Source organism: Pseudonocardia zijingensis (genome assembly GCF_042657305.1).
Classification (GTDB): Bacteria; Actinomycetota; Actinomycetes; order Mycobacteriales; family Pseudonocardiaceae; genus Pseudonocardia; species Pseudonocardia zijingensis.
This window is the reverse complement of the sequence record NZ_JBHSKO010000016.1, coordinates 111,327-168,997: the sequence shown is the minus strand read 5'-3', so window position 1 is coordinate 168,997 and position 57,671 is coordinate 111,327. Positions and strand designations below refer to the sequence as shown.

Annotated in this window: 46 protein-coding genes (2 of these 46 cut by a window edge); 26 read left to right on the top strand and 20 right to left on the bottom strand. The window is 73.7% G+C overall.

The genetic code is table 11. From position 1 onward, the window contains the following. A protein-coding gene (locus ACFPL3_RS27305) for a heme o synthase (RefSeq protein ID WP_379589715.1) crosses the window boundary here: on the top strand, nt 1-886 show its 3' portion. The gene continues 74 nt to the left of window position 1, outside the view; 886 of the gene's 960 nt are visible here — the last part of the coding sequence; its start codon lies beyond the left edge, outside the window; its stop codon occupies nt 884-886. A gap of 102 nt (nt 887-988) precedes the next feature. Here the strand turns inward: ACFPL3_RS27305 and fdhA are convergent, their stop codons facing one another. The 3 genes from fdhA to ACFPL3_RS27290 form a co-directional block, all read right to left on the bottom strand. Next, nucleotides 989-2,206 carry a formaldehyde dehydrogenase, glutathione-independent gene (gene fdhA, locus ACFPL3_RS27300; RefSeq protein ID WP_343946169.1) on the bottom strand — a complete coding sequence of 406 codons (1,218 nt, stop codon included), beginning with the start codon at nt 2,204-2,206 and terminating at the stop codon, nt 989-991. Nucleotides 2,207-2,465: 259 nt separating this feature from the next. Then, nucleotides 2,466-3,437, bottom strand: a complete 972-nt coding sequence (locus ACFPL3_RS27295; RefSeq protein WP_343946168.1) for a quinone oxidoreductase family protein — start codon at nt 3,435-3,437, stop codon at nt 2,466-2,468. A 7-nt stretch (nt 3,438-3,444) separates the two neighbouring features. After that, nucleotides 3,445-4,410: a COX15/CtaA family protein gene (locus tag ACFPL3_RS27290; RefSeq protein WP_343946167.1), complete on the bottom strand. Its 966-nt coding sequence runs from the start codon at nt 4,408-4,410 to the stop codon at nt 3,445-3,447. Nucleotides 4,411-4,529: 119 nt separating this feature from the next. On the opposite strand from ACFPL3_RS27290, the gene ctaD reads away from it, so the two are divergent. After that, entirely contained in the window at nt 4,530-6,281 is a 1,752-nt protein-coding gene (ctaD, locus tag ACFPL3_RS27285; RefSeq protein ID WP_343946166.1) for an aa3-type cytochrome oxidase subunit I, read from the top strand. Between the two features lie 21 nt (nt 6,282-6,302). On the opposite strand, the gene ACFPL3_RS27280 is transcribed toward ctaD, so the two are convergent. Together ACFPL3_RS27280 and ACFPL3_RS27275 are read right to left on the bottom strand one after the other, a co-directional pair. After that, the gene (locus ACFPL3_RS27280; protein ID WP_343946165.1) at nt 6,303-7,562 is read right to left on the bottom strand and encodes an NAD(P)/FAD-dependent oxidoreductase; all 1,260 of its coding nucleotides are present in this window, start codon (nt 7,560-7,562) and stop codon (nt 6,303-6,305) included. Between the two features lies 1 nt (nt 7,563). Then, entirely contained in the window at nt 7,564-9,186 is a 1,623-nt protein-coding gene (locus ACFPL3_RS27275) for a PucR family transcriptional regulator (protein WP_379589714.1), read from the bottom strand. Between the two features lie 170 nt (nt 9,187-9,356). Here ACFPL3_RS27275 and ACFPL3_RS27270 point away from each other — a divergent pair, with 170 nt between their 5' ends. Together ACFPL3_RS27270 and ACFPL3_RS27265 are read left to right on the top strand one after the other, a co-directional pair. Continuing rightward, a complete protein-coding gene (locus ACFPL3_RS27270) occupies nt 9,357-10,640 on the top strand; it encodes an MFS transporter (protein WP_343944560.1) in 1,284 nt (427 codons plus the stop codon). Then, nucleotides 10,637-12,106: an amidohydrolase family protein gene (locus ACFPL3_RS27265; protein WP_343944561.1), complete on the top strand. Its 1,470-nt coding sequence runs from the start codon at nt 10,637-10,639 to the stop codon at nt 12,104-12,106. The genes ACFPL3_RS27270 and ACFPL3_RS27265 overlap by 4 nt, the downstream gene beginning before the upstream one ends. A gap of 779 nt (nt 12,107-12,885) precedes the next feature. On the opposite strand, the gene ACFPL3_RS27260 is transcribed toward ACFPL3_RS27265, so the two are convergent. From ACFPL3_RS27260 to mptB, 3 genes are read right to left on the bottom strand one after another with little or no spacing between them, the layout of a single operon-like run. After that, a complete protein-coding gene (locus ACFPL3_RS27260; RefSeq protein ID WP_343944562.1) occupies nt 12,886-13,668 on the bottom strand; it encodes an ABC transporter permease in 783 nt (260 codons plus the stop codon). Next, nucleotides 13,665-14,606, bottom strand: coding sequence for an ABC transporter ATP-binding protein (locus tag ACFPL3_RS27255; protein ID WP_343944563.1), 942 nt, complete (start codon nt 14,604-14,606; stop codon nt 13,665-13,667). The genes ACFPL3_RS27260 and ACFPL3_RS27255 overlap by 4 nt, the downstream gene beginning before the upstream one ends. Nucleotides 14,607-14,631: 25 nt before the next feature. Then, nucleotides 14,632-16,245: a polyprenol phosphomannose-dependent alpha 1,6 mannosyltransferase MptB gene (gene mptB, locus ACFPL3_RS27250; protein WP_343944564.1), complete on the bottom strand. Its 1,614-nt coding sequence runs from the start codon at nt 16,243-16,245 to the stop codon at nt 14,632-14,634. Nucleotides 16,246-16,372: 127 nt separating this feature from the next. Here mptB and ACFPL3_RS27245 point away from each other — a divergent pair, with 127 nt between their 5' ends. Genes ACFPL3_RS27245 through ACFPL3_RS27215 form a run of 7 tightly spaced genes read left to right on the top strand, consistent with a single transcriptional unit; the run spans nt 16,373 to nt 22,703 of the window. Continuing rightward, on the top strand, nt 16,373-17,122 hold the full coding sequence (locus tag ACFPL3_RS27245; protein ID WP_379589713.1) for a helix-turn-helix transcriptional regulator: 750 nt from the start codon (nt 16,373-16,375) through the stop codon (nt 17,120-17,122). Continuing rightward, nucleotides 17,119-18,546 (top strand): Fe-S cluster assembly protein SufB, encoded by a 1,428-nt coding sequence (gene sufB, locus ACFPL3_RS27240; protein ID WP_343944566.1) that lies wholly within the window; start codon nt 17,119-17,121, stop codon nt 18,544-18,546. Before ACFPL3_RS27245 ends, sufB begins: the two co-directional genes overlap by 4 nt. Then, a complete protein-coding gene (gene sufD, locus ACFPL3_RS27235; RefSeq protein WP_343944567.1) occupies nt 18,543-19,721 on the top strand; it encodes a Fe-S cluster assembly protein SufD in 1,179 nt (392 codons plus the stop codon). The genes sufB and sufD overlap by 4 nt, the downstream gene beginning before the upstream one ends. Before the next feature lie 30 nt (nt 19,722-19,751). Next, nucleotides 19,752-20,519, top strand: coding sequence for a Fe-S cluster assembly ATPase SufC (sufC, locus tag ACFPL3_RS27230; protein WP_343944568.1), 768 nt, complete (start codon nt 19,752-19,754; stop codon nt 20,517-20,519). After that, nucleotides 20,519-21,811, top strand: coding sequence for a cysteine desulfurase (locus ACFPL3_RS27225; protein ID WP_343944569.1), 1,293 nt, complete (start codon nt 20,519-20,521; stop codon nt 21,809-21,811). The genes sufC and ACFPL3_RS27225 overlap by 1 nt, the downstream gene beginning before the upstream one ends. 5 nt (nt 21,812-21,816) lie before the next feature. Continuing rightward, a complete protein-coding gene (gene sufU / locus ACFPL3_RS27220; RefSeq protein WP_343944570.1) occupies nt 21,817-22,317 on the top strand; it encodes a Fe-S cluster assembly sulfur transfer protein SufU in 501 nt (166 codons plus the stop codon). Beyond that, entirely contained in the window at nt 22,314-22,703 is a 390-nt protein-coding gene (locus ACFPL3_RS27215; RefSeq protein WP_343944571.1) for a metal-sulfur cluster assembly factor, read from the top strand. The genes sufU and ACFPL3_RS27215 overlap by 4 nt, the downstream gene beginning before the upstream one ends. 63 nt (nt 22,704-22,766) lie before the next feature. Here ACFPL3_RS27215 and ACFPL3_RS27210 read toward each other — a convergent pair whose 3' ends face one another. The 4 genes from ACFPL3_RS27210 to ACFPL3_RS27195 are packed head-to-tail and all read right to left on the bottom strand — an operon-like array spanning nt 22,767 to nt 29,062. After that, nucleotides 22,767-23,675: a carbohydrate ABC transporter permease gene (locus tag ACFPL3_RS27210; protein ID WP_343944572.1), complete on the bottom strand. Its 909-nt coding sequence runs from the start codon at nt 23,673-23,675 to the stop codon at nt 22,767-22,769. Beyond that, nucleotides 23,672-24,589, bottom strand: coding sequence for a carbohydrate ABC transporter permease (locus tag ACFPL3_RS27205; protein WP_343944573.1), 918 nt, complete (start codon nt 24,587-24,589; stop codon nt 23,672-23,674). The genes ACFPL3_RS27210 and ACFPL3_RS27205 overlap by 4 nt, the downstream gene beginning before the upstream one ends. Beyond that, the gene (locus ACFPL3_RS27200; protein WP_343944574.1) at nt 24,586-25,995 is read right to left on the bottom strand and encodes an extracellular solute-binding protein; all 1,410 of its coding nucleotides are present in this window, start codon (nt 25,993-25,995) and stop codon (nt 24,586-24,588) included. Before ACFPL3_RS27200 ends, ACFPL3_RS27205 begins: the two co-directional genes overlap by 4 nt. Nucleotides 25,996-26,032: 37 nt before the next feature. Beyond that, nucleotides 26,033-29,062, bottom strand: coding sequence for an alpha-mannosidase (locus ACFPL3_RS27195; protein ID WP_343944575.1), 3,030 nt, complete (start codon nt 29,060-29,062; stop codon nt 26,033-26,035). 134 nt (nt 29,063-29,196) lie between these two features. Between ACFPL3_RS27195 and ACFPL3_RS27190 the strand changes: the two genes are divergently transcribed. Next, nucleotides 29,197-30,357, top strand: coding sequence for a substrate-binding domain-containing protein (locus ACFPL3_RS27190; protein WP_343944576.1), 1,161 nt, complete (start codon nt 29,197-29,199; stop codon nt 30,355-30,357). A 47-nt stretch (nt 30,358-30,404) separates the two neighbouring features. Here ACFPL3_RS27190 and ACFPL3_RS27185 read toward each other — a convergent pair whose 3' ends face one another. The 3 genes from ACFPL3_RS27185 to ACFPL3_RS27175 all read right to left on the bottom strand — a co-directional run bounded on the left by ACFPL3_RS27185 (nt 30,405) and on the right by ACFPL3_RS27175 (nt 33,083). After that, complete coding sequence (locus tag ACFPL3_RS27185; protein WP_343944577.1) at nt 30,405-31,373, bottom strand: adenylate/guanylate cyclase domain-containing protein; 969 nt, start codon at nt 31,371-31,373, stop codon at nt 30,405-30,407. 1 nt (nt 31,374) lies between these two features. Beyond that, on the bottom strand, nt 31,375-31,824 hold the full coding sequence (locus ACFPL3_RS27180) for a universal stress protein (protein ID WP_343944578.1): 450 nt from the start codon (nt 31,822-31,824) through the stop codon (nt 31,375-31,377). A gap of 77 nt (nt 31,825-31,901) precedes the next feature. Next, nucleotides 31,902-33,083, bottom strand: coding sequence for a lycopene cyclase family protein (locus ACFPL3_RS27175; protein WP_379589712.1), 1,182 nt, complete (start codon nt 33,081-33,083; stop codon nt 31,902-31,904). A gap of 143 nt (nt 33,084-33,226) precedes the next feature. Here ACFPL3_RS27175 and ACFPL3_RS27170 point away from each other — a divergent pair, with 143 nt between their 5' ends. After that, nucleotides 33,227-34,744, top strand: a complete 1,518-nt coding sequence (locus ACFPL3_RS27170) for a deoxyguanosinetriphosphate triphosphohydrolase family protein (protein ID WP_343943319.1) — start codon at nt 33,227-33,229, stop codon at nt 34,742-34,744. A gap of 56 nt (nt 34,745-34,800) precedes the next feature. Here the strand turns inward: ACFPL3_RS27170 and ACFPL3_RS27165 are convergent, their stop codons facing one another. Then, a complete protein-coding gene (locus tag ACFPL3_RS27165; protein WP_343943320.1) occupies nt 34,801-35,619 on the bottom strand; it encodes an SDR family oxidoreductase in 819 nt (272 codons plus the stop codon). Between the two features lie 131 nt (nt 35,620-35,750). Here ACFPL3_RS27165 and ACFPL3_RS27160 point away from each other — a divergent pair, with 131 nt between their 5' ends. The 3 genes from ACFPL3_RS27160 to ACFPL3_RS27150 all read left to right on the top strand — a co-directional run bounded on the left by ACFPL3_RS27160 (nt 35,751) and on the right by ACFPL3_RS27150 (nt 38,752). Beyond that, complete coding sequence (locus ACFPL3_RS27160; protein WP_343943321.1) at nt 35,751-37,373, top strand: ABC-F family ATP-binding cassette domain-containing protein; 1,623 nt, start codon at nt 35,751-35,753, stop codon at nt 37,371-37,373. 326 nt (nt 37,374-37,699) lie between these two features. Then, the gene (locus ACFPL3_RS27155) at nt 37,700-37,909 is read left to right on the top strand and encodes a helix-turn-helix domain-containing protein (protein ID WP_028932228.1); all 210 of its coding nucleotides are present in this window, start codon (nt 37,700-37,702) and stop codon (nt 37,907-37,909) included. Nucleotides 37,910-37,948: 39 nt separating this feature from the next. Then, entirely contained in the window at nt 37,949-38,752 is an 804-nt protein-coding gene (locus ACFPL3_RS27150) for an enoyl-CoA hydratase/isomerase family protein (protein ID WP_343943322.1), read from the top strand. 369 nt (nt 38,753-39,121) lie between these two features. Here the strand turns inward: ACFPL3_RS27150 and ACFPL3_RS27145 are convergent, their stop codons facing one another. Further along, the gene (locus ACFPL3_RS27145) at nt 39,122-40,669 is read right to left on the bottom strand and encodes an amidase (RefSeq protein WP_343943323.1); all 1,548 of its coding nucleotides are present in this window, start codon (nt 40,667-40,669) and stop codon (nt 39,122-39,124) included. Nucleotides 40,670-40,780: 111 nt separating this feature from the next. On the opposite strand from ACFPL3_RS27145, the gene ACFPL3_RS27140 reads away from it, so the two are divergent. After that, on the top strand, nt 40,781-42,667 hold the full coding sequence (locus tag ACFPL3_RS27140; protein ID WP_379589711.1) for an ABC transporter ATP-binding protein: 1,887 nt from the start codon (nt 40,781-40,783) through the stop codon (nt 42,665-42,667). 67 nt (nt 42,668-42,734) lie between these two features. On the opposite strand, the gene ACFPL3_RS27135 is transcribed toward ACFPL3_RS27140, so the two are convergent. Continuing rightward, entirely contained in the window at nt 42,735-43,304 is a 570-nt protein-coding gene (locus ACFPL3_RS27135) for a TetR/AcrR family transcriptional regulator (RefSeq protein ID WP_343943324.1), read from the bottom strand. Between the two features lie 101 nt (nt 43,305-43,405). Between ACFPL3_RS27135 and egtA the strand changes: the two genes are divergently transcribed. The 6 genes from egtA (at nt 43,406) to ACFPL3_RS27105 (ending at nt 49,245) form a co-directional block, all read left to right on the top strand. Continuing rightward, nucleotides 43,406-44,716: an ergothioneine biosynthesis glutamate--cysteine ligase EgtA gene (egtA, locus tag ACFPL3_RS27130; protein ID WP_343943325.1), complete on the top strand. Its 1,311-nt coding sequence runs from the start codon at nt 43,406-43,408 to the stop codon at nt 44,714-44,716. Further along, nucleotides 44,713-46,065, top strand: coding sequence for an ergothioneine biosynthesis protein EgtB (gene egtB, locus ACFPL3_RS27125; RefSeq protein WP_343943326.1), 1,353 nt, complete (start codon nt 44,713-44,715; stop codon nt 46,063-46,065). The genes egtA and egtB overlap by 4 nt, the downstream gene beginning before the upstream one ends. Next, nucleotides 46,065-46,886, top strand: coding sequence for an ergothioneine biosynthesis protein EgtC (egtC, locus tag ACFPL3_RS27120; protein WP_343943327.1), 822 nt, complete (start codon nt 46,065-46,067; stop codon nt 46,884-46,886). The genes egtB and egtC overlap by 1 nt, the downstream gene beginning before the upstream one ends. Further along, nucleotides 46,883-47,851, top strand: coding sequence for an L-histidine N(alpha)-methyltransferase (gene egtD / locus ACFPL3_RS27115; protein WP_343943328.1), 969 nt, complete (start codon nt 46,883-46,885; stop codon nt 47,849-47,851). Before egtC ends, egtD begins: the two co-directional genes overlap by 4 nt. A gap of 28 nt (nt 47,852-47,879) precedes the next feature. Continuing rightward, on the top strand, nt 47,880-48,338 hold the full coding sequence (locus ACFPL3_RS27110; protein WP_343943329.1) for a cupin domain-containing protein: 459 nt from the start codon (nt 47,880-47,882) through the stop codon (nt 48,336-48,338). 157 nt (nt 48,339-48,495) lie between these two features. Further along, nucleotides 48,496-49,245, top strand: coding sequence for a ribonuclease activity regulator RraA (locus tag ACFPL3_RS27105; RefSeq protein WP_343943330.1), 750 nt, complete (start codon nt 48,496-48,498; stop codon nt 49,243-49,245). 10 nt (nt 49,246-49,255) lie between these two features. On the opposite strand, the gene ACFPL3_RS27100 is transcribed toward ACFPL3_RS27105, so the two are convergent. Beyond that, nucleotides 49,256-51,121 (bottom strand): glycoside hydrolase family 2 TIM barrel-domain containing protein, encoded by a 1,866-nt coding sequence (locus tag ACFPL3_RS27100; protein ID WP_343943331.1) that lies wholly within the window; start codon nt 51,119-51,121, stop codon nt 49,256-49,258. Nucleotides 51,122-51,174: 53 nt separating this feature from the next. Here ACFPL3_RS27100 and ACFPL3_RS27095 point away from each other — a divergent pair, with 53 nt between their 5' ends. Further along, nucleotides 51,175-52,257 (top strand): LacI family DNA-binding transcriptional regulator, encoded by a 1,083-nt coding sequence (locus ACFPL3_RS27095; RefSeq protein WP_343943332.1) that lies wholly within the window; start codon nt 51,175-51,177, stop codon nt 52,255-52,257. 303 nt (nt 52,258-52,560) lie between these two features. On the opposite strand, the gene ACFPL3_RS27090 is transcribed toward ACFPL3_RS27095, so the two are convergent. Continuing rightward, the gene (locus tag ACFPL3_RS27090) at nt 52,561-55,389 is read right to left on the bottom strand and encodes an aconitate hydratase (protein WP_343943333.1); all 2,829 of its coding nucleotides are present in this window, start codon (nt 55,387-55,389) and stop codon (nt 52,561-52,563) included. Nucleotides 55,390-55,650: 261 nt separating this feature from the next. Here ACFPL3_RS27090 and ACFPL3_RS27085 point away from each other — a divergent pair, with 261 nt between their 5' ends. Then, complete coding sequence (locus tag ACFPL3_RS27085; RefSeq protein WP_379589710.1) at nt 55,651-56,955, top strand: C40 family peptidase; 1,305 nt, start codon at nt 55,651-55,653, stop codon at nt 56,953-56,955. Between the two features lie 263 nt (nt 56,956-57,218). Beyond that, nucleotides 57,219-57,671, top strand: partial view of an AAA family ATPase gene (locus tag ACFPL3_RS27080; protein WP_343938105.1) — the start only. The gene runs 585 nt beyond the window's last position; only the first 453 of its 1,038 coding nucleotides appear in the window; its start codon is at nt 57,219-57,221; the stop codon falls past the right edge of the window.

Below are 57,671 nucleotides of genomic sequence, written 5' to 3'. Positions count from 1 at the left end.
GCTGGGGGACACCGTCCGCGCCTACCTCGGCCTCACCAAGACCCGGATCATCGAGCAGCTGCTCGTCGTCACGGTGCCGGCCATGTTCCTCGCCGAGCGCGGCGTGCCGTCCGTGTGGCTGATCGTCGCCACGCTGCTCGGCGGCGCCATGGCCGCCGCGAGCGCGCACGCCCTCAACTGCGTGGTCGACGCCGACATCGACGCCGTCATGAAGCGCACCAGCCGCAGGCCGCTCGCCAAGGGCAAGGTGCCCACCCGGCACGCCCTGGTGTTCGGCCTGGTGCTGGGCGCGCTGTCCGCCGTGTGGCTGGGGCTCACCACCAACTGGCTCGCCGCGAGCCTCTCGGTGGCCGCCATCGCGTTCTACGTGCTCGTCTACACGCTCCTGCTCAAGCGGCGCACCTCGCAGAACATCGTGTGGGGCGGCGCGGCCGGGTGCATGCCGGTGGTGATCGGCTGGGCCGCGGTCACGGGGTCGGTCGAGTGGCCCGCGCTGGTCATGTTCGGCGTCATCTTCTTCTGGACGCCGCCGCACTTCTGGGCTCTCGCCATGCGCTACCGCGACGACTACGCCGCGGCGAAGGTGCCGATGCTGCCGGTCGTCGCCCCGCCGGAGCAGGTGTCGCGGCGCATCGTCCTCTACTCGTGGGTGATGGCGGCCTGGTCGCTGCTGCTGCTCCCGGCCACGTCCTGGATCTACGCCGCCGTGGCCGCGCTGGGCGGCACCTGGTTCGTGCTGCAGGCCCACCGCCTGCACCGGGGCGTGCTGGCCGGGGTGGAGACGCGCCCCATGCGCCTGTTCCACCTCTCCAACGCCTACCTCTGCGTCCTGTTCGTCGCGATCGCGGTGGACGCGGCGATCGGCCTGCCGGTCCTGTCCTTCTGACCTGCCCCGCCCGGCTCCGACGAGCTCGGCGCGCAGGTTCAGGAACGCCACGTTCCTGAACCTGGGGTACAGCAACGTGGCGTTCCTGAACTCAGCACACGGCTACGCCGCCGGGATCATCCCGTGCGGGTCGAGCACGTACTTGCGTGCGGCGCCCTGATCGAACTCCTGGTAGCCGCGCGGTGCCTCGTCGAGCGGGATGACGGTGGCGTTGACCGCCTTCGCGATCTGCGCCTTGCCGTGCAGGATGCTCATCATCAGCCCGCGGTTGTACTTCAGCACCGGGCACTGGCCGGTGGTGAACGAATGGCTCTTCGCCCAGCCCAGCCCGAGCCGCACCTTGAGCGTGCCCTCCTTGGCATCGGGGTCGGGGGCGCCCGGGTCGCCGGTCACGTAGAGGCCCGGGATGCCGAGCCGTCCGCCCGCGCGGGTGACCGACATGATCGAGTTGAGCACCGCGGCCGGCTGCTCACCGGCGTCCGCCCCGTGCCCGGACGCCTCGAACCCCACGGCGTCGACCGCGCAGTCGACCTCGTTGACGCCGAGGATCTCCGCGACCTGGTCCTCAAGGCTGGCGTCCAGGCTGATGTCCACGGTCTCGCAGCCGAACGAGCGGGCCTGTTCGAGGCGTTGCTTGTTGCGGTCGCCGACGATCACGACGGCGGCGCCGAGCAGCTGCGCCGAGTGGGCCGCGGCGAGCCCGACCGGCCCTGCGCCCGCGATGTAGACCGTGGAGCCGGTGGTCACACCCGCCGTGTAGGCGCCGTGGTAGCCCGTGGGGAAGATGTCCGACAGCATCGCGAGGTCGCGGATCTTCTCCAGGGCCTGGGCTCGGTCCGGGAACTTCAGGCAGTTGAAGTCGGCGAACGGCACCATGACGTACTCGGCCTGCCCGCCTTCCCAGCCGCCCATGTCGACGTAGCCGTACGCCGAACCGGCCCGCGCCGGGTTGACGTTGAGGCAGACACCCGTCTGGCCCTCCCGGCAGTTGCGGCACCGCCCGCAGGCGATGTTGAACGGCACCGAGACGATGTCGCCGACGTCGAGGAACTGGACGTCCTCGCCCTTCTCGACGATCTCGCCCGTGATCTCGTGGCCGAGCGTCTGCCCCGGCGGTGCGGTGGTGCGCCCGCGCACCATGTGCTGGTCCGAGCCGCAGATGTTCGTGGCGACGTTGCGCAGGATCACGCCGTGCACGGCCTTCTGGGTGAGCCCCTTGCTCTTCGAGACGTCGGCCGGTACCTCGAGCTTCGGCGGGTCGTGGTCCTCGATCTCGACCCGGCCGGGCTCCTTGTAGACGACGATCTTGTTGCCACCCATGCGTACCTCCTCATACGCGACGGATGCACCGGCGTACTCCCCATCGGAGCAAGGCGCAATGGGTGCATCGCCAGCCGGTCGGCCCCCACCCGATCTCCGCAGGCCAGGTCATCGCCGGGGGCTCGATCCATGGGGCTTGATCAGTGGATTGGCGCGTTTCCCCGACGCCAGGTGTCGGGTTTCGCTCCCGAATGGTGATCATGCCCCTCCCGAGCGGGGGTTGATCACCCAACGAGCTCCGCGGGCTTCCGGCCGCGTGTCAGGGGAGCAGCAGGAGCTTCCCCGTGGTGCGCCGGGCTTGCAGGTCCTCGTGGGATGCACGGGCGTCGGCGAGCGGGTAGCGGCCGCCGATCCGTACGTCGAGGGTGCCGTCGGCCACGGCCGCGTAGACGGCGGCCGCGCGGTCGACGAGTTCCTCGCGCGTGGCAACGTAGTCGAACAGCTTCGGGCGGGTGAGGTACACCGAGCCCGCGGCGTTGAGCCGTTGCGGGTCGACCGGCGGGACGGGCCCGCTGCTGGCCCCGCAGAGCACGAGGAGCCCGCGCCGGCGCAGGGCGGCGAGGCTCGCGTCGAACGTGGTGGCGCCGACGCTGTCGTAGGCCACGTGGACGCCCGCGCCGCCGGTGAGGTCCCGGACCGCGCCCGCGAGGTCGTCGACCTCGGTGTAGCGGATCACGTCGGCCGCGCCTGCCGCGCGGGCCAGCTGCTCCTTCGCCGCGGTGGACACGGTGCCGATCACGCGGCCGCCGCGGGCGGCGGCGAGCTGGGTGAGCATGAGCCCGAGCCCGCCCGCCGCGGCGTGCACGAGGACGTCCTCGCCGGCCTGCACGGGGTGGCAGTCGACGGCCAGGCAGTGGGCGGTCATGCCCTGCAGCAGCGCGGCGGCCGCCTGCTCGTCGGTGACGCCGTCGGGCACGGGCACGGCCTTGTCGGCGGGCACGGCCACCAGTTCGGCGTAGCTGCCCAGGGCTTCCGCCCACGCCACGCGGTCGCCCACCGCGAACCCGGTGACGCCCTCGCCGACCTCGCGCACCCGGCCGGCGCCCTCGAGGCCGGGCACGTAGGGCAGGGGCATCGGGTAGATGCCCTCGCGCTGGTAGGTGTCGATGTAGTTGACGCCGGCCGCCGCGACCTCCACGAGGAGCGTGCCGGGCGCTGCCTGCGGGTCGGGCAGCTCCACCGGCGTCAGGACGTCGGGACCGCCTGCCGAGCTGATCTGGATCGCGCGCACGGCCCGATCATGCCCCGTGGTCGGCGAGCGCGGGAGCCCGGGCCGGGGTGGGCTCCGCCGCGGCGGGCCGCTCGGTGAGCGAGGCCCACAGCGCGGCCGCGGCCACCGTGACGAGCGCGGCGCCCAGCACGTGCAGCGACACGAGCACCTCCGGCACGCCGAGGGCGTACTGGACCCCGCCGAGCACTCCCTGGGCGAGGACGACCGTCACGAGGGCGGTGTAGCGGCGCAGCACCCGGGCCGGCGCGGCGACGGCGCGCAGCGCAAACCCGAGCCCGACGAGCAGGCCCAGGTAGCCGAACAGCAGCTCGGCGTGCAGGTGGGCCACGGTCTCGACGTCCACCTGCAGGCGCGGGGTCTGGGCGTCGCCCGCGTGCGGCCCGGCCGCGGTGACGAACGATCCGGCCACCAGTACGGCGGCGAGCACGGCCGTGCTCGTGGCCACCAGCGCGCGGACCGGGCCGGGCACGAGCCGCCGCGGCGGGCCCGCGCCGTCGCCTGCGGCGGCCACGAGCTGCACGGCGAGCCAGGTGAGCACCATCGACACGAGCAGGTGCACGCTGACGCTCCACCACACCAGCCCCAGCAGCACCACCCCACCGCCGATGACGGCCTGCGCGACCACCCCGATCGGCTGCACGAGGGCCAGGCGCGTGAGGCGGGCCCGCCGCGGCCGGGTGGCGAGCGCGGCCAGCAGGCACGCACCCGCGACGAGCACGACGACGCCGGTGAGCAGCCGGTTCCCGAACTCGATCCACTGGGTGAGCGGCTCCACCTCGGGGTGCGGGGTGGGCACGAGGCTGCCGGGTACGCACTCGGGCCAGGTGGGGCAGCCGAGCCCGGATCCGGTGACGCGGACGACCGAGCCGGTGACCGCGATACCGGCCTGCGCGACGACCGCGGCGATCGCGAGCGCCCGCAGCAGCCCGGGCGGGGCGGCCGGGAGGCGGTCGAGCAGCGCGGTGCGGGCCATCGACACATCGTAGAAGTACGCATGAACCGTGCGTGGCGGGGCACCCGTCGAACGGGGGGCTGACAGGCCGCTCCGAGGGTCCTACCGTCGATGTACGAGCCCGCGCCAAGGGAGGCGCCATGACCGCGGTCGAACCGAAACCGATCACGCCGCCGTATCCGGTGCGGAAGGCGGCGAAGGGCTCCGCGTTCACGAAGATGCTGCGGACGACCGACCCGAAGGACATCGGGATCCTCTACCTGGTCACGTCGTTCGGCTTCTTCATGATCGGTGGCGCGATGGCGCTGCTGATCCGCGGTGAGCTGGCCGTTCCCGGACTGCAGTTCCTGTCGCCCGAGCAGTACAACCAGCTGTTCACGATGCACGGCACGATCATGCTGCTGCTGTACGCGACGCCGATCCTGTTCGGCTTCGCGAACTACATCGTGCCGTTGCAGATCGGGGCCCCGGACGTCGCGTTCCCGCGGCTGAACGCGTTCTCGTACTGGCTGTTCCTGTTCGGCGGCCTCACCGTGATGGGCGGCTTCCTGACGCCGGGCGGCGCGGCCGAGTTCGGCTGGTTCGCCTACGCCCCGCTGCACAACGCGACGTACTCACCCGGCGCGGGTGGTGACCTGTGGATCACCGGGCTGATCGTCGCGGGCCTCGGCACGATCCTCGGTGGCGTCAACTTCACCACCACGATCGTCTGCCTGCGCGCGCCCGGGATGACGATGTTCCGGATGCCGATCTTCACCTGGAACATCTTCATCACGGTGCTGCTGGTGCTGATCGTCTTCCCGGTGCTCACGGCGGGGCTGTTCGGGATGCTGGCCGACCGCCACCTGGGCACCCACGTCTTCGACCCCGCCAACGGCGGCGCGATCCTCTGGCAGCACCTGTTCTGGTACTTCGGCCACCCCGAGGTCTACATCGTGGCGCTGCCGTTCTTCGGGATCATCACCGAGGTCATCCCCGTCTTCTCCCGCAAGCCGGTCTTCGGCTACAAGACCCTGGTGTTCGCCACGATCTCGATCGGCCTGCTCTCGGGTGCGGTGTGGGCGCACCACATGTACGCCACGGGCGCGGTGCTGCTGGCGTTCTTCTCGCTGACCACGTTCCTGATCGCGGTGCCGACCGGGATCAAGTTCGTGAACTGGATCGGCACGATGTGGAAGGGCCGCCTGACGTTCGAGACGCCGATGCTGTTCAGCGTCGGCTTCCTGATCACGTTCCTGTTCGGCGGCCTCACCGGGGTGCTGCTGGCCTCGCCGCCGCTGGACTTCCACGTCTCGGACACGTACTTCGTGGTGGCGCACTTCCACTACGTGCTGTTCGGCACGATCGTGTTCGCCACCTACGCCGGGATCTACTTCTGGTTCCCGAAGATGACCGGCCGGTTCCTCGACGAGACGTGGGGGAAGGTCCACTTCTGGCTCACGTTCGTCGGGTTCCACACGACGTTCCTGGTGCAGCACTGGCTGGGCAACGAGGGCTTCCCGCGCCGCTACGCCGACTACCTGCCGATCGACGGGTTCACCACGCTGAACGCGATCTCGTCGATCGGCGCGTTCGTGCTGGGTGGCTCGGTGCTGCCGTTCGTCTGGAACGTGTTCCGCAGCTACCGCTTCGGGCGCGTGGCCACCGTCGACGACCCGTGGGGGTTCGGCAACTCCCTGGAGTGGGCCACGTCCTGCCCGCCGCCGCGGCACAACTTCACCGACCTGCCCCGGATCCGCTCCGAGCGCCCGGCGTTCGAGCTGCACTACCCGCACCTCGTGGAACGCTTCCGCGAGGAGGCGCACTACGGGCGCGCGCCCGCCCCGTCGGAGGTGCTGGCCCAGCAGGTCGGCCGCGAGACGCAGCCCTCGGACGAACCCGAGTCCCGCTGAGCCGGTCTCGCCCGGGTCCGGTCAGGCGGCTCGTCCCGACCGGCCGCGCAGCGGGTGGAACGGCGCCAGCTCCGGCACCGGCCGGCCCGTCATGACCTGCCGGGCGAGGAGCTTGCCCGTCACGGGTCCCAGCGTCACGCCCCACATGCCGTGCCCGCCCGCCACGTGCACGCCCGGCATCCGGGTGGGTCCCACCAGCGGCAGGCCGTCCGGTGTGAGCGGGCGCGGGCCCACCCACGGGTCCCGCACGTCGGCGAGGTCGACGCCGCGCAGGTAGGGGGCCACCGAGCGGACGATCGCGTCGAGGCGGCGACCGTCGAAGGGAGCGTCGCGGTCGGCGATCTCCATGGTCCCGGCCACGCGGACGCGGTCGCCGAGCGGGGTGAGCGCCACCCGGGCGGCGGGCAGGTAGACCGGTTGGGTCCACGGTTCGCGCACGCCGGCGCTGAACGAGTAGCCGCGGCCCGCCTGCACCGGCACCCGCACACCCAGCGGGCGGGCGAGTTCCGGCAGCCACGCCCCGGTGGCGACGACCACCGCGTCGGCCTGCTCCGGCGGGTGCGCCCACGTCTCCACCTGCAGGCCGCCGGGGCCGAACCGGATCGCCCGCACCCGGGTGCCGCCAGCCACCCGCCCGCCGCGCGCCCGCACCGACTCGGCGAGGCAGGCCAGGTAGCCGCCCGGGTCGATGTGGCGCTGGCCGTCGAGGCGCAGCACGGTGGTGATCCGGTCGGAGAAGGGCGGGCCGACGTCGGGCACCACCGACAGCCGGACCTCCTGGCCCGCCGCGCGGACCCCGTCGAGTTCGTGACGCAGGGCGGCGTCCGCGGTGTCCGGCGGGAACCCGATCAGGACGGGTGCTTCGTGGGTCGGCGCCGTCACACCGCCCGCGGCCAGCTCGTCGAAGGCGGCCAGCGCCGCGCGGTCGAGCGGGGTGAGCGCGCGCATCCCCTCCCGCCACGCGGCCGAGGTGGAGCGGGCCGCGAAGCGGAGCAGGAACTCGAGCGTGGCGGGGCGCAGGCGCGGGGACAGGTGCAGCGGCGCCGTCGGGTCGGGCAGGCCGCGCAGGCCCTCGCGCAGCAGGCCCGGTTCGGGCAGGGGCACCGCCATCACCGGCGCGAGGTATCCGGCATTGCCCCAGGAGGCGCCCGCCCCGACGCCCGAGCGGTCGAGCACCGCCACCTCGGCTCCGTGCTCCTGCAGGAACCACGCGGTCGCGAGGCCCACCATGCCCGCGCCGACGACGACGACGCGTCGTGGCGGGCGATCCGGGACGTCCATCTCACTCCTCTTCCTGGTCGGGGTTCGCGCCGGTGGCGCCGAGGCGCAGCTGCAGGCTCACCGCGAGGCGGACGTCGGCGTCGTCGAGGTCGAGACCGGTGAGCTCGGCGATCCGGCGCAGCCGGTAGCGCAGGGTGTTCGGGTGGACGTGCAGCTGCCGGGCGGCGCCCACCATGTCGCCGAACGAGTCGAGGTAGGTGCGCAGCGAGGTGAGCAGCGGGCTGCCGTGCGCGGCGTCGTAGCGGGTGACGTCGGCCAGCGGGCCCGTGCGGAAGTAGCGCTGCAGGGCGGGGGTGACCGGGAGCTGCGCGAGGACGACCCGGGCCCACACGTCGGTGAGGTCGGCGACGCGCCGGCCCGCGTGCGGCAGCACGGTGAGCACGGCGTCGGCGTCGTCGCGGGCGCGATCGAGCCGGGCGGGCCGCTCGGCGGGCCTGCCCACCCCGACCGTGATCGGCGGTTCGCGGCGTTCGGCGAGCCGCTCCAGGGTGTGGCGCACCGGGTCGGGCGGCCGGTTCGTGCGCGGCGCGAGCGGCAGCACGGCGTAGGCGACGTCGTCGAGGACCGTGGTCACGACCGCGGGGCTCACGGCCGCCAGGTGCATGCCCAGCGCGTCCGCGGTGCGCTGCAGCAGCGCCTGCCGGTCGGCGGCGTGGGCGGGCGCGCCGTCCGGCCGGGCGGCCACCACGGCGAGCGGCCCGGCAGGCAGCCCGAGGCGCCGGGCGGCGTCGGTGGCGGCCGGACCACCCCCGAGCACGGTGGCCGTGAGCTCGGCGCGGCGGCGCCGCCCCGCCGACTCGACGGCACGTTCCTGCAGGATGTGCAGCGCCGCGGTGCGCGCCGCCGACACGAGGGTGTGACGCCGGTCGGCGTCGAGCGGGCGGTCGGTGGTGACCCAGATCGACCCGAGGATCTCCTCACCGGCCCGCACGGCCACCGCCACCCGCGGGTGCACCCCCGGCTCGGGCAGCACCACGTCGATCGGCTCGTCCGACGAGTACAGCCGGTCGAACACGCCCGCCTCGGTGAGCCGGTCGAGCCACTCGGCGGGCACCTGCCTGCCCAGCACCGTCGCCACCCGGGGCGCGTCGGCCACGGCCTGGTTGCCGGAGAACGCGAGCACGCGCGAGGCCCGGTCCTCGATCGTGACGGCGCCGCCGAGCGCCGCGGCGACCGTGTTGGACAGCGCCACGAGGTCGCCGAGCGGGTGGCCGAACGGCGCCTCGCCCGGGATGTCGACGATCGTGCGCAGCAGCACGAGCAGCTGCGACCACGGCACGGCGGCCGCGACGAGCACCGGCACGCCCGCGGCGTCGGCGGCGGCCCGCAGCTGTGGCGTGGGCGGCTGGACCCCCGGCAGGTGCGCGCGCAGCACGAGCGCGGCGGCCCGCGCGGGACCCAGCGCGGCGAGGAGGGCGCAGGCCTGGTCGGCGCCCGCGACACCGACCCCGAGCACCACGGTGCCGCGCGGGTCCCCGTGGCCCGCCGCCGGGTCGTCGGCCGGGTCGTGCACCGTCACCCCCGTGACGAGCGGGTCGTGCGCGGGCCCGGCGGCGGGCGCGAGCAGCGTGCTGCCGACCTCGTCGAGCACGCGGGAGAGCGGTACGCCGGGAAGCGGTGTCATCCCTTCCCCCTCCTCGCTCGTGCCCGCACCGATCGTGGCGTGCGCGGCAGAGCATCGTGATTGCAGGATCGGCCAGATCCGGGTGCGCTGATTCTCACGGATGGACAAAGCGCGCGGAGGTGCTCCGGCCGACACAATCGCCCATCACCAGATCGACGGAGGGCATGCCGGTGAAGCGAGAAGCCGACGCCGACTTCGACGCCGACCTCGACGCGGCGACCGTCCGACGGACGTCCGTGCTGACGATCGCCCTGCTCATGGGCGTGTACGTCATCGACTACATCGACCGGGTCATGATCGCCGTGGCGTTGCCGTTCCTCGGCGCGGACCTGGACCTCGACAAGACGCAGCAGGGGCTCGTCGTCTCGGCGTTCGCGATCGCCTACATGGTGTTCCAGGTGCCCGGCGGGCTGCTGGCCGACCGCTTCGGGGCCCGCCCGCTGCTCGTCGTCTCGCTCGTGGCCTGGTCGGTGTTCACCGCCGCCACCGGCCTGGTGGGTGGCCTGGTCGCGCTGCTGGCCGTGCGCTGCCTGTTCGGGGTGGCCCAGGCGCTGTTCCCCGGGGCCTCGTTCAAGGCGCTCGCCGAGCGCACCACCCCGCGCACCCGTAACCGCAGCGCCGGGCTGATGCTCGCCTCCAACTTCCTCGGCGCCGGGCTCGCGCCGCTGATCGTCGCGCCGATCATCGTCGCCATCGGGTGGCGCCACTCGTTCTGGGTGGTGGCGCTCGGCGGGGTGGTGCTCGGGCTGCTGATGTGGCGGCTCCTGCCGCGGCCGCTGCCGCGGGAGGCCACCGAGCTGGACGCCGCGGCGGACCCGGCGCCCGCCGCCCAGGCCGGGGCGGCCAGGGTGCTGCGCAGCCCCCTGGTGTGGCGCTACGCCCTGCTCTTCGCCTGCTTCAACATGCTGAACTACGGGATGATCACCTGGGTGCCCAGCTACCTGCTGGAGACGCGCGGGCTCTCGCTCGTGGCGGCCGGGCTGTCCTCCGCCGTGCCCATGCTGATCACCGCAGCGAGCGCCGTGGTCGGCGGATGGCTGATGAGCCGGTGGTTCGACGACCGGGCCCGCCTGCTCGTCGTGCCGGTGCTCGCGGTCTCGGCCGTGCTGCTCGTGCTCATGCTGCAGGCGGAGACCACCCTCGGGTTCACCGTCTACCAGTCGCTCGCGATGGCGTTCAGCGGTCTCGCGTCGATGGGCATCCTCGGCATGCCGATCCGCGCCCTGCCGAGGGAGCTGATCGGGTCCGGCATGGGGCTGGTGAACACCGGCGGGCAGATGGCAGGCGTGCTCGCCCCGCTCGTGATGGGGTGGCTGGCCGACCGGTTCGACTTCGCCGCGGCGTTCGGGTTCCTCGTGGCCACCACGGTGGCCGCCGCCCTGATCGCCCTCGTGACCTCGTCGCGCCCCGCTGACCTGCAGCTGGGCGCCCCTACCGCGGAGGTGTCCCGATGACCGTCCACGACCTGGTGCTGCGCGGCGGGCGGGTGATCGACCCGGAGTCGGGCACCGACGCCGTCCGCGACGTCGCGATCGACGGCGACACCGTCACCGCGGTGAGCGCCGACGAGCTCGAGGGGCGGGAGGTCCTCGACGTGCGCGGCCACGTCGTCGCGCCCGGGTTCATCGACCTCCACAGCCACTGCGACGACATCCCCGGGCAGCGGCTGCAGGTGTTCGACGGCGTCACCACGGCGTTGGAGCTGGAGGCCGGCGTGCACCCCGTCGACGCCGCTTACCGGCGCGCGGCCGCCGAGGGACGCCCCGTGAACTACGGGTTCGCGACCTCGTGGGCCGCCACCCGCCTGCACGTCCTGGCGGGAGTGGCGACCACCGGTTCGGCGCACGACGTGATCGGCAACATGGGCGTGGCGGAGTGGCAGCGGGAGGCGAGCCGCGAGCAGGTCGAGCGGATGCTGGCGCTGCTGGAGGCCGACCTGGGCGCCGGCGCGCTCGGCATCGGCATCCTCGTCGGCTACGCCCCGCGCGTGGGCCCGGACGAGTACGTCGCGGTCGCCGGTCTCGCCGCCCGCCACGCGGTGCCGACCTACACCCACGCCCGCGAGCTCGTGGAACAGGACCCGGACACCCCGATCGACGGCGCCGAGGAGATCGTGCGTGCCGCGGGGGAGACCGGCGCCCACATGCACTACTGCCACGTCAACAGCACGTCGCTGCGGCACGTCGACCGGGTGCACGCCCTCGTGGAGCGGGCCCGGGCGAACGGGGCCACGATCTCCACCGAGGCTTATCCCTACGGCACCGGCATGACCGGCATCGGCGCCGCGTTCCTCGCGCCGGAGCTGCTGCACCGCCGCCACATCGGGCCCTCGGCCATCCAGCACGTCGCCACCGGGCGGCGCATGGCCGACGAGGCCGAACTGCGGCGCATGCGCAGCACCAACGAGGGCGACTGGGTGCTGGTGCACCTGCTCGACGAGTCCGACCCGTCCGCCCGCGCCGTGCTGCAGCGCGCCCTGGTCTTCCCGGACACCGCCGTGGCCAGCGACGCCGCCTCACCGATCTGGCGCACCACCGCGTACGACCCGATGCGCTGGCCGCTGCCCCCGGACGCGGTGACCCACCCGCGCACGGCCGGCACGTTCGCCCGCACCCTGCGGGTGCACGTGCGGGAGACCGGTGCGCTCACCCTCGCCGAGGCCGTGCGCCGCGCGAGCCTCGTGCCGGCCCAGGTCGTGGCCGCGGCCGCGCCCGCCATGGCGCGCAAGGGCCGCCTGCGCCCCGGTGCCGACGCCGACGTCGTCGTGTTCGACCCGGACACGGTCGCCGACCAGGCCACGTACACCGACACCGCCCGCCCGAGCACCGGCTTCCGCCACGTGTTCGTCAACGGGCGGGCGGTGGTGTGCGACGGCGAGCTGGACACCCAGGTCCTCCCCGGCCGCCCGGTGCGCGCCTGACCCCCCTCGCGGGGGTGATCACGGGTTCGGCGCCTTCCCGGGCTGATTTCGCCCGATCTCGCGCCGACTTCTCGATCACGGTGATCACCAGCACCTCACGGTGGTGGTGGGCGCAGTGGTGTGCGGCTCGCGGAGGGTGGCCACCGGAGGGCCGGCGTCGAAGAGGTGCGGCGGTGATCAGCCGTACGTCACGGCTGGGTCGGCCGCGGTGGTGTGCTGTTCGCGCCGCCCGGGCCGGTCGAGTCGTACCTCAGGGCGGTGGCGTCAGCAGTGGTGTGCGGCTCGCGCGATGAGGCAGGCCAGGGGCTTCTGGGTGTCGGTGCGGGTGGTGATCAGCCGTACCTCACGGTGGGCTCGCCGCGGGGTGGCGGCGCCGCTCGCCAAGGCCGTGGCGGTTGATCCGCACCTCTTGGCGTCAGCAGTGGTGGTGTGCTGCTCGAGGAAGAGGCCGCCTGGGCCGGACCGGACCCGTGGTGGTCAGCCGTACGTCACGGTGATGCTGGCTGCGGTGGTGTGCTGGTCGCGCGACGCAGGCCGAGCGAGTCGCACCTCGCGGCGGTGGAGACCGCAGGGGTGTGCTGCTCGAGGAGCAGCCACCGGCGGCCCGGCGTCGAAGAGCTCTATGGTGGTCAGCCGTACGTCACGGTCGTGGTGGCCGCGGTGGTGTGCTGCTCGCGGAGGAGGCCCGCCACCGGCGGTCGCCCGGCCCACCGGGAAGTTCAGGAAAGCCACATTCAAGGCCGGAGCGGCCCTGAATGTGGCTTTCCTGAACTCCGGGGCTACCGCAGCCGAACGAACCGCACCGCGAGGCCCCCGGCCACCGCCGTCCACGCGAGGAGCACGAGCACGGCGCCCGCCGCGGGGGGTGCGCCGGTGGCGAGGGTGTGGCGCAGGCCCTCGGCGAGCGCGCCGGAGGGGAGGGCTGCGGCGAGGGTGGCCAGGGGGCCGGGCAGCTGGCCGACCGGCACCACGATGCCGCCGGCGAACAGCAGCACGAACCACACGAGGTTGGCGACGGCGAGGGTGATCTCGGCGCGCAGGGATCCGCCGAGGAGCATGCCGAGGGCGGCGAACGCGGCGCAGCCGAGCAGCACGAGCAGCAGTGCCCACCCGACGCCGGCGGGGGACGGCCGCCAGCCGAGGGCGGCGGCGATGGCGCCGAGCACCACGACCTGCACGGCGACGACGCCGAGCACGGCGGCGAGCCGGCCGGCGACGAGCAGCCAGCGGGGGAGTGCGGTGGCGGCGAGGCGGCGGACGACGCCGTAGCGGCGGTCGAAGCCGAGCGCGATGGCCTGCCCGGTGAACGCGGTGGACATCACGGCGAGCGCGAGCACGCTGGGTGCGACGGTGGCGATCCGCGGCTCGGGCAGCGGCACCACGGACAGCAGGGTGAGGCCCACGAGCAGCACGATCGGCACGAGCATCGTGAGGAGCACCTGCTCGCCGTGGCGCAGGGCGAGGCGCAGCTCGGTGGCGGACTGGGTGGCGAGCATCCGCAGCGGGGCGCCGGGGCCGGGCCGGGGGGTGAAGGTGCCCGCCGGGAACACGGGTGGGGTCATGAGCGCAGCTCCCGACCGGTGAGCTCGAGGAACACGTCCTCCAGGCTGCGCCGGGCGACCTGGACGTCGTCGGCGAGCGCGCCGTGGGCGGCGCACCAGGACGTGATGGTGGACAGCACGGCGGGGTCGATCCGGCCCTGGACGACGTAGCGGCCCGCCGCCGGTTCGTCGGCGCCGTACCCGGGTGGCAGGGCCGCGGCGAGTTCGGCGACGTCCATCCCGGGCCGGGCGCGGAAGCGCAGCTCCTGCTGCCCGCCGGTGGAGGTGAGCGCGGCGGGCGAGCCCTGGGCGACGACCCGCCCGCCGTCGACGATGACGACGTGGTCGGCCAGCGCCTCCGCTTCCTCCATCAGGTGCGTGGTGAGCAGCACCGAGACGCCGTCGCGGCGCAGCGCGCGGATGAGGTCCCACACCAGCCGGCGGCCCTGCGGGTCCATGCCGGCGGTGGGTTCGTCGAGGAACACCAGCTCGGGGCGGCCGACGATGGCGCAGGCGAGGGCGAGACGCTGCTGCTGGCCGCCGGAGAGCCGCTTGTACGGGGTGCGCGCGCAGCCGTCGAGGCCGAGGACGCCCGAGAGCCAGTCGACGTCCAGCGGGTGTGCGGAGCAGGAGGCGACGAGGCGCAGCATCTCGTCGGCGCGCACGCCCGGGTAGGCGCCGCCGCCCTGGGGCATCACGCCGATGCGGGCGCGCAGGGCGTCGGGGGCGCCCGCGGGGTCGGCGCCGAGAACCCGCACCTCGCCCGCGTCGGCGCGCAGGAAGCCCTCGCAGATCTCGACCGTGGTGGTCTTGCCCGCGCCGTTGGGCCCCAGCAGCGCGAGGACGGAGCCGGTGGGCAGCTCGAGGTCGAGCCCGTCGACGGCGGTGGTGCGGCCGTAGCGTTTCACCAGTCCCCGGACCGTGACGGCGGGCGCCCGGTCGGGCGGCGGGGTACTCACGAGCGTCGAGCTTAAGGTGGGCCGCTCAGGTGGCGGTCTCCGGCGCCGGGACCGGGCCGCGACCGGGCAGGACGTCGATGTCCGGGCCGCTCTGGCCGGCCAGGTGGCGGCGCAGCACGAGCAGGAAGACCAGGAGGATCCCGAGCCCGGCGACGATCGAGAGCGGCAGCTGGAACGCGCGGAACTGGAAGTCGGCGCCCGTGGGTGGCACGAGCAGCGCGAGCACGGCCGACGCGGCCAGGGCGGCGCGGCGGTAGCGGGGCAGCCCGCGGGTGGCGGCGAGCGGGATGGCGGCCCACAGCAGGTACCAGGGGTGCACGACCGGGCCGAGCAGCACCACCGCGCCGAGCCCGGTGCCCATGCCGGTGATGGCGTCGACGCGGCCCCGCAGCACGGAGAAGAGCAGCACGAGGACGAGCACGGCCGACGCGGCGAGGCCGATGTTGCGGGCGACGGCGAGGATCGAGTCGGTGTGGTCGCCCAGGCGGGCGAGGATGCCGAGCTGGCCACCGATCATGCCGAGATCGGTGGTGATGGACATCCAGCTGAGGATGAGCTGCGGGATGTCGAGGGTCTTCAGGAAGCCGAGCCCCACCCCGGTGCCCAGCGACAGCGGCAGGTAGCACAGCAGGGTGAGCAGCCCGAACAGCCCGGCGACGGGGAAGACGTGCTTGATGCGGCCGCCCCGGGCGTCGGCGCGCCTGCGCGCCCACTCCATGCCGAGGAAGCCGAGCGCGAGGATGGCGGGCAGTTTGATGGCCGAGGCGGCGATGATGAGCAGCGCGCCGATCAGCAGGTCGCGGTCGAGCAGCCGGTCGCCCGCGCGCAGCCCGATCTCGAAGCCGGCGAGCATGAGGCCGACCATCAGGGCCTCGTTGTGGATGCCGCTGACGAGGTGGAACAGCACGAGCGGGTTGGCCGCACCGAGCCACATCGCGAGGCCGACGTCGAGGCCGCAGCGGCGGGCCAGCTTGGGCAGGGCCCAGAGGATGAGGCCGAGGCCCGCGAGCGCGAGGATGCGGTACTCGAAGATGCCGAGCACCACGTCGTTGCCGGACAGGGCCGTGATGCCGCGGCCCAGGATGAGGAACAGCGGCCCGTAGGGCGCGGGGGTGTCGCGCCAGATGTTGGGGATGCTGCGGGTGAGCGGGTCGTCGACGCCGAGGGCCTCGGCGGGCCCGAGCACGTAGGGGTCGAGCCCGCGGGCGAGGGTGGCGCTCTGCGCGAGGTAGCTGTAGACGTCGCGGGAGAACAGCGGGGGCGCCAGCGCGAGCGGGACGGCCCACATGACGGCCGTGCGGGCGAGCTGCGCGCGGTCGGGGGCCGGCGGCACGGCGCCGTGCCAGCGCAGCATCTTGCCGATCCACAACCAGGCGAGCACGAGCAGGCAGATGCCGGTGTAGGTGACCGCGATGGCGATGGTGGTGTTGCGGCTGGGCAGGCCGAGCAGGCGCAGTCCGAACAGCGGATTGGGCACCGGCAGCGCACCCGCGCCGAGGCCGCCCACCGCCATGAGGAGGGTGCCGGTGAGCCCGACGAGGCGGGCGATGCGGCTGGGATCCCGTGCGGGGGGCGGTGAGCCCTCTCCGGCCGCCTCCGCCGCGCCGTCCTTGCTGGCGTCGAGCTCGCGGGCGACCATGGGGGCAGCGTATCCAGTGCCCCTGACGGGGAGGTCGGCACGTCCGACCGGCTCCCGCGACGTGAGCGTCCTCACCTCGGTGGGGGGCGCCTTTGCCCTCGCCGGGCATATACGCAAGACTGGTGTTGTGAAAAGCGCCCGGCCTGCCGTACCGGTCGACGTCCGCCCCCACGAGGGCACGTCGACCGGTGAGGGCCGCACGCGCGAGGCCGTGGCCCGGCTGCTGATGGAGCAGGGTCCCATCACCGCGGCGGCGGTGGCGGCGGAGCTGGAGCTGTCGGCCGCGGCCGTGCGGCGCCACCTCGACGCGCTGCTCGCCGACGGGGAGGCCGAGGCCCGCGAGGCGCCCCGGCGGGGCCCGCGCGGGCGGGGCCGTCCGGCGCGGGAGTACCTGCTCACCGACGCGGGGCGCGCCCGGTTCGGCCACGGTTACGACGAGCTGGCGGTGGCCGCGCTGCAGTACCTGGCCGAGCACGGCGGCGAGTCCGCGGTGCGGGGGTTCGCCCGCAGCCGGGTCGAGGCGCTGCTGGGCTCCGGGGCGCAGCAGATCGCGGCGGCGCGCCGGCCGGACGAGCGGGCCGAGGCGCTCGCCGCGCTGCTCACGGCGCGCGGCTACGCTGCGCAGGCCCGCGAGGCGCGCACTGGCGTGCAGCTGTGCCAGCACCACTGCCCGGTGGCCCACGTCGCCGCGGCGTTCCCGGAGCTGTGCGAGGCCGAGACCCAGGCGTTCGCGGCCCTGCTCGGCACGCACGTGCAGCGGCTCGCCACCATCGCGCGCGGCGACTCCGCGTGCACCACCCACGTTCCGCTCGAGGCTCCCGACACCGGGCGGAAGCACGAATCCACCACGACCCGTCCCCGCAGGGAGGATGCATGACCACCACTCCTGAGGCACTCACCCAGGAGGAGACGCTCGCGACGCTCGGCCGCTACGACTTCGGCTGGGCCGATCCCGACGTCGCGGGCGCCTCCGCCCGGCGGGGCCTGTCGGCCGACGTCGTGGCCGACATCTCCCGGATGAAGAACGAGCCGAAGTGGATGCTCGACTTCCGGCTCAAGGCGCTCGACCTGTTCGAGCGCAAGCCGATGCCGCGCTGGGGCGCCGACCTGTCGGACATCGACTTCGACAACATCAAGTACTTCGTGCGGTCCACGGAGAAGCAGGCCTCCTCGTGGGAGGACCTGCCCGAGGACATCAAGAACACCTACGACAAGCTGGGCATCCCGGAGGCGGAGAAGGCCCGGCTGGTCGCGGGCGTCGCGGCGCAGTACGAGTCGGAGGTCGTGTACCACCAGATCCGCGAGGACCTGGAGGCCCAGGGCGTCATCTTCCTGGACACCGACACCGGCCTGCGCGAGCACCCGGAGCTGTTCAAGGAGTACTTCGGCTCGGTCATCCCGGCGGGCGACAACAAGTTCTCGGCGCTCAACTCGGCCGTGTGGTCGGGCGGGTCGTTCATCTACGTGCCGCCGGGCGTGCACGTCGACATCCCGCTGCAGGCCTACTTCCGGATCAACACCGAGAACATGGGCCAGTTCGAGCGCACGCTGATCATCGTCGACGAGGGTGCGTACGTGCACTACGTCGAGGGCTGCACCGCGCCGATCTACAAGACCGACTCGCTGCACTCGGCCGTGGTCGAGATCATCGTGAAGAAGGGCGGCCGCTGCCGCTACACGACGATCCAGAACTGGTCGAACAACGTCTACAACCTGGTGACGAAGCGGGCCAAGGCCGAAGAGGGCGCCACCATGGAGTGGGTCGACGGCAACCTCGGCTCCAAGGTCACCATGAAGTACCCGGCCGTGTGGCTGATGGGCGAGCACGCCAAGGGCGAGGTGCTCTCGATCGCGTTCGCCGGTGAGGGCCAGCACCAGGACGCGGGCGCGAAGATGGTGCACCTGGCGCCGCACACGTCCTCGACGATCATCTCGAAGTCGGTGGCGCGCGGCGGTGGCCGCACCTCCTACCGCGGGCTGGTGCAGGTCAACCCGCGGGCGCACCACAGCCGGTCCACCGTGAAGTGCGACGCGCTGCTGGTCGACACCATCAGCCGTTCCGACACGTACCCGTACGTCGACATCCGCAACGACGACGTCACGATGGGCCACGAGGCCACGGTGTCGAAGGTGAGCGAGGACCAGCTCTTCTACCTCATGAGCCGGGGTCTCACCGAGGACGAGGCCATGGCGATGGTCGTGCGCGGGTTCGTCGAGCCCATCGCGCGCGAGCTGCCCATGGAGTACGCGCTGGAACTGAACCGGCTGATCGAGCTGCAGATGGAGGGCGCTGTCGGATGACCGCTCCGGAAGTCGCCGGCCTCGCCCCCGAGCTGGAGGGCGCGAAGAAGGGCCAGGGAGAGTCACCGATCGCGTCGGCGATCGACCGTTTCACCGCCTACGACGTCGAGGCCTTCGAGGTGCCCGGCGGTCGCGAGGAGAACTGGCGGTTCACGCCGCTGCGGCGCCTGCGCGGGCTGCACGACGGCACCGCGGCGCTGGACGGCGCCACGAAGGTCGAGGTCAGCGGCGGCGACGGCGTCACCGTCGAGACCGTGGGCCGTGACGACCCTCGCCTCGGCGAGGGCGGCGTCCCGGCCGACCGGGTGGCCGCCGCGGCGTGGTCGGCTTTCCGCGAGGCCACCGTCGTCACGCTCGACGGCACGCCCGGGCCCGTCACGATCACGGTCACCGGGCCGGGCGAGGGCCGCAGCGCGGTGGGGCACCTGCAGGTGCGCACCACGCGCCACGCCGAGGCCACCGTGGTGATCGAGAACCGCGGGTCGGGCGCGGTCGCCGACAACGTCGAGGTCGTGTTGGCCGACGGCTCGCGCCTGGAGCTCGTGGTCACCGAGGAGTGGGCCGACGACGCCGTGCACGTGGGCGCGCGCCACCTGTCGGTGGGCCGCGACGCCACGCTGCGCTCCACGTCGGTGTCGCTCGGCGGCGACCTGGTGCGGGTCAGCGAGACCGTCACCTACCGCGAGCCCGGCGGCGACGTCGAGCTGCGCGGGCTGGGCTACGCCGACGCGGGCCAGCACCTGGAGCAGCGGCTGCTCGTCGACCACTCGGTGCCGCACTGCCGCTCCGACGTGCTCTACAAGAACGCGCTGCAGGGCGACGGTGCGCACACCGTCTGGATCGGGGACGTGGTGATCCGGGCGGCCGCGGAGGCCACCGAGACGTTCGAGTTCAACCGCAACCTCGTCCTCACCGAGCGCGCCCGGGCCGACTCCGTGCCGAACCTGGAGATCGAGACCGGCGAGATCGCCGGCGCCGGGCACGCCAGCGCCACCGGCCGGTTCGACGACGAGCAGCTGTTCTACCTGCAGAGCCGGGGCATCCCGGAGGACGTCGCGCGCCGGCTGGTCGTCCGCGGCTTCTTCGGCGAGATCCTGTCCAAGATCACCCTGCCCGAGCTGCGCGAGCGCCTCGAAGCGGCCGTCGAGGCCGAGCTCGCGGTCACCGGCGTCTGAACCCACCACGACACGGAGCACCCACAGAACATGTCCACCCTGGAGATCAAGGACCTGCGCGTCTCGGTCGCGACCGACGACGGCGCCAAGGAGATCCTGAAGGGCGTCGACCTCACGGTCCGCACCGGCGAGACGCACGCGATCATGGGCCCCAACGGGTCCGGCAAGTCCACGCTCGCCTACGCCGTCGCGGGCCACCCGAAGTACCAGATCACCGGCGGCAGCGTCACGCTCGACGGCCAGGACCTCCTGGAGCTCACGGTCGACGAGCGCGCCCGCGCGGGCCTCTTCCTCGCCATGCAGTACCCGGTCGAGGTGCCCGGTGTGTCGATGGCCAACTTCCTGCGGTCGGCGGCCACCGCGGTCCGCGGCGAGGCCCCGAAGCTGCGCACGTGGGTCAAGGAGGTCAAGGGCGCGATGAGCGACCTCGACATCGACCCCGACTTCGCGGAGCGCTCGGTCAACGAGGGCTTCTCCGGCGGCGAGAAGAAGCGCCACGAGGTGCTGCAGCTCGCGCTGCTCAAGCCGAAGTTCGCCATCCTCGACGAGACCGACTCCGGCCTCGACGTCGACGCGCTGCGCGTGGTCTCCGAGGGTGTCAACCGCTACCGCGAGGGTGACGACACCGGCGTTCTGCTGATCACCCACTACACCCGGATCCTGCAGCACATCCGCCCCGACGTCGTGCACGTGTTCGCGGGCGGCCGGGTGGTCGAGTCCGGCGGTCCCGAGCTGGCCGACGAGCTGGAGCGCAACGGCTACGTGCGGTTCACCGGGAAGGCCGAGGCGGCGGTCTGATGACCGCGCTCGACGCTCCGGAGGTCGCGGGGCCGGAGATCGGGAAGATCCGGGAGGACTTCCCGATCCTCTCCCGCACCGTCCGCGGCGGGCGGCCCCTGGTCTACCTCGACTCGGGGGCCACCTCGCAGCGCCCGCGACAGGTGCTCGACGCCGAGCGCGCCTTCCTCGAGCAGCACAACGCGGCCGTGCACCGCGGGGCCCACCAGCTCGCCGAGGAGGCCACCGACGCCTACGAGTCGGCCCGGGCGCGGATCGCCGCGTTCGTCGGCGCCGACGCGGGCGAGGTGGTGTTCACCAAGAACGCCACCGAGGCCATCAACCTCGTCGCCTACGCGATGGGCAACTCCTCGGTGCGCACGGGTCTCGGGCCCGAGTCCGAGCGGTTCGCCCTCGGCCCCGGTGACGAGATCGTGATCACCGAGCTGGAGCACCACGCCAACCTGGTGCCCTGGCAGGAGCTGTGCCGGCGCACCGGCGCCACGCTGCGCTGGTACTCCGTCGACGACGAGGGCAGGCTCGACCTCGACTCGATCGAGCTGTCCGAGCGCACCAAACTGGTGGCGTTCGCCCACCAGTCCAACGTGCTCGGCACGATCCTGCCGGTGGCCGAGCTGGTGCGCCGCGCACGGGCCGTCGGGGCGCTCACGCTGCTCGACGCGTGCCAGTCGGTGCCGCACATGCCGGTGCACCTCACGAACCTCGGCGTCGACTTCGCCGCGTTCTCCGGGCACAAGATGCTCGGCCCGTCCGGCATCGGTGTGCTGTACGGCCGCGCGGAGCTCCTGGCCGCGATGCCGCCGTTCCTCACCGGCGGATCGATGATCGAGCTCGTGCGCATGGAGGGTTCCACCTACGCGCCGCCGCCGCAGCGGTTCGAGGCGGGCGTGCCGATGACGTCGCAGGCCGTGGGCCTGGGCGCCGCGGTCGACTACCTCTCCGGCATCGGCATGGACCGCGTGCACGCCCACGAGCTGGCGCTCGCCCGCGCCGCACTCGACGGGCTCGCGCAGGTGCCCGGCGTCCGGATCATCGGTCCGCGCTCGCTGGAACAGCGCGGCGGCACCGTGGCGTTCGTCGTGGAAGGGGTGCACGCCCACGACGTCGGCCAGGTGCTCGACGACCGCGGGGTCGCCGTCCGGGTGGGTCACCACTGCGCATGGCCGTTGCACCGGCGGTTCGGCGTGGCGGCCACCGTCCGGGCGTCCTTCGCGGTGTACAACACCCCTGAGGAGGTCGACGCGCTCATCGAGGGCGTGCGCGCGGCCCGCGAGTTCTTCGGGGTGAGCTAGCCGAAATGCAGCTGGAACAGATGTACCAGGAGATCATCCTGGACCACTACCGGTCGCCGCACGGCGCCGGTCTGCGCGAACCGTTCGACGCCGAGTCGTTCCAGATCAACCCCACCTGCGGCGACGAGATCACGCTGCGGGTCAAGCTGGACGGCGACAAGATCACCGACGTGTCGTACGAGACGCTCGGCTGCTCGATCAGCCAGGCCTCGGCGTCGGTGCTCACCGACCTGGTGGTGGGGCGGTCGGTCCAGGAGTCCCGCGAGGTCCTGGCCGCGTTCCAGGAGATGGCGCAGGGCCGCGGCCAGGTCGAGCCGGACGAGGACGTCCTCGGCGACGGCGTCGCCTTCGCCGGGGTGGCCCGCTACCCGGCACGCGTCAAGTGCGCCCTGCTGGGGTGGATGGCGTTCAAGGACGCCGTGGGCCGTGCCGAGGGCGGCAGCGTCGGGAACGGGGCGGCGAACGGTGCGGCGGGTAGCGTCGAGCCGGAGGAGGCAACCACATGACCGAGCACGTGACCGACACCGAAGAGGTCGTGCGCGGCGCGGCCGGGATGCCCGAGCCGCCCGCGCCCGCGGACGGGCCCTCGATCGACGACCTCGAGGAGGCCATGCGCGACGTGGTCGACCCCGAGCTCGGCATCAACGTGGTCGACCTCGGCCTGGTGTACGGCATCCAGGCGGAGAACGGCGTCGCCACGATCGACATGACGCTCACGTCGGCGGCCTGCCCGCTCACCGACGTCATCGAGGAGCAGGCGCGGGGTGCCCTCGTCGGTCCCGGCCTCGTGGACGACCTGAAGATCAACTGGGTCTGGATGCCTCCGTGGGGGCCGGACAAGATCACGGACGAGGGGCGCGAGCAGCTCCGCGCCCTGGGCTTCCGCGTCTGACCCAGCGCTGACCCGTACGAACGGCACCCTCGTCCGAACCTATCGGACGAGGGTGCCGTTCGTTCAGCCCTTGACCGCGCCCCCGAATGCGAAGGCCCCACCCAGCCGCCGGGACAGCACGAGGTAGAGCAGCAGCGCCGGCAGCGAGTAGATCAGCGAGTACGCGGCGAGCTGCCCGTACATCACCGAGCCGTACTGGCTGAAGAACGTGAAGATGCTGACCGACGCGGGCAGGTTCTCGTTCGAGAGCAGCAGCACGAAGGGCACGAAGAAGTTGCCCCACAGGTGGATGAACGTGTAGATCGCCACCACCGACAGCCCCGGCCACATCAGCGGCAGCACGATCGTGCGCAGCGCCTGCATGGGGGAGGCGCCGTCGGTCCAGGCCGCCTCCTCCAGCTCGATGGGCACGGCGTCCATGAAGTTCTTCGTGAGCCAGATGGCGATCGGCAGGGCGGTGGTCGCCATGAACAGGATCGTGCCGGTATAGGTGTCGATGAGGTTGAGCTGCACGAACAGGCCGTAGACCGGCACCATGATCGCGGTGATCGGCAGCCCGGTGGTGAAGAGCACGGTGAGCAGGAACGGCCGTTTGAACCGCGACTGGTAGCGCGAGAGCGGGTAGGCGGCCAGCACCGACGCCGTCAGCGTCACGAGCGTGGCACCGCCGCAGAGGATGAACCCGTTGAGCATCGGCCGGTAGGTGGTGTCCTCGTTGAGCACCGCCCGGAAGTTGCCCAGCGACCACTCCCCGGGCCAGGACACCGACAGCCCCGCCGACTCGTCGAACGCGCCGAGCAGCAACCACAGCATCGGCACCACGAAGCAGGCCCCGATCAACGCCATCACGACGTTGACCGCGGCCCTGCCCGCGAGCTGCTGCGGGCGCGGCCGGGCGTGGCGACGCACCCCGGCCGCCCGCCCGGCAGGGGACGGGGCGGGCTGCGTGGGAACCGGTGTCTCGGTGGTCATGACATGCTCTCCCCGAGTCGGAGCGCGCGCAGGTAGACGAGCGAGAAGATCGCGCCGATCAGCAGCAGCACCAGCGCCAGCGCGGTGCCGTAGCCGAGCTGCGAGAACTGGAACGCCTGCTGGTAGGCGAAGATCGGCAGCGTGGTGCTCTGGTTGTTCGGCCCACCGCGGGTCATGGTCCAGATCAGGCCGAAGACCGACAGCGTCTGCAGCGTGATGAGCATGAGGTTGGTGGCGATGGAACGGCGCACCATCGGCAGCGTCACCGAGAACAGCCGCCGCCAGGCGCCCGCGCCGTCCACCCGGGCGGCCTCCTCGATCTCCCGCGGCACCTCCGAGAGCGCCGCGGAGTAGACGAGCATCGAAAACGCCGTGCCGCGCCAGATGTTGGCGATCGAGACGGCCAGGATCGGCGCGGTGAACAGCCAGTTCTGCCCGGGCAGGCCCGCCAGGCCGAGCAGGGAGTTGAACGAGCCCTCCTGGCCGAGGAACGCGTACCAGACGTAGCCGGCCACCACCTCCGGCACCACCCAGGCGCCGATGACGATCGCGCTGACCACCGTGCGCACCACGCGGTGCCCGGCGCGCATCAGCAGGGCGAGGGTCATCCCGAGCACGTTCTGGCCGATGATCGCCGACACGAGCGTGAAGACCACCGTGAGGAACACCGACAGGTGGAAATCAGCGCTCCCGAAGGCCCGGCGGAAGTTCCCCAGCCCGACGAAGTCGGCCCCGGACGCCCCGGTGAGCGCCATGTCGGTGAACGCCGACCAGATGCAGTACGCCACCGGCCCGGCGAGGAACACGACGAGCAGGACCACCGCGGGCGCGAGCGGCATGCCCCGCAGGAGGACCACCGGCGCCGGGGCGCGGCGGCTCGCGCCGCGCCCCGGGGAGACCGTGGCCGTGCTCATGACCCGGACGCGACGACCACGGCGTCACCGGCGAGCGACCGCACCTGATCGTCGTAGTTCCGGGCCGCGGACGCGACGTCGGTGCCGGTGATCACCGCTTCGGTGGCCACCTGGATCTCGTTGGAGACCCGCGGGTAGAGCGAGTACGCCGGCCGGTAGCTCGTGATCGGCACGAGCGAGGAGAAGAAGTCGTTGGACGGGTTGGCCCCGGTGTAGGACGGGTCGTCCGCCACGTCCTTGCGCACCGGGATCTGCACGTTGTCGATCGCCCACTTCAGCTGGTTCTCGCGGTTCGACACCAGCTTGATGAACTCCCACGCCATGTCCGGGTTGTCGGAGTTCTGCGGGATCGCCCAGGTCCAGCCGCCGGACATGCTCACCTGGCCGGGTGCCTGGCCGTTCTGCGTCGGCATGGCGGTCCAGCCCAGGACGCTGCTCCACTCGGGCCACGGCTCGGCGCCGCTGGTCTCCAGCCAGTCCTGCGAGATCCAGGAGCCCTCCATGCTGATCGCGATCTGCCCCTGCGGGATCAGCTCCTCGGTGGTGGTGTTGGTCCAGTTCGGGTCCAGCGCCTGCTGCGGGTTCGGCCCGAGGCCCTCGGAGTAGACGGTCTGCAGGAACTGCAGCGCGTCGCTGAAGCCCTTGCTGCCGACCACCCACTTCTGCTGGGCCTGGTCGTAGAGGGTGTCGCCGGTGCCGTACAGCAGCATCTCGAAGCCCTGCATCGACGCCGCCTCGCCCACGCCCTTGCCCGCGTAGACGTTGAACGGGATCACGCCGGGCACGGCCGCCTTGATCGTCCGGGCGGCGCTCAGCAGGTCGTCCCACGTCTTCGGCTGCCAGTCGGCGGGCAGCCCGGCCCGGGCGAAGATCTCCTTGTTGAACCAGACGCCGCGGGTGTCGGTGCCGTCCGGCACGCCGTAGGTCTTCCCGTCGAGCGCGCGGCCCGCGCCCTTGGCCGTGTCCTCGAACTGGTCCCACTCCGCCCACTGCGCCAGCCGGTCGTCGAGCGGGAGCAGGTAGCCGGCGTCGATGTCGGAGTTGATCAGGAACGTGTCCTCGTAGACCGCGTCCGGCGAGGTGCGCGGCGTGCGCATCTGCAGCTGCAGCTTGGTGAAGTACTCGTTCTCCGACGCCTGGATGGGCTGCAGGTCGAGCGTGACGCCCGGGTGGGCCTGCTCGAACTGGGCCTTGATGTCGGTGAGGTAGTTCTCCTGCACCCGGGTGCCGCCGAACTGCCGGTAGGTGACGGTCACGGTGTTCTCCCCACCGCCGTCACCGCCCCCGCAGGCCGCGAGGACCAGTGCCATCGTGCCCGCGGCCACCAGCGCCCCGGCCTTGCGCCCCCGTCTCCTGGTGCGGCTCCCCACCCCTGACGGCTCGTCCATGTGCACTGCGGTGTGCATCGGCCCTCCTCCGCCTTCCACCGTTGTTGACGTCGTGCTACTCGAGGGGTCCCTGCGGCCGGGTGCACCGCAGCGTCACGACCTGGAACGGGCCCAGCGCCAGCTCCACGCCGGTGCCGTCGAACGGCGGCGCCTCGCCGCCGGGGCGTTCCAGCAGGTCGGTCGCGGTGACGGCGGCCGCGGCGAACCCGAGGTCCAGGCGGGCGGCCGCCCGCGCGCCGAGTGCCTCGTAGAGGCGCACCACCACGTCGCCGGAGCCGTCGTCGGCGAGCTTCACCGCCGAGACGACCACACCGTCGTGGTCGACGCGCACGAGCGGCGCCACCTCGGTGTCGCCGGGCACCCGCCGCTCGGGCAGGTTGAGCCGGTGGCCCTCGCGCGTGGCGTCGGCGAGGTCGGCGCCGGGCACGAGCGCGTAGCGCATCCGGTGCACGCCCTGGTCGGTGTCCGGGTCGGGGAAGCGGGGCGCGCGCAGCAGGGACAGCCGCACGGTGGTGGTCGTGCCGCCGGCCGTGCCGTTCGCGGCGGGGCGCACGGTGCGGGTGACGTCGTGGCCGTAGGTCGAGTCGTTCACCAGCGCGACGCCGAAGCCCGGTTCGGTGACGTGCAGGTAGCGGTGCGCGCAGATCTCGTACTTCGCGGCTTCCCAGGTGGTGTTGGTGTCGGTGGCGCGGTACACGTAGCCGAACTGCGTCTCGGCCGCGGAGCGCTCCGCCCGGACGTCGAGCGGGAACGCGACCTTGAGGAAGGTCTCGCTCTCGTGCCAGTCGACCTCGGTGTCGACGTCGACGCGGCCCGCCCCCGGCGGCAGTGAGATCACCTGGGTCACCCGGGAGCGGCCGAACCGGCGGACCACGCGCACGGCGGCGTCGGCCACCGGCTCCAGGACCTCGACGTCGGTCAGGTCGATGACGGTGTTGCGGTAGGCGTGGTCGACGTCCCACGCGTCGTACTCGGCAGGCAGGTCGGGGTGCAGCTGGAGCAGGTTGGCCGGGCTGCCGGGCGCGATCGCGTCGCGCCCGGACGCGGCGTCGACCACCGACACCAGCAGGCCGCGCGCGTCGATGGTGGCCCGGACGAGGCCGTTGTCCAGCACGTACCCGCCCTCGTGCGCGGTGCGGGTGACGGGCGGCTGCGGCTCGCCCACCCGCGAGGCGCCGCGGGCCGGCACGCCGTCGCGGTCGTGCGGGGCGGCGTTGAACACCACCTCGCCACCGGCGCCGGGATCGCCGGCCAGGGCCCGCTGCGCCGCCGCGATGATCGCCTCGAGCTCCCCGGCCAGGCGTGCGTAGGTCTCGCGGCTCTCGCGGTGCACCCAGGCGATGGACGAGCCGGGCAGGATGTCGTGGAACTGGTGCAGCAGCACCGACTTCCAGATCCGGTCCAGGTCGTCGTACGGGTACGGGTGACCGGTGCGGACGGCGGCCGTGGCGGCCCACAGCTCGGCCTCGTAGAGCAGGTGCTCGCTGCGGCGGTTGCCCCGCTTGTTGCCCGCCTGGCTGGTGTAGGTGCCGCGGTGGGTCTCCAGGTACAGCTCGCCGACCCACACCGGGGCCTGCGGGTAGTCCTCGAACGCCTTGGCGAAGAACCGTGCCGGCGGCTCCACCTCGACCCGCGCCGACCCCTCGAGGTCGCGCAGCCGCGCGGCCCGCGCCAGCATCTCCCGGGTGGGCCCGCCCCCGCCGTCGCCGTGGCCGAACGGCACCAGGGAGCGGTGGGCGAGCCCCTTGTCGGCGAAGTTGCGCACCAGGTGGGCCATCTCGGCGCCGGAGAGCTCGGCGTTGTAGGTGTCGACCGGCGGGAAGTGGGTGAAGACGCGGGTGCCGTCGAGGCCCTCCCACCAGAACGTGTGGTGCGGGAAGCGGTTGAACTGGCTCCACGAGATCTTCTGCGTGAGGAACCAGCGCGACGCCGACAGGCGCACGAGCTGGGGGAGCGCCGCGGTGTAGCCGAACGAGTCGGGCAGCCACACCTCCTCGGTCTCCACGCCGAGCTCGTCGAGGAAGAACCGCTTGCCGTGCACGAGCTGGCGGGCCAGGGCCTCGCCGCCGGGCATGTTGGTGTCGGACTCCACCCACATCCCGCCGACGGGCAGCAGCTGGCCCTCCGCCACCTTCTTGCGCATCCGCTCCCACACGTCCGGGCGGTGCTCCTGCATCCACGCCCACTGCTGGGCCGAGGACATGGCGAAGACGAAGCCCGGGTCGGAGTCCATCAGCGTGAGCACGTTGGACACCGTGCGCGCCACCTTGCGGACCGTCTCGCGCAACGGCCACAGCCACGCGGAGTCGATGTGGGCGTGCCCCACCGCGCTCACCCGGTGCGCGCTCGCGGTGGCGGGCGCGGTGAGGGCGGGCGCGAGCGCCGCGCGGACCGCGGCCGCGGACCCGGGGACGTCGCGCAGGTCGAGCACGTCGAAGGCGTGCTGCAGGGTGCGCAGGATCTCCCAGCGCCGCGGGTCGTCGACCGACAGCTCGTGCATCAGCCCGGTGAGCACCTCGACGTCCTGCACGAGCTCCCACACCGGCGCGTCGAAGACGGCGAGCACCACCCGGCGCAGGTGGTAGAGCGGGTCGCGTCCGGCGGTGTGCACCTCGCCCAGCGGCGAGCCGACCCCCTGGACGAGCGGGTTGGCCGCCGCCTCGACGTAGAGGTCGACCGGCTCCCCGCCCGCGGCGCGGTCGGCCACGCGCAGCCACGTGTTCATCGGGTTGAGCCCCTTGACGGCCGCGCCGTCGGGGGTGTGGACGAGCGCCTCCGCGGAGAAGCCGGGGCGGTCGGTCGCGAACCCGAGGTCGATCACCGCCTCCACCGTGCGGCCCGCCCACTCCGGCGGCACCGACCCCGTGACGTGGAACCAGCTCGTGCCCCAGGCCGGGCCCCACGCCTCGCCCGCCCGGGCCGGCCGGTAGGGCGCCCGCAGCGCGTCGGCCACGGGCACCGGCTCGCCCGGGGCGTGCCAGGCCCCGACGGACAGGGGGACGTCCGCGCCGTGCACCGCAGGCCGCAACCGCTCGCGCAGGATGCGCGCGATCCGCCGCTCGATCAGGACGCGGTCGTCGTGCATGCGGGGGACTCCTCGGCGAGCCGGCGCGACATCGGTTGATCGAGGAACCTAGATTCAACGCTTTAATGCGTCAATACGGTGGGCAATACTGTGGGGCGCTGTCGCTGCCGATGACGAGGAGGGCGGTGCGCGGGATGGCATCTGGCACGGGTGGGCCGCCCCCCGGAGTTGCGCTGTTCGCGTGGGTCAAGCAGGAGCTGCTCGACTCCATCGGCCGCGGCGAGTTCTCCCCGGACCAGCCCTTCATCACGCAGCGGGAGATCGTCGAGCGCTACGGCGTGTCCACCACCACCGCGATCCGGGCCCTCAACGAGCTGGTGGCCGACGGCGTGGTCGTGCGCAGGCGCGGGCGGGGCACCTTCGTGGCCGAGCGCGGGCCGGCCCCCCGGCCCGCCGGAGGTTCATCGCCCGGGCTCGCCTACGTCAGCCCGGTCCTGCGGGCGGGCATCCACGACGCGGAGGTGCTCGCGGGGCTGTCCGTCGAGACCGCGGCGCTGGGCCACCAGCTCACGGTGGCCCACACCCACGGCGCCGCGCACGAGGGGGAGGTCCTGCGCTCCGTCGCGGCGGGCGGGGCGCGGGCCGTGGTGCTGTTCGCGCACGACCACTCCCGGGCGGCGGCGGCGATCGAGGAGCTGCGCCGCGAGGGCGTGGTGGTCGTGCTCGTCGACCGCTACCTGCCCGACCTGCCCACCGACGCCGTGCTCTTCGACGACTTCGCCATCGGCTACGACGTCACCACGGCGATGATCGAACGCGGCCACCGCTCCATGGCCGTGCTGTGGAGCGAGACGGACGTGACGAGCGTGCGCGACCGGCTCGCGGGCCACCGCCGCGCGCTGCGCGACCACGGCATCCCCGAGTTCCCGGAGCGCTCGGCGCTGCGGCCCTACGCGCTGCTCGACGCGGCGGCGCGGCAGCGCAGGCTGCGCGCGCTGCTCGCGTCCGGCGACCCGCTCACCGCGCTGCTGTTCGGCAACGCCCCCACGCTCTCGATCGCGGTGTCGGACGTGCTGGCCACCGACATCGGGTTCCCGGGCCCCCTCGAACTCGCCAGCATGGACCAGTCCATCCCGGATGCCGTGTCCCCGCTCTCGGTCGTGTCGGCCCGCCTGCCCGCCCGGGAGATGGGCAGGCAGGCCGCGCAGCTGGTGCACGAGCGGCTGACGGGCGGGCAGGGCCCGGTCCGGCACGTGGTGCTGCGGGCCGAGATCCAGGTCGCGGAGCCGGGGCGCAACACGCTCGTGGTGAGCGGCGGCGACGACGCGAGCCGCACCCGGGTCCCACCAGGCTGAACGAACGGCACCTTCGTACCGCTCCATCGGACGAAGGTGCCGTTCGTTCAGGTGGAACTTGCCTGCAACAGCCAGGGGTGCAGGTGCCGGTACCCGCGCACGGCCACCGAACGCAGGGCGCGCAGCGTGAAGCGCGGGTCGTCGGCCAGCGCCTCGGCCAGCCCGCGGTCGACCAGCACGCTGCCCGGCCGGGCGTGGGAGGTGAGCCGCGCGGCGATGTTGACCACCTCGCCGTAGACGTCGCCGTAGCGCACCAGCACCGGGCCCGCCGCCAACCCGATGCGCAGCTCCGGCAGGGCGGGCTCGGCCCGGACCCGGTCCTGCAGTGCGAGCGCGATCGCGGCGCCGTCGCCGGCGTCGTCGGCCACGAACAGCACCTCGTCGCCCACCGTCTTGATGATCCGGCCGTGCCCGTCGGCGATCACCTCGGTGGTGGCGGAGCCGAACCGCTCGATCATCTCGGCGAGCTCGGCCGCGGACCGGCGGCGGGTGGTGCGGGTGAACCCGACCATGTCGGCGAACCCGACGACCAGCGGCCACGTGTCCGGCTCCTCGCCGCCCGCGCCCACCGCCATCCGCCGGGCGGCCGCGGCGAGATGGCGGCGCCACACGTAGGTCTGCAGCTCCTCCAGCGCGGGCAGCACGGCGGCCGCGACCTCGCGCGACGCCTCGGGCGTGACCTCGCCGCGCTGCTCCTCGATCACCCGCACGACCATGCCGACCTGCCACTCCGCCAGCCGCGACAGCGACTGCGCCATCGCCCGCGCCACCGCCTCCCGCACGTCCGGCGCGAGCACGCCCGCCTCGGTGAGGCGGGTCATCAGGCGGACGGCCTCGAGGTCGCGCTCGGTGAACAGCACCTCGTCGTCGCCCGCCTCGGCGAACCCGAGCGCACGCCACAGCCGCGTGCCCGTTGCCAGGTCCAGCCCGGCGTCCTCGGTGACCTGCCGGCGCGTGTAGCGGCGCGGCGCCCCGAGGATCAACTCCTCGAGGGCGTCCTCGGGTGCGTCGCTCACGTCACGTGGTGTGGACGATCAGCACGTCGATGCCCGCGCGGCGCGCCACGTCCGATGGGACCGAGCCGAGCAGTCGCCCGCTGAGTGTGTTGAGGCCCCGGTTGCCGACGACGAGCAGGTCGGCGCCGGTGTCGTGGGCCGCCTTGCGCAGCACGTCCACCGGGGGGCCGTCGACGGCGAGCGTGCGGATCCGGCGCGCGCCCGCGGCCGTGGCGCGCTCCTCGGCGGTGCGCAGCGTCTCCTCGGCCGGGTTCCAGCCCACCACCAGGTAGGCCTCGTCCTTCAGGGCGTCCTCGGCCTCGGCCGTGTCCTCCCGGGACGGCGGGGTGTAGGCGCAGACGATGACGAGCTCGGCGTCGCTGTCGGCGGCCACGGCCGCGGCGCGGTCGACGGCACCGAACGACGTGGGGGAGCCGTCGGTGCCGACGACGATCGTGCGGTAGGCGGGCATCGGGGCCTCCGGGGAACGGGGCTGCGGGGAACGTGGCCAGCAGGTTACCGCCGGTAGGCCCACGCCTGCGCGCGACGTCACACCCCCGTGCGGGGCAGCAGCGCCGGCGCGATCAGCCGCCCGCGCATCCGCCACCCGGCGCGAGCCCACAGCGCGCGCATGCCGGCCGCGGTGCCCCGGACGTCGGCCCGGCCCACGAGGTAGCACCAGCGGTGGTGCTCCGGCAGCCCGAGGAACGCCTCGAAGAACGCGGGCACCTCGGCCGGCGGCATCCGCAGCAGGGCCTCCAGGCCGATCCGGCGGAACCGGTGCACGGCGCGTGCGCCACGCGGCCAGACCACCGCGCGCGCCGCGGCGAGGGCCCGGTCCGGCCCGGACGCCAGCCCCGCGGCCACCGCGTCGGCCACCGCGGGGGCCAGCCGTAGCGAGGTGGCCACGGAGAACCCGCTCGCCGGGTGCACGAGCGGCGCGGCCGCGCCGAAGCCCAGCACGCCGGGCGTGGCGTGGCGGGGCGAGTCGACCGGGAACCGGACCGACTCCGTGGCCGCGCCGTCGGGCACGACGACGCCGTGACGGGCCAGCCGCGCACGCAGCCGCCTGCGCAGCACCGGCAGCGGCAGGCCCGGCCGGGCCACCAGCGAGGTCTCCTCCAGCAGCACGGCGCCCCCGCCGAGCGGGATCCCGTAGAGGAAGGTCGCGGGCCCGTCCTCGCCGTGGTCGGGGCGCCAGTCCATGAACAGCGCCCGCCCCGGCGTCACCAGCGGCGTAGCCGCCGCCTCCCCGACCACGACGCCCGCCGCCGTCTGCTCGGCCGGGTGCCGGTGGCGGTCCCCGCAGCGCAGCGGCTGGCGGTGCCCGCCCGCGTCCACGACCACCGCGGCCCGCAGCAGCCCGCCCCCGGCCAGCCGGACGGCCCCGCCCGCCCACCCGGCCACGCGCCCCGCGTGGGCGCGGACCCCGTGTCGGGCCAGCTCCCCGTCGAGGTGGGCGCGCAGCGCGGGAACGTCCAGCACCGCGTACTCCCAGCCCAGCTCGTGCTCGGAGAGCGCGATCGCGCATCCGGACGCGCGGGCGGCCACCGCCGAGGACGGGAGCCAGGCCGGCAGCTCGTGCGCCCAGCACCCGTACGTCGCCCGCCAGGGTGCCTCGGGTGCCGGGTCGACGAGCACCGTGCGCAGCCCGCGCTCGCCCGCCGCGGCGGCCAGCGCGCGTCCGGCGGGGCCACCGCCGACGACGAGCACGTCCGGGTCGCGGTCCACCTGGGCATCGTGCCCGGTGCGGGGCCGCCGGGCCGGTTCAGGAACGCCACGTTGCTGTCCCGCAGGTTCAGGAACGTGGCGTTCCTGAACTCCCGGGGGCGCCGCGCGCCGCCCCGGTGGGCGCGGGGCACTAACCTGCGGCCGTGGCGGATCACTCGCGGGCGGCGCGGCGCTCGGGCGTGGGGGAGACCGGGGTGGGCCTGGCCGCGAGCCCGTTCCGCGTCGACCGCGACCGCATCGCGGCGTCGCCGTACTTCGCGCGCCTCGCCGGCGTGACGCAGGTGGTGAGCCAGACCGGCAGCGGGCTGCTGCTGCACAACCGGCTGACCCACAGCCTGCAGGTGGCGCAGGTGGCGCGGGCCATCGCCGAGCGCCTCACCGCCGACGCCACCACGGCGGCGGTGGTGGAGCGGCTCGGCGGCTGCGACCCGGACGTCGTCGAGGCCGCCGCGCTCGCCCACGACCTGGGACACCCGCCGTTCGGGCACCTCGGTGAGCAGGTGCTGGACCGGCTGGGCCGGGAGCGGCTGGGGCTGCCCGACGGGTTCGAGGGCAACGCGCAGAGCTTCCGGGTGGTCACCACGATCGACCTGCACGGGCCGGGCGGTGCGGGGCTCGACCTCACCGCGGCGGTGCGGGCGGCCGTGCTCAAGTACCCGTGGGCGCGCCTCAGCCACCCCGATCCGCACCCGAGCGCCGCGCGGCTGCCCCCGCGGGGTGCGGGGCCGCTGCCGTCCGCGCCGGAGGCGGGTTCGGCCAAGTTCTCCTGCTACCTCACCGAGCTCGACGACCTGGTGGACAGCCGGGCCGCCGCGGCCGGGGCGGTGGGTCCGTGGCAGCAGACGGTCGAGGCCGCGGTGATGGACACCGCCGACGACGTGGCCTACGCGATCCACGACCTCGAGGACTTCCACCGGGTGGGCGTGCTCGCGCAGCCGGGCGTGGCCGCCGAGCTCGGCGGGTGGCTGCGCGACCGCGCCGCGCTGGCTGCGGCCGAGGAGACCGCGCTCGGCCCGGTGCGCCCCGGCGCCGACCTGGAGCGGCTGCGCAGGCGGCTGTCCGCCAAGGACGGCTGGGCGTTCGACGACGATGCGTTCGCCGCCGCCGTCGCGGTGGTGCGCGACGAGCTCGTGGACGGGCTGCTCGCGGTGCCGTTCGACGGGTCGATGGCCGCCGAGCGGGCGGTGGCCGAGTTCTCGGCGCGGTGGACGGCCCGCCTGGTGGCGGGCGTGCGGGTGCTGCCCGACCCGCCGGTGCGGGCCGCCCCGGTGGCGCTGGACACGGCCCCGTGGCACCAGGTGGCGGTGCTGAAGTTCGTGCACCACCGGTTCGTGCTGCGGCGCGCCGACCTCGCCTCCCACCAGCGCGGGCAGGCCACGGTGCTGACCGGGCTGGTCGGTGCGCTGGCCGACTGGCTCACGAGCGACGACCCGGTGCGGCTCCCGCCCCGCCTGCACGACCTCGTCGCGCTCGCCCACGGCGAGTACCGCGGCCTGGCCGCCGACGGGCTCCTGGGCCCGGCCCCGGACGTCGACGCGCTGGCCCGCGGGCGCGCGGTGGTCGACTACGTAGCCTCGCTCACCGACGGTCAGGCGGGTGCGCTGCTGGACGTGCTCACCGGGCGCTCGGCCCGGCTGTGGGTGGACGCGGTCGCGCTGTAGGAGGCCACCCCGTGAGTGGATACGAGTGCTCCAGCACTCGTATCCACTCACGGGGGTCAGGCGGAGCCGAGCGTGCCCGTGGCGAGGATCCCGCCGTCGACGCGCACCGTCTCGCCGGTGATCCACGCCGCCGCGTCGGAGACGAGGAACCCGACGAGCCGTGCCACGTCCTCCGGCGCGCCGAGCCGCTTCATCGGGTACGCGGCGGCGACGGCCTCCTCGTCATCGGCGTAGAGGGCGGTGGCGAACCGCGTGCGCACGATCGCCGGGGCCACGGCGTTGACGCGGATCGCGGGGCCGAGCTGTGCGGCCAGTTCCTCGGTGAGCCGGATCAGCGCCGCCTTCGACGCCCCGTAGGCGGCGATCACGCCCGTGGAGCGCAGGCCCGCCACCGACGCGAGGTTGACGATCGCGCCGCCGTGCTCGCCCATCCACGCCCGGTAGGCCTGCTGCACGAACCCGAGCGCTGCGACGACGTTGGTGTCGAAGGTCTTGCGCACCGCGTCGAGGTCGGCGTCGACCAGCGGGCCGTAGGTCGGGTTGATCCCGGTGTTGTTGACCAGGATCGCGAGGTTGCCGAAGCGCTCGACGGTGCGGGTGACGGCGTCGGCGCGCGCCTCGGCGGACCCCGCGTTGCCCGGCACGGCCAGCACCCGGTCGGCGTCGCCGCCGGCCGCCTCGGCCACCAGCGCGTCGGCGGCGGCGGCGAGCTCGTCGGGCTTGCGGGCGGTGATGGTGACCGAGGCACCCCGGGTGAGCAGCTCGGCGGCGATCGCGTGGCCGATGCCGCGGCTGGCGCCGGTGACGAGGGCGGCGCGGCCCGCGAGGTCGCGGCCGACGAGGGCGTCGAGGGGGTCGGTGGTGACGTCGGTCATGCGCGCGACCCTATCTCCGGAATCCGCTGGCCCCGGTCGGTACGCTGGGTACGTGATCGAGATCCGGATCGAGTAGTGCGGCGGCTGTGCGCCGCCCTTCTCCGCTCGCCCGGACCCTGGAGTACCTCCACATGATCACCGCTTCTGACCTGGAACTGCGTGCCGGGTCCCGGATCCTGCTGTCCGGGGCCACGCTGCGCGTGCAGCCCGGCGACCGCATCGGCCTCGTGGGCCGCAACGGCGCGGGCAAGACCACCTCCATGCGCGTGCTGGCGGGGGAGGGTGAGCCCTACGGCGGCACCGTCACCGCCAACTCGCCGGTGGGCTACCTCCCGCAGGACCCGCGCGAGGGCGACCTGTCGGTCACCGCGAAGGACCGCGTGCTGTCCGCGCGCGGGCTCGACGAGCTGCTGCGCAAGCTGGAGAAGGTCCAGACCGCGATGGCCGAGCTCGTCGACGGCCCGGAGAACGAGAAGGCCGTGCGCGAGTACGGGCGGCTGGAGGAGCGGTTCTCCGCGCTCGGCGGGTACGCGGCCGAGAGCGAGGCCGCCCGGATCTGCACGAACCTCGGGCTGCCCGAGCGGGTGCTCGAGCAGCAGATCGCCACGCTGTCCGGTGGGCAGCGGCGCCGCGTCGAGCTCGCCCGGATCCTGTTCGCGGCGTCCGACGGGGGCTCGCAGAGCGCCACCACGCTGCTGCTCGACGAGCCCACCAACCACCTCGACGCCGACTCCATCACGTGGCTGCGCGGGTTCCTGCAGTCCCACGAGGGCGGCCTCGTGGTGATCAGCCACGACACCGAGCTGCTGGCCGCGGTGGTCAACAAGGTGTGGTTCCTCGACGCCACCCGCGGCGAGGTCGACCAGTACAACATGAACTGGAAGCGCTACTTGGAGGCGCGCGCCACCGACGAGAAGCGCCGCCGCCGCGAGCGCGCCAACGCTGAGAAGAAGGCCGCGGCGTTGCACGCGCAGGCGGCGAAGATGGGGGCCAAGGCCACCAAGGCCGTCGCCGCCAAGAACATGGCGCGCCGGGCCGACGAGCTACTGGCCGGGCTGGAGCCCGAGCGGCAGGCCGACCGCGTGGCCCGGATCAGGTTCCCCACGCCGGCGCCGTGCGGGCGCACCCCGCTCACCGCCGAGAACCTGTCGAAGGCCTACGGGTCGCTCGAGGTGTTCACCGGCGTCGACCTGGCCGTCGACCGCGGCACCAAGGTCGTGGTGCTGGGCCTGAACGGCGCGGGCAAGACCACGCTGCTGCGGCTGCTGGCCGGCACCGAGCAGGCCGACTCGGGCGCGGTGATCCCGGGCCACGGGCTGCGCACCGGCTACTTCGCGCAGGAGCACGACACGCTCGACATGGACGCCAGCGTCTGGGAGAACATCCGGCACGCCTCGCCGGACGCCCCGGAGCAGCAGCTGCGCACCGTGCTGGGCTCGTTCATGTTCTCCGGCGAGCAGCTGGAGCAGCCCGCGGGCACGCTCTCGGGCGGTGAGCGCACCCGGCTCGCGATGGCCGGGCTCGTCTCCAGCGCCGCCAACGTGCTGCTGCTCGACGAGCCCACCAACAACCTCGACCCGGCCAGTCGCGAGCAGGTTCTCGACGCGCTGCGTCGCTTCGAGGGGGCCGTCGTGCTCGTCACCCACGACCCGGGCGCGGTCGAGGCGCTGCACCCGGACAAGGTCATCGTGCTTCCGGACGGCACCGAGGACCACTGGTCGGCGGACTACCTCGAGCTCGTGCAGTTGGCCTGATCGGGGGATTTATCCCGGCGTGTCAGGCCACCCGATCGGGTCGTCCTGCGAAGCGTGGCGACGGCCGTCGCGGGGTCCTCGGACGGGTTCCGGCGGCCCTTGCTCCCCTTCCGGGGTGACATCGAGGTGGCGACGGGGTGACGTCGAGGTGTGCTGCGGGAGGCAATGATCACCCGTACGCGTGATCCATTCGGCGGAACCGTTCGCCGATCACCGAGTGGATCTCCTGGCACGGGGTACTTCCGTGGACGATCATTGCCCCACCGGGGGGAGCCGGAAACGATCTACCTGCGGTCCGCGCAGGTGGGCGAAGGAGATCAGGTGTCATGGCCGATCTGAAGAAGGGTGCTCGCATCACCGGCACCCAGCGCGACAAGCTCGCCACCGACCTGAAGAAGAAGTACGAGAAGGGCGCCAGCATCCGCGCGCTGGCCGAGCAGACCGGCCGGTCGTACGGGTTCGTGCACCGCGTGCTGTCCGAGACCGGGGTCACCCTGCGCGGCCGCGGCGGAGCCACCCGCACCAAGAAGAAGTAGGGGCGCAACCGCTCCTTACTCCGCGGTAACCTGCCCGCCATGACGACGGCGGCGATCGACCCGGAGCTCCTGACACGCGGCGGCCTGACGTTCGACGTCGACGGCCCGCGGGCCACCATCACGCTCGCGCGGCCGGAGGCGTTGAACGCGCAGACCCCGGCCACGTGGGAGGCGCTCCGGGAGATCGGGGAGTCCCTGCCCGGCGAGGTCCGCGCCGTGGTCGTGCGCGGCGCGGGCCGGGCGTTCTCCGCGGGTCTCGACCGGAGGTTCTTCACCGCCACCGAGGTGGACGGGCAGCCCGGTCTCAGCGGCATCGCCGCCCTGACCGACGACGAGGCCGACGCCGCGATCGCGGGCTACCAGGCCGGCTTCTCGTGGCTGCGCGACCCCGCGCGGGTCACCGTGGCCGCCGTGCAGGGCCACGCGATCGGCGCGGGCTTCCAGCTGGCGCTCGCGTGCGACCTGCGCGTCGTCGCCGACGACGTGCAGTTCTGCATGGCCGAGACCGGGCTGGGCATCGTCCCGGACCTCGGCGGCACGTACCCGCTCGTGCACGCCGTCGGCTACGCGCGCGCCGTGGAGATCTGCCTGTCGGGTCGCCGCGTGGGCGCGGACGAGGCGGTGTCCACGGGCCTCGCGCTGCGCTCCGTGCCCCGCGCGGAGCTCGACGGGGCCGTCGACGCGGCCGTCGCTGCCTTGGTCACGGCACCGCCGAAGGCCGCGGCCGAGACCCTCCGCCTGCTCACGGGGGTGGCCGAGGGCGCCGACCCGGCGCAGGCCCTCGCCGCCGAGCGGGCGGCCCAGCTGCGCAGGCTCCGCTCGCTGGCCGCGGGCGAGGGCTGAACCCGGGACGCGGCTACGCCGGCAGCACGAACAGGCTGATCGGGGTCGTCGCGACGGCCGGCCGTGAGGGCGATCCCGCAGCGGACCAGCGCTCCGACGCGCGGCGCGGGCCGTGGAGGCGCACGATGCGCAGGGCGACGTCGCGGCCGGCTGCGGCCAGGGCGCCGGGCGGGCCGCCGCGATCCCCGAGCCCGTGACCGAGCTGGTGGAGGCGGCGCAGGTGTGCCGGGTCACCGCGGGCGGGATCGCACCGGCCGCGAGATCGGCGCCCAGTTCACCGAGCGCGGGGACGATGCCCCCGGCCAGGCGCGGCGACCGGTGCGTCCACCGCGACCCGGCCAGCGCCCTCGATGCGGGGACAGAAGTGGGTCAGGCGCCGGTCGCCGCCGTCGCGCGCGGTGGCGCCGGGAACCCGCCGACCGCCTGCTCGAACGTGTGGGCCACCCGCAGCACGTCGGCGTCGGCGAAGTGCCTCCCGATGATCATCATTCCGACCGGGAGGCCGCCCGCCACGCCTGCGGGCACCGAGCAGGCCGGGTGGCCCGTGACGTCGGTGACGCAGGTGTTGGCCACCATCTCCAGCGCGCGGGGGATCACCTCCTCGCGGGGTGCGCCGGCAGGCGGGAGCGTCGTGGCGCGCAGCGGCAGCGTGGGCATGACGAGCACGTCGTAACGGGCCAGTGCCTCGTCGTAGGCCGCGCGCAGGCGGGGCACGAGGTTGCGCGCCATGGCGTAGTGGCTGCCGTGCGTGCGCTCGACGGCGTAGCCGCCCGCCAGGAGCACCAGCTTCACGGTCTCGGAGAAGTCGCTGCCGTCGGCGCGCCACCTGCCGCCGTAGTACGCCACGACCTCCGGGTCGTAGAGCCCGTCGCGATTCATGCCGTAGCCGTTGCCGTCCACCATCTGTGTCATCGCGCCCTCGGTGGCGATGACGTCCCAGATGCGCGCACCGTGCGCGTGCCAGGGGATCGACACCTCCTCGGCCACCAGGCCCGCGCCGCGCAGGACGTCGACGCCCGCGCGCACGGCGTCGTCGACCTCCGGTTCGGAGTTGGGGTGCCCGAAGCCCTCGGCGACCACCCCGACCCGCAGGCCCTCCGCGCCCCGGGCGAGCGCGTCCACGTAGTCGTCGGGCACGAGGTCGCGGTGCTGGCGGGGATCCAGCCCGTCCGGGCCGGCGATCACCGACAGCACGAGCGCCGCGTCGGCCACCGTGCGGGTGATCGGGCCGAGGTGGTCGATGGTCTGCTCGATGGGGAACGCGCCGGTGTAGGGCACCAGCCCGTAGGTCGGTTTGTGCCCCACCGTGCCGCTGTACGCGGACGGGATCCGCACCGAACCACCCTGGTCACCGCCCGTGGCGACGTCGACGACCTCGCCCGCCACCAGCGCGGCGCTGCCGGAGGAGGAGCCGCCGGCCGAGCGGGTCTCGTCCCACGGGTTGCGGACGGGGGCCGGGCGGGAGGTGTGCGAGCCGCCCGAGAAGCAGAGGTCCTCGCACACCGCCTTGCCTGCGATCGTGGCGCCCGCCGCCAGCAGCCGCGAGACGATCGTGGCGTCGCGCAGCGGGACGTAGCCCTCCAGGTACGGCGAGCCGTTCATCAACGGCACGCCCGCGACGGCCGTGTTGTCCTTCACCGCCACGGTGCGCCCGGCGAGCGGCCCCTGACCGCCTTCGGTGATTTCCGTGGTGACGTACCAGGCGCCGTACGGGTTGTCCGCGGCCTGTGGTCGCTGCCATGCGCGCTCCGGTGCGACGGGGGCGGACTCGGCGTAGAGCTGCTCCACGACGTCCCACGACGACAGCAGCCCGTGGACGAACGGGCCGAAGGACTCGAGGTCGGGGTCGGAGAGCCCGAGCCCGTGGCGGTCGGCTGCGGCGCGGAGGGCGGTGCGGTCGGGCGGGTCGAGTGGCATGGCGACCTCCTGCTCGATGGGTGCTCCGAACGTAGTACGGGCACGGGAGTAGAGAGGACGTCCAATGCGTTGGAACTCGAGTTGCAACGGTGTAAGTGAAGGGGGCCGCTCGTGGACCGGCCGATGGGCATGCTGCGCGGGGTCGTGCGCGGCGCGGACGCGCCGAAATCGATCAAGAAGGGCACGATTCCGCGGATCTGGGCGTTCGCGCGCCCGTACCGCGGCCGGCTGCTCGCCTACCTGCTGCTGACGGTCGTGTCGGCCACGGTGGGCGTGCTCACGCCCGTGCTGGCCGGCCGCGTGGTCGACGCGATCGTCGCGGGCGGCGAGGCGTCGGTGGCCACCGCCACGATCCTGGGCCTCGCCGGGGGCATCGCGGCGCTCGCGATCCTCGAGGCCGTTGTCGGGCTCGGCTCGCGCTGGTTCTCCGCCCGCGTCGGCGAGGGCGTGATCGTCGACCTGCGCCGCGCGGTGTTCGAGCACGTCCAGCGGATGCCGATCGCCTTCTTCACCCGCACGCGCACCGGCGCGCTCGTGAGCAGGCTGAACAACGACGTCATCGGTGCCCAGTCGGCGATCACCACGACGCTGGCCACGGTGCTGAGCAACGCCATCCAGCTCACGCTCGCGCTCGCCGTGATGATCTCGCTCGCCTGGCAGGTCACCCTGCTCGCGCTCGTGCTGCTGCCGATCTTCGTGATCCCGGCGCGCCGGTTCGGGCGCCGCCTGGCCGACCTGCGCCGCGAGGCCGCCGACCTCAACGCGGCGATGGGCAACCAGATGACCGAGCGGTTCTCCGCGCCCGGCGCCACCCTCGTGAAGCTCTTCGGCCGCCCGGACGAGGAGGTGGCCGAGTTCGGCGAGCGGGCCGAGCGCGTCCGCGACATCGGCGTGCGCACCGCGATGGTCTCGCGGGTGTTCGTCACGGCGCTGTCGCTGGTGTCCGCGCTGGCTCAGGCGCTGGTCTACGGGCTGGGCGGCTGGCTGGCCGTCACCGGTCGCATCGAGGCGGGCACCGTCGTCACGCTCGCGCTGCTGCTCACCCGCCTCTACACGCCGATGACCGCGCTCGCGAACGCCCGCGTCGACGTGATGACCGCGCTCGTGTCGTTCGAGCGGGTCTTCGAGGTCCTCGACCTGAAGCCGATGATCATGGAGAAGCCCGGCGCCGTGGCCCTGCCCGACGGGCCGGTCGACGTGCGGCTGTCCGGCGTGCGCTTCGGCTACCCGAGCGCCGACCGGGTCTCGCTCGCCTCCCTCGAGGAGGTCGCCGTGCTCGACTCGCGCGGCGGCGAGGAGGTGCTGCACGGCGTCGACCTCGAGGTCGGTGCGGGGCAGCTCGTGGCGCTCGTCGGCTCCTCCGGTGCCGGGAAGTCCACCCTCGCGTCCCTCGTGGCGCGGCTCTACGACGTCGACTCCGGCTCGGTCGAGCTCGCGGGCGTCGACGTGCGGGACCTGACGTTCGCGTCGCTGCGCGGCGCCGTCGGCGTGGTGACCCAGGACGGGCACCTGTTCCACGACACGATCCGCGCCAACCTCCGCTACGCCGCTCCCGAGGCCACCGACGCCGAGATCGTCGACGCGCTGCGCCGCGCCCGCCTCGGCGCGCTCCTCGAGTCGCTCCCCGACGGCCTCGACACGGTGGTGGGGGAGCGCGGCTACCGGCTCTCCGGCGGCGAACGCCAGCGCCTCACGATCGCGCGGCTGCTGCTCGCCCGCCCCCGCGTGGTGATCCTCGACGAGGCAACCGCCCACCTCGACTCCGAGTCGGAGGCCGCGGTCCAGGAGGCGCTCGCCGAGGCGCTCGACGGCCGCACCGCGATCGTGATCGCCCACCGGCTGTCCACGGTGCGCGCCGCCGACCAGATCGCCGTGCTGGAGCAGGGGCGGATCGTCGAGCGCGGCACGCACGAGGAACTCCTCGCGCGCGACGGGCGCTACGCCCGCCTGCACCGCACGCAGTTCGCGCTCGGCCGGGAGGAACACCTGGTGAGCTGAGCGTACGAACGGCACCCCCGTCCGATAGAGCGGTACGGGGGTGCCGTTGGTACGGCTCGGTGTCACCTCAGCGGCGGCGGACCGAGCCCTCCACGACGTCGAGGACCCCCTCCAGGTGGTCGGGGCGCAGGCCCATGGCCAGCTGGGAGACCAGGCCCTCCAGCACCAGCTCCAGGTAGCGCGCCAGCACGGGGACGGGGACGTCGTCGCGCAGGGTGCCCGCAGCGGCCTGCCGGGCGAGGCGCTGCTCGGTGGCGGCGGTGAGGGCCTCGGCGTGGGCGCGCCAGCGGTCGCGGAAGTCCGGGTCGGTGCGGCCGCGGCGGGCGACCTCGAGGAAGGTGCCGGTCCAGCCCGTGCCGAGGGGCTGCGGGGACGACAGGAGCTCGCGCATCACCTGCACGAGGCCCTGCGCGGCCACGACGTCGGCCATCCGCTCGGCGTCCTGCTCCGCGAGCGCGAGGAACAGCGCCTCCTTGTCGCGGAAGTGGTGGAAGATGGCGCCCCGGGACAGGCCGGTGGCCTGCTCCAGGCGTCGCACCGTGGCGCCCTCGTAGCCGTGGCGGGCGAAACAGCTGCGTGCGCCGTCGAGGATCTGTTGCCGCCGGGCTGCGAGCTGGTCGGAGCTGACCCTGGGCACGCGCCGACGATACCGGCTTCTCCAACCGTACGTACGGCTTGGGAAGGACGTCATCGTCTCGTCACCCGAAAATGTCCGGGCCCGCGGGTAGCGTCGCTGGCATGTCGGAGAAGGCGGCGATCGTGGAGGTCCCGCAGCAGAACACGGGTCCGGAGGCGGGGCAGCCCGATCCGGGTCCGTCGGTGCTGCGCGACTGCGCCGACGCCGAGACCCACGTCGGGTCCGTGTGTTTCAAGCACGGTCCACCGCGGCTCATCGGCGTCGAGCTCGAGTGGCTCCTGCACCGTCCTCCCGAGCCCCGTGCGTTACCCACGGCCGCGGAGCTCGCCGCCGCGCTCGGCCCGCACAGCCCGGCCGGCCTCGACCCGTCGTCCCCCGCGCAGTCCCTCCCCTCCGGTTCCACCGTCACGGTCGAACCCGGCGGCCAGATCGAACTGGCCAGCCCACCGAGCCCTGATCTCACCGCCCTCCTGCAGACCGTCATCGCCGACACGGCCGTCCTGCACGAGCGACTCGCCGCCGCGGGGCTGCAGCCCTCGCCCCGCGCCACCGACGCGATCCGCCCGCCCCGCCGCATTCTGCAGCTGCCCCGTTACGCGGCCATGGAGGAGTCCTTCGACCGCCGCGGGCCCTTCGGCCGCAGCGCGATGTGCTCCACCGCGGCCGTCCAGGTCTGCGTCGACGCGGGCGAGCCCGCGGAGGTCGGCGCCCGCTGGTCCCTGCTCCACGCGGTGGGCCCCGTGCTGCTCGGCGCATTCGCCAATTCGCCCACGCTGCACGGCAGGCGCACCGGCTGGAAGTCCTCGCGGTGGGCGGCCTGGCAGAACGCCGACCCCGCGCGCACGGCGCCGCCGCCCGCTGCCGACACCGCGGGCGGCGACCCCACGGCGGGGTGGGCCCGCCGGGTGCTCGACACCCCCGTGCTGGCCGTGCGCAGGCCCGGCCCGTGGCACGTGCCCCGCGGCGTCACCTTCGCCGACTGGATCGACGGCGCCCTGCCTCAGCCGCCCACCACCGCCGACCTCGACTACCACGTCTCCACGCTGTTCCCGCCGGTCCGCCCGCACGGCCACCTCGAGGTGCGCTACCTCGACGCCCAGCCGGGCAGGCGGTGGGCGCTGCCGGTCGCCGTGCTCGTGGCGCTGCTGTCCGACCCCGCCACGATCGACCGCGCCCGCGACGCCGCCGCGCCGGCCGAGGGGCGCTGGACCTCGGCAGCGCGCCACGGCCTGTCCGACCGCGTGCTCGCCCGCGCGGCGTCCACCGTCTTCGAGCTCGCCATCGACCGGCTGCCCGCCGTCGGCGCCCCGCGCTGGGTGCACGACGAGCTCACGTCCATGCACGAGCACCAGGTACTCCGCGGGCGATGTCCCGCCGACGATCCGGACCTTCCGGAGGGACCCACACCATGACCACCCCACCGACCACCCCGCCCGACACCCCGCTCACCGCCGAGGAGCTGCGCTCCCGCGTGGCCGGCCTGCTCGCCGAGTCGCGGGACCGCAGCACGCAGCTCACCGAGGCGGTCGACGAGGCCGACCTCGTGGCCCAGCACTCGCCGCTCATGTCGCCGCTGGTGTGGGACCTCGCCCACATCGGGAGCCAGGAGGAGCTGTGGCTGGTGCGCGACGTCGGCGGCCGTGAGCCGCTGCGCCCGGAGATCGACGGGCTCTACGACGCGTTCCAGCACTCCCGCGCGAGCCGGGTCGATCTGCCGCTGCTCACGCCGGCGGAGACCCGCACATACGTCGCCGAGGTGCGCGACAAGGCGCTCGACGCGCTGGAACGCACGCCGCTGTCCGGGCGCAGGCTCGTGGAGCACGGGTTCGCGTTCGGCATGATCGTGCAGCACGAGCAGCAGCACGACGAGACGATGCTGGCCACCCACCAGCTGCGCGCGGGCGCCCCGGTGCTGCACGCGCCGCCGCCGCCCGCCGGGCGTCCGCCCGCGGTGCGCGAGGTGCTGGTGCCGGGTGGTCCCTTCACCATGGGCACCTCCACCGAGCCGTGGGCGCTGGACAACGAGCGGCCGGCCCACGTCGTCGACGTGCCGGCGTTCGTGATCGACACCGCGGCGGTCACCAACGGCGAGTACGCGGCGTTCGTCGATGCGGGCGGCTACGACGACCCGCGGTGGTGGAGCGAGGAGGGCTGGGCCCACCGCGTGTCGGCCGGGTTGGAGGCTCCGCAGTTCTGGCAGCGCGACGGGTCCGGCATCTGGTTCCGGCGCCGGTTCGGGGTGGTGGAGCCGGTGCCGGCCGACGAGCCGGTGGTGCACGTGTGCTTCCACGAGGCGCAGGCCTACGCGCGGTGGGTGGGCAAGCGGCTGCCCACGGAGGTGGAGTGGGAGAAGGCCGCCCGCTACGACCCGGCCACGGGGCGGTCGCGGCGCTACCCGTGGGGCGATGAGGACCCCACGCCCGCCCACGCCAACCTCGGCCAGCGCCACCTGCAGCCCGCCGCGGCGGGCGCCCACCCGCTGGGGGCGTCCCCGCTGGGGGTGCAGCAGTTGATCGGTGACGTGTGGGAGTGGACGAGCTCGGGCTGGCACCCCTACCCGGGCTTCGAGGTGTTCCCGTACCCGGAGTACTCGCAGGTGTTCTTCGGTGGCGACTACCGGGTGCTGCGCGGCGGTTCGTTCGGCACGGCGCCCGCGGCGATCCGGGGCACGTTCCGCAACTGGGACCACCCGATCCGCCGGCAGATCTTCGCCGGGTTCCGCTGCGCGCGCGACGCCCGCCCCGGGGACGTGGCCGCCTAGTGTGCCGTCACCTGGCCTACGTCGGGGCGTCGGTCACGCTGGCCTCGCTCGTGCTGGAACCGCCGCACTCGCTGCTGCACCAGAGCTACGCCCCGGCCGACATGCGCGGTGGGGGCACGATCAACGCCGACGGGTTCGGGGCCGGCTGGTACCCGGAGCCGGGTGGGCCGGCGGCGCGCTACCGCAGTGCGCAGCCGATGTGGTCGGACGCCTCGTTCGCCGCGGTCGCGGCGGCCACTCGCTCCGGTGGGGTGCTGGCCGCGGCCCGGTCGGCCACGGTGGGCATGCCGGTCACCGACACCGCCGCGGCGCCGTTCGCGGAGGGCCGGTGGCTGTTCAGCCACAACGGGGTGGTGCGCGGGTGGCCACACTCGGTGGCGCCGCTCGCGCAGGCGCTGCCGGTGGCCGACCTGCTCACCCTCGACGCCCCCACCGACGCGGCGCTGCTGTGGGCGCTGGTGCGCCACCGGTTGCGGGCGGGCGCCGAACCGGGCGACGCGCTGGCCGGGGTCGTCACCGAGGTGGCGGCCGTGGCTCCCGGGTCGCGGCTCAACCTGCTGCTCACCGACGGCACCGCGATCTGGGCCACCGCGTGGCACCACTCGCTGTGCGTCCGCACCGACGCCCACGGGGCGCTGGTCGCCTCCGAACCGCTCGACGCCGGGCCGGGCTGGCAGGAGGTGCCCGACCGGCACCTGGTCGCGGCCGCGCCCGGCAGCCACCGCTGCACGCCGCTGGCACCCGTCACTGCGACCACCCCAGCGGCCACCCCTGCGCCCCGGGCCACCGCCGGGGCGTCCACCGTCCGAGGAGCGCGATGACCGCCCTGGTCGACATCCACCTCACCGGCGCCGACGCCGACGCCGCCCTGCGCGCCGACGCGCGGGCCGGTCTCACCGCCTACCCGAAGCACCTGCCGCCCAAGTGGTTCTACGACGCACGGGGCAGCGAACTGTTCGAGAAGATCACGGAGCTGCCGGAGTACTTCCCCACCCGCACCGAACGCGCTCTGCTGGAGCGCAGCGCCGACGAGATCGCGGTGGCGTCGGGCGCCGACACGATCGTCGAGCTGGGGTCGGGTTCCTCGGCCAAGACCCGCCTTCTGCTCGATGCGTTCCGCCGGGCGGGCACGCTGCGCCGCTACGTGCCCCAGGACGTGAGCGCTCCCGCCCTGCGCGACGCCCTCGACGCGCTGGCGGCCGACTACCCGGGCCTGGAGCTGCACGGCGTGGTCGGCGACTTCACGGCCCACCTCGACCGGCTGCCGCCACAGGGACACCGGATGGTCGCGTTCCTCGGCGGCACCATCGGCAACCTGCTGCCGCCGGAGCGGGCGCGGTTCCTGCGGGCGCTGCGCGCCACCTTGCGGCCGGGCGAGCAGTTCCTGCTCGGCACCGGGCTCGTCGTCGACCCGGCGGTGCTGGTGCCCGCCTACGACGACGCGGCGGGCGTCACCGCCGAGTTCAACCGCAACGTGCTGCACGTGCTCAACCGGGAGCTCGCGGCCGACTTCGACGTCGACGCGTTCGACCACGAGGCGGTCTGGGACGCCGAGCACGAGTGGATCGAGATGCACCTCGTCGCGCGGCGGGCGATGACCGTCACCCTGGCCGAGCTGGACCTCACCGTCGATTTCGCGGCGGGGGAGGCGATGTGCACGGAGATCTCGGCCAAGTTCCGGCTCCCGGGGGTGCGCTCGATGCTCGCCGGGGCCGGGTTCGCCGTGGTGCGGAGCTGGACCGACCCGGAGGAACGGATGGCGCTCACCCTGGCCACAGCCGTGTGATCAGCGCCGGGCGTGCGACGATCGGCGCGTGGTTGCTGACTGGCGAACCGACGGCGTCCGCGTGATCCCCGGCGACGCGCTCGACACGAACACCCCGCAGACGCCCGGGATGCACCGGGCCGCGGCGATCACCGCGGGCCGCGTGGGAGCGCAGCGGTTGTGGGCGGGCACGGTGACCATCCACCCCGGGGCGCGCACGGGCGCCCACCACCACGGCGAGCTGGAAAGCGTGATCTACGTGGTGCGCGGACGGGCGCGGATGCGGTGGGGCGAGCGGCTGGAGTTCACCGCCGAGGCCGGGCCGGGCGGGTTCATCTTCGTGCCGCCGTTCGTGCCGCACCAGGAGATCAACGCGCTCGACGACGAGCCCCTCGAGTGCGTGCTCACGCGCAGCGGGCAGGAGCCGATCGTGGTGAACCTCGACATCGAGGGCGTGGCGCAGCCCGAGCACGTGCCGTGGATCGACCCGACCCACCCGGCACCCTGACCAGCCACGACAGCGGTCACCATGCGAGGGCTGATACCGGCATCCGGTAGTCGAATGACGCGGGTGGCGCGGTCGTGTTGACGTCCGGGGCGGGCTCCGGCGAGGGTCAGCGTGGTGCGCCCCGGCAGGCGGCCGCGGCGCAGGAGGAGAGAAGGACATGGTGGAGTCACCGGACATCGTCCGACCCGACCCCGAGATCGTCGCGGGGCTGGAGCGCATCGGGAGTGCCACGGCCAGCAGCGAGCTCTCCAAGCAGTTCGGCATCCGCAGCGCCCACATCGCCGGTCCGGTGTCCCGGACGCCCGGCGTGTGCGTGGCGGGCCCCGCGCTGACCCTGCAGTGCCTGCCGAAGCGGGAGGACCTCTACCCGGTCGACGAGTACAGCCAGCCGGAGCGGCAGCTGCACCGGCACGTGCTGTACCACACCCAGCCCGGCGACATCGTGGTCGTCGACGCCCGCGGGGACATGACCAGCGGGATCTTCGGCGAGATGATGCTCACCTACTTCGCGGGCCGCGGTGGCAAGGCGATCGTGGTGGACGGGTGCATCCGCGACTTCGGCGAGGCGTCGAAGCTCGGCATCGGCATGTGGCTGCGCGGCACCACGCCCAACTTCCACACCCAGACCGGCATCGTGCCCACCGCGGTGAACGTGCCGGTGGCGTGCGGCGGCACCGTGGTGGAGCCGGGCGACATCATCGTCGCCGACGACGACGGCGCCGTGGTGGTGCCGGCCGCGCTGGCCCCGAAGCTGCTCGAGGTGGCGGGGGAGCACGCCGAGTGGGAGGAGTTCTCCCGCATCAAGCTCGCCGAGGGCGGCGATCTGCGCCGCTACTACCCGCTGTCGGACGAGGCGCGCCCCGAGTACGAGGAGTGGCGGCGGGCCCAGGAGGCCGGGCAGGGCTGACGGGCGCGGATCAGCGCGGGCCGAGCACCGCGGCGCGGATGCGTTCGATGGGTGCCTTCGGCTCGCGCTGATCCGTGAGCAGGCCGTTCGTCTCCTGCAGGGTGTCGGTGAGCTGGGTGTAGCAGCTCCCGGCGAGGAACCCGCTCGCGCGGACGGCGTCGTAGAGGGCGGTGATGCGGGCGATCCAGTCGTCCGCGTCGGCCGCGGCGGTGTAGCCCCAGCCGTCGTCGCGCCGCGCGCCGGGCTGGTAGGCGATGCCGCCGAACTCGGTGAGCATCACCGGGCGGCCCTCGTGGCCGGCCCCGTCGAGCAGGATGCGGCGCCCGGCGGGCCCCATCCCGGCGAGCAGGCGCTCCATCGCGACGGCGTCGGCGTAGGTGCGCGCGAGCGCGGCGCCGTCGCCCTCGTAGTCGTGCACCGTGACGATGTCGGAGTTCTGCTGCTCCCACCCGTCGTTGGACACGACCGGCCGGGTGGGGTCGAGGGCGCGGGTGAGGTCGGTGAGCGCGCGGGAGTAGGCCTGCTGCGCCGGGTCGTCGGCGACGTGCTGGATCCCCCACGACTCGTTGAACGGCACCCAGGTGACGATGCAGGGGTGGGAGGCGTCGCGGTCGACCGCGGCCATCCACTCGCGGGTGAGGCGGTGCACGGCGGTGGGGGAGAACTCGTAGGCGCCGGGCGCCTCGCCCCAGACGAGCAGGCCGAGCCGGTCGGCCCAGTACAGGAACCGCGGGTCCTCGATCTTCTGGTGGATGCGGCAGGCGGTGAACCCGAGTTCCTTGATCAGCTCGACCTCGCGGCGCAGGGCGTCGCGCGACGGTGCGGCGAGGTGGCTGTCGGGCCAGTAGCCCTGGTTGAGCACCGACCGCACGTCGTAGGGCCGCCCGTTGAGCAGGAACGCGCCGCGGTCCACACCCACGGTGCGCAGGCCGAGGTAGGAGCTGACGGCGTCGAGGGCGGTGCCGTCGGCCGCGTGCAGCGAGAGCGCGGCGTCCACCAGCCGCGGCCGCTCCGGCGACCAGGTCAGCTCGTCCTCGGCCTGCCCGTTGCGCTGCCGGGCGATCGGCACCGCGACGTGCACGCTCGTGGCCTCGGCGGGCACGTCGACGTCGAGCGCGCCGAGGTCCGCACCGTGCTCGTCGAACCGCAGCGCGGCCCGCAGGCGCGTACCCGGCGTGGCGCGGCCGCGGAGCAGGACGGTGAGGTCGACGGCGGCGGGGCCTGTGGGCAGCCACCGGACGTGCGCGATGCTCGTGCCCGGCACCGCCTCCAGCCACACGGTCTGCCAGATGCCGGTGGTGCGCCGGTACCAGATGGCGTGGGGGTCCTCGTGCCAGTCCTGCTTGCCGCGGGGCAGGGTGAGGTCGTGCGGGTCGTCCTCGGCGCGCACGACGAGCAGGTGGCCGTCCCCGCCGTCGTCCCCGTGGTCGTGATCGCTGCCGACCAGCGCGGTCACGTCGAGCGTGAACGGCGTGTGGCCGCCCTCGTGCTCCCCGGCGAACCGCCCGTCGACCCACACCTGGGCGCGGTGGTCGACGGCGCCGAAGTGCAGCAGCACCACGGGCGCGTCGGCGCTGCGGCCCGCGGCGGCGAGGTCGGCGTCGGTGATCGTGCGGGCGTACCAGACCACCCGGTGGAAACCGGGTTCGGCGATCCCCGAGGCCACGGACTCGGGCGGGAACGGCACGCGGATCTCCCGCGGGTCCGGCAGGCCCGCGTACCAGCGGTCGGCGAGGCCGGTGTCGGCGTCGTCGTGCCGGAACGACCAGGTGCCGTCGAGGTCGGCCCACGCGGTGCGCATCATCTGCGGCCGGGGGTAGGAGCCGTCCTGGCGGGAGGCGACGGGAAGATCGGCCGGGGCGGGGGCAGCGCTCACACGGGCACTTTATAACGCTACAAAAGGACGGTCCGACCGGTAGGGTGCGAGCGGTGAGGGTGACCCTGCGCGACGTCGCCGCGCGGGCGGGCGTGTCCGTGATGACGGTGTCCAACGTCGTGCGGGGCTACCAGCACGTGAGCCCGGCGACGCGCGGGCGCGTGCAGGCCGCGATCGAGGAGCTCGGCTACCGGCCCAACCTCAGCGGCCGCAGCCTCGCCACCGGCCGCTCCAGCGTCCTCGCGCTCGCGGTGCCCGACCTGCGCCGCCCGTACTTCGCCGAGCTGGCCCACGTGTTCGCCCGCGTGAGCACCGCCCGCGGCTACCGGCTGCTGCTGGAGGAGACCGGCGGCACGGCAGACGGGGAGCGCACCGTGCTGCGCGACCTGGAGGCCGGGGTCGTCGACGGGGTCGTGATCCACCCGCAGGCGCTCACGGCCGTCGAGCTCGACGGGCTGCGCCGCGACACCCCGCTGGTCTTCCTCGGCGAGGACCCGCGCCCGCCCCAGGCGGACCAGGTGGCGATCGACAACGTGGTGGCAGCGCAGGAGGCGCTGGCCCACCTCGTGGCCCTGGGGCGTCGGCGCATCGGCTTCCTGGGCCACGAGATCGGCGCCCCCTCCTGCCCGTCGGCGTTGCGCATCGAGGGCTACCGGAGCGGCCTGGAACGGGCCGGGCTGCCGTTCGACGAGGCGTTGCTCGTGGCCCGCGGCGAGGGCGACGCCATCGGCGCCGAGGCCGCGCTCGGCGCGACGCTGGACGCGGGTCTCGACGTCGACGGCCTGCTGTGCCGCGACGACCTCGCGGCGGTCGGCGCGCTGCGGGCGCTGCAGTGGCGCGGGCTCGCAGTACCGGGCGACGTCGCGGTGGTCGGCTGGGACGCCATCGACCTCGGCGCGAGCACGGTGCCGAGCCTCACCAGCGTGGCACCCGACACCAGGGCCATCGGTGAGCGCGCGCTCGACGTGCTGCTGGAGCGCATGGACGACCCCGGCATCGCCGGCCGGCAGATCACGGTGGGCCACCACATCGTGGTGCGGGAGAGCGCGCCCGCACCGGGATCACCGCCGGTGTCACCGCCCGGCGGCGACCGAGCCGAGCGGCTCCGTGAGCGCGGCAAGGACCGCGTGGGGTAGGGCCGGCGCGCAACTCGGCCGGCCATTCGCGAACCTCGGCCCATCGTTAGCGGGACTCGCCCCGCGGTTCGGGAGGCTCGCGCCCCAGGGGGCGAGTCCCCCGTCTCGCCGGGTGAGTTCCGCGTCCTGCCCGGCGAGTCCTGCGTTCGCGGCGGCGAGTGGCGCCTCCCCGCTGTCAACGAATCATTGACGCCATCGGATCGGCAATCGATCGTTGACGGCAGCAGCCACGACGCCGAACACGGCGCCGGACATGACGGAGCCCCCGCCCCGGGGGAGGGGCGGGGGCTCCGGAAAGGTGCGTCAGCTGCGCAGCATGCCGCGCAGGACGTACTGCATGATCCCGCCGTTGCGGTAGTAGTCCGCCTCACCGGGGGTGTCGATGCGCACGGTGGCGTCGAACTCGATCTTCTCGCCCGACTCCTTGGTGGCTGTGACGTGCACGGTGCGCGGCGTCGAGCCCTCGTCGAGGGCGGTGACCCCGCTGATGTCGAACGTCTCGGTGCCGTCGAGCCCCAGCGAGGAGGCCGACTCGCCCTGCGGGAACTGCAGCGGCAGCACGCCCATGCCGATCAGGTTGGAGCGGTGGATGCGCTCGTAGCTCTCCACGATCACGGCCTTGACGCCGAGGAGCGCGGTGCCCTTGGCGGCCCAGTCGCGCGAGGACCCGGAGCCGTACTCCTTGCCGCCGAGGACGACGAGGGGCGTGCCCTGGGCGGCGTAGTTCTGCGCGGCGTCGTAGATGAACGCCTGCGGCCCGCCGTCCTGGGTGAAGTCGCGGGTGTAGCCGCCCGAGACGCCGTCGAGCAGCAGGTTGCGCAGCCGGATGTTGGCGAACGTGCCGCGGATCATCACCTCGTGGTTGCCGCGGCGGGAGCCGTAGGAGTTGAAGTCCCGCTTCTCGACGCCGTGCTCGCGCAGGTACTGCCCGGCGGGGGAGTCCTCCTTGATGGACCCCGCGGGGGAGATGTGGTCGGTGGTGACCGAGTCGCCCAGCAGCGCGAGCACCCGGGCGCCGGAGATGTCCTGCACGGGCTCCGGCTCCGCCTGCATGCCCTCGAAGTACGGGGGCTTGCGGACGTAGGTGGAGTCGGCGTCCCAGGCGAACGTGTCGCCCTCGGGCGTCGGCAGGGAACGCCACCGCTCGTCACCGGCGAAGACGTCGGCGTAGCGGCCGGTGTACATCTCCTGGCTGATCGCGCTGTCGATCGTGGCCTGCACCTCCTGCGGCGACGGCCAGATGTCGCGCAGGAAGACGTCGTTGCCCTCCGGGTCCTGCCCGAGGGGCTGGGTCTCGAAGTCGAAGTCCATCGTGCCGGCCAGGCCGTACGCGATGACCAGTGGCGGCGAGGCCAGGTAGTTCATCTTGACGTCGGGGTTGATCCGGCCCTCGAAGTTGCGGTTGCCCGACAGGACGGCCGCGACCGCGAGGTCGGCCTCGTTGACCGCCGCGGAGATCTCGTCGGGCAGCGGGCCGGAGTTGCCGATGCACGTGGTGCAGCCGTAGCCGACGAGGTGGTAGCCGAGCTTCTCCAGGTACGGCCACAGGCCGGAACGCTCGTAGTAGTCGGTGACGACCTTCGAGCCCGGCGCCATCGTGGTCTTCACCCACGGCTTGACGGCGAGGCCCTTGTCCACCGCGTTCTTCGCGAGCAGGGCGGCGCCGAGCATCACCGACGGGTTCGACGTGTTGGTGCACGACGTGATGGCGGAGATGACGACGGCGCCGTGGTCGAGCTCGAACGACGTGCCGTCGGCCAGGGTGACCGGGGTCGGGTTGCTCGTGCGGCCGTTGGCGCCGGTCGCCGCGGACACCGCGACGCGCGGGGCGCCGTCGCCGTTGCCGCTGCTGGGTGCGGCCGGGTCGCTGGCCGGGAAGCTCTCCTCGATGGCCTCGTCCACCGCCGAGTGGGTGGTGGCGGCCGCGTCGGGGTCGCGCTCGTCGGGTGCGCTCGCGTAGTCGCCCAGCGCGCTGCGGAACGCCGCCTTGGCCTCGGTCAGCGCGATGCGGTCCTGGGGCCGCTTCGGGCCGGCGATCGAGGGCACGACGGTGGAGAGGTCGAGCTCGAGGGTCTCGGAGAAGACCGGCTCGCGGGACGGGTCGTGCCAGAGGCCCTGCTCCCTGGCGTAGGCCTCGACGAGCTCGACCTGGTCGTCCGGGCGGCCGGTGAACTTCAGGTAGCGGATCGTCTCGTCGTCGATCGGGAAGATCGCCGCCGTGGAGCCGAACTCGGGGCTCATGTTGCCGATCGTGGCGCGGTTGGCCAGCGGCACGGCGCCGACGCCCTCGCCGTAGAACTCGACGAACTTCCCGACCACGCCGTGGCGGCGCAGCATCTCGGTGATCGTCAGGACCACGTCGGTGGCGGTGGCGCCGGCCGGGATCTCGCCGGTGAGCTTGAAGCCGACGACGCGGGGGATGAGCATCGAGACGGGCTGGCCGAGCATGGCCGCCTCGGCCTCGATGCCGCCGACGCCCCAGCCGAGCACGCCGAGCCCGTTGACCATGGTGGTGTGCGAGTCGGTGCCGACGAGGGTGTCGGGGTAGGCCTGCCCGCCCCGCGTCATGACCACCCGCGCGAGGTACTCGATGTTGACCTGGTGCACGATGCCGGTGCCGGGCGGCACGACCTTGAACTCGCTGAAGGCGCCCTGGCCCCAGCGCAGGAACTGGTAGCGCTCGCGGTTGCGCTGGTACTCCAGCTCGACGTTGCGCTCGAAGGCGTCGGGCCGGCCGAAGAGGTCGGCGATCACCGAGTGGTCGATCACGAGCTCGGCCGGGGCGAGCGGGTTGACCTTGGCCGGGTCACCGCCCAGCTCGGTGACGGCCTCGCGCATCGTGGCGAGGTCGACCACGCACGGCACGCCGGTGAAGTCCTGCATCACCACGCGCCCGGGCGTGAACTGGATCTCGGTGTCCGGCTCGGCGGTGGGGTCCCAGCCCGCGAGCGCGCGGATGTGGTCGGCGGTGACGTTGGCACCGTCCTCGGTGCGCAGGAGGTTCTCGAGGAGCACCTTGAGGCTGAACGGGAGCCGCTCGGCGCCGTCGACGGCGGACAGCCGGAAGATCTCGTGCTCGGCCCCGCCGGCCTGGATGGTTCCTCTCGCTCCGAAGCTGTCCGGGCTGGTCACGTCGTTGTCCTCCTGGCGGTGGTGGGCGCTTCGATCGGGTTGCCCGGAGTCTCGCGCACCGACACGTCGGCGGTGCGACAGGGCCCCGCACCTCAAACAGTACGCTTGTCCTGCTAGCCGGTCGACCCGGCCCCCGCTCCACCGAAGTGGTGGAAGTTGCGCCCGTTACGGGTGTGGCTACGGGTGCATTCGCGCCGGGAGTGGCACAGTGCCATCGCTCGCAGCGATCACTCTCTCGCGACGGGATGGAGGTCGGGTCTCGTGCGGCTCGCGCGGTATCGCCACGCGCTGGTGCTGACCCTGCTCGTGGCCCTGTTCGTCGGGGCGGCGGGCGGCACGGCCGGCGCCCAGGAGCCCGCGCCGCCTCCGAACCCCAGCGACGACGAGCTGCAGCGCAGCCGCTCCGCCGTGGACGCGCGGGCGGGGGAGGTGGCCCGCCTGACCGCGGAGCTCGCCGAGCTCGACGCCCGGGCCGACGACCTGCAGGCCGAGCTCGCGGCGCAGCGCGAGACCGCGGAGGCGGCACTCGTGGGCCTGCAGGCGGCGCAGGACGCGGCCACGGCGGCAGGGGAGCGGGCGGCCGCGGCGCGGATCGAGACGCAGGCCGCCACCGTCGCGATCGACGAGGCGCGGGCCCGGCTCGACGAGATCGTCTCCACGACGTACCTGCAGGGGCTCGACGCCGGCCCGCTCGGGATGCTCACCGAGGCGACGAGCCCGGAGGACCTGCTCGCGCGCGCGGAGTTCACGGACCTGGTGGCGCGCAACCAGCTGCAGGCCCAGGAGGGCCTGGAACGCGCCCGCGTCGACAAGGCCAACGCCGACTCCGCCGCGCGGGCGGCCCTCGACGAGGCCAAGCGGGCCGAGGCCGAGGCCGCGGCCGCGAAGGAGGCGGCCGACGAGGCGGTGGCGGCAGCCCAGGCGGCCGCGCGGGCCCAGGCGGAGAAGCTCGCGCAGGTGGCGGAGCAGCGGGCCGGGGTGCAGCGCAAGCTGGATGCCGCCGAGGCCGCCGACGCGGGCCTGCGCGCGCAGCGGCAGCGCTTCACCGAGTGGCAGCGCCGCGTCGAGGCGGAGCGGGCCGCGCGGGAGCGGGCCGACCGCGACGCCGCGGCCGCCCGGGTGGCCGCGGCCGGCCATGGGAACCTGCGGGGCAGCGCGGCCGTGCAGCGCGTGATCGACCGGGCGATGTCGCAGGTCGGCGTGCAGTACGTCTGGGGTGGCGGCAACGGCCGCGGCCCGAGCACCGGCATCCCCGACGCGTTCGGCTCGCCGCTGAACCGCGTCGGCTTCGACTGCTCCGGCCTCATGCAGTACGCGTTCAGCGGGGTGGGCGTGTCCCTGCCGCGGGTGAGCCGCAACCAGTTCCACGCGGGCGAGCAGGTGCCGGTCTCCGCGATCCGCCCGGGCGACATGGTCTTCTACCGCAACGGCGGGGCGCCCATCCACCACGTCGCGATGTACATCGGCGACGGCAAGATGATCGAGGCGCCCTACACCGGCGCCAACGTCCGCGTGGTGCCGCTGCGGACCAGGGGCCTGCTGCCCGAGGCCACCAGGGTGCTCTGAGGCGGGCCACCCCCTGCCCCGGTATGCCGGCAAGGTGGCCTTACTGGCGTAATCGGCCAGCAAAGCCACCTTGCCGGCATACCGGTGGGCCCCGGGAGCCGCGGCGGCCTGTCAGGCCGCCCTCCTTCACTGTCAATGAATCATTGACGCCTTCCGATCGTCCACCTTTCGTTGACCGTCCGCCGCTCCGCGGCGACGATCAACGAGGAGGCGGAGGCCCCGGTTCACGGCCGTCTCACGGGCGGACCGGTGGAATGGGGCGCGTGAGCGTGCAGGAGTCCGTCCCGAGCCCGGCCACCGAGGGGGAGCGCCTCGAGCGCATCGTCTTCGAGATCAAGCGGGTGATCGTCGGTCAGGACCGGTTGGTCGAGCGGATGCTCGTCGGCCTCCTGGCCCGCGGCCACCTGCTCCTCGAGGGCGTGCCCGGCGTGGCGAAGACCCTCGCCGTCGAGACGGTCGCGAAGGTGGTGGGTGGCAGCTTCGCGCGCCTGCAGTTCACCCCGGACCTGGTGCCTGCCGACATCCTCGGCACCCGCATCTACCGGCAGGGGCGGGAGGAGTTCGACGTCGAGCTCGGCCCGGTGGTGGCCAACTTCGTGCTCGCCGACGAGATCAACCGTGCGCCGGCGAAGGTGCAGTCGGCGATGCTCGAGGTGATGGCCGAGCGCCACCTGTCGATCGGCGGCCGCACGTACCCGATGCCCGACCCGTTCCTC

Excerpts from the sequence above, each read along its gene's own strand:
- fdhA (WP_343946169.1), bottom strand. The coding sequence starts at position 2,206 with ATGGGTGGCAACAAGATCGTCGTCTACAAGGAGCCCGGCCGGGTCGAG.
- ACFPL3_RS27290 (WP_343946167.1), bottom strand. The coding sequence starts at position 4,410 with ATGGCCCGCACCGCGCTGCTCGACCGCCTCCCGGCCGCCCCGCCCGGG.
- ctaD (WP_343946166.1), top strand. The coding sequence starts at position 4,530 with ATGACCGCGGTCGAACCGAAACCGATCACGCCGCCGTATCCGGTGCGG.
- ACFPL3_RS27280 (WP_343946165.1), bottom strand. The coding sequence starts at position 7,562 with ATGGACGTCCCGGATCGCCCGCCACGACGCGTCGTCGTCGTCGGCGCG.
- ACFPL3_RS27275 (WP_379589714.1), bottom strand. The coding sequence starts at position 9,186 with ATGACACCGCTTCCCGGCGTACCGCTCTCCCGCGTGCTCGACGAGGTC.
- ACFPL3_RS27265 (WP_343944561.1), top strand. The coding sequence starts at position 10,637 with ATGACCGTCCACGACCTGGTGCTGCGCGGCGGGCGGGTGATCGACCCG.
- ACFPL3_RS27260 (WP_343944562.1), bottom strand. The coding sequence starts at position 13,668 with ATGACCCCACCCGTGTTCCCGGCGGGCACCTTCACCCCCCGGCCCGGC.
- mptB (WP_343944564.1), bottom strand. The coding sequence starts at position 16,245 with ATGGTCGCCCGCGAGCTCGACGCCAGCAAGGACGGCGCGGCGGAGGCG.
- sufB (WP_343944566.1), top strand. The coding sequence starts at position 17,119 with ATGACCACCACTCCTGAGGCACTCACCCAGGAGGAGACGCTCGCGACG.
- sufD (WP_343944567.1), top strand. The coding sequence starts at position 18,543 with ATGACCGCTCCGGAAGTCGCCGGCCTCGCCCCCGAGCTGGAGGGCGCG.
- sufC (WP_343944568.1), top strand. The coding sequence starts at position 19,752 with ATGTCCACCCTGGAGATCAAGGACCTGCGCGTCTCGGTCGCGACCGAC.
- ACFPL3_RS27225 (WP_343944569.1), top strand. The coding sequence starts at position 20,519 with ATGACCGCGCTCGACGCTCCGGAGGTCGCGGGGCCGGAGATCGGGAAG.
- sufU (WP_343944570.1), top strand. The coding sequence starts at position 21,817 with ATGCAGCTGGAACAGATGTACCAGGAGATCATCCTGGACCACTACCGG.
- ACFPL3_RS27215 (WP_343944571.1), top strand. The coding sequence starts at position 22,314 with ATGACCGAGCACGTGACCGACACCGAAGAGGTCGTGCGCGGCGCGGCC.
- ACFPL3_RS27210 (WP_343944572.1), bottom strand. The coding sequence starts at position 23,675 with ATGACCACCGAGACACCGGTTCCCACGCAGCCCGCCCCGTCCCCTGCC.
- ACFPL3_RS27205 (WP_343944573.1), bottom strand. The coding sequence starts at position 24,589 with ATGAGCACGGCCACGGTCTCCCCGGGGCGCGGCGCGAGCCGCCGCGCC.
- ACFPL3_RS27200 (WP_343944574.1), bottom strand. The coding sequence starts at position 25,995 with ATGCACACCGCAGTGCACATGGACGAGCCGTCAGGGGTGGGGAGCCGC.
- ACFPL3_RS27195 (WP_343944575.1), bottom strand. The coding sequence starts at position 29,062 with ATGCACGACGACCGCGTCCTGATCGAGCGGCGGATCGCGCGCATCCTG.
- ACFPL3_RS27190 (WP_343944576.1), top strand. The coding sequence starts at position 29,197 with ATGGCATCTGGCACGGGTGGGCCGCCCCCCGGAGTTGCGCTGTTCGCG.
- ACFPL3_RS27180 (WP_343944578.1), bottom strand. The coding sequence starts at position 31,824 with ATGCCCGCCTACCGCACGATCGTCGTCGGCACCGACGGCTCCCCCACG.
- ACFPL3_RS27165 (WP_343943320.1), bottom strand. The coding sequence starts at position 35,619 with ATGACCGACGTCACCACCGACCCCCTCGACGCCCTCGTCGGCCGCGAC.
- ACFPL3_RS27160 (WP_343943321.1), top strand. The coding sequence starts at position 35,751 with ATGATCACCGCTTCTGACCTGGAACTGCGTGCCGGGTCCCGGATCCTG.
- ACFPL3_RS27155 (WP_028932228.1), top strand. The coding sequence starts at position 37,700 with ATGGCCGATCTGAAGAAGGGTGCTCGCATCACCGGCACCCAGCGCGAC.
- ACFPL3_RS27150 (WP_343943322.1), top strand. The coding sequence starts at position 37,949 with ATGACGACGGCGGCGATCGACCCGGAGCTCCTGACACGCGGCGGCCTG.
- ACFPL3_RS27145 (WP_343943323.1), bottom strand. The coding sequence starts at position 40,669 with ATGCCACTCGACCCGCCCGACCGCACCGCCCTCCGCGCCGCAGCCGAC.
- egtA (WP_343943325.1), top strand. The coding sequence starts at position 43,406 with ATGTCGGAGAAGGCGGCGATCGTGGAGGTCCCGCAGCAGAACACGGGT.
- egtB (WP_343943326.1), top strand. The coding sequence starts at position 44,713 with ATGACCACCCCACCGACCACCCCGCCCGACACCCCGCTCACCGCCGAG.
- egtD (WP_343943328.1), top strand. The coding sequence starts at position 46,883 with ATGACCGCCCTGGTCGACATCCACCTCACCGGCGCCGACGCCGACGCC.
- ACFPL3_RS27105 (WP_343943330.1), top strand. The coding sequence starts at position 48,496 with ATGGTGGAGTCACCGGACATCGTCCGACCCGACCCCGAGATCGTCGCG.